At 62.7% G+C, this 56,223-nt stretch carries 58 protein-coding genes and 1 riboswitch (2 of these 59 only partly in view); of the genes, 34 read left to right on the plus strand and 24 right to left on the minus strand.

Annotated features, from left to right (window positions below; genetic code table 11):
• The 3 genes in view from hpnC to hpnE are tightly spaced (each overlapping or abutting the next) and all read left to right on the plus strand, a layout consistent with a single transcriptional unit that may run on beyond the window.
• Positions 1-621: the 3' portion of a squalene synthase HpnC gene (hpnC, locus tag RID42_15210; protein ID MEQ8249026.1), read on the plus strand. The gene continues 276 nt to the left of window position 1, outside the view; only the last 621 of its 897 coding nucleotides appear in the window; its start codon lies off the left edge, out of view; the stop codon is at positions 619-621.
• Positions 618-1,475, plus strand: coding sequence for a presqualene diphosphate synthase HpnD (gene hpnD, locus RID42_15215; GenBank protein ID MEQ8249027.1), 858 nt, complete (start codon positions 618-620; stop codon positions 1,473-1,475). The genes hpnC and hpnD overlap by 4 nt, the downstream gene beginning before the upstream one ends.
• A complete protein-coding gene (gene hpnE / locus RID42_15220; protein MEQ8249028.1) occupies positions 1,475-2,731 on the plus strand; it encodes a hydroxysqualene dehydroxylase HpnE in 1,257 nt (418 codons plus the stop codon). Before hpnD ends, hpnE begins: the two co-directional genes overlap by 1 nt.
• Before the next feature lies 1 nt (position 2,732).
• On the opposite strand, the gene dxs is transcribed toward hpnE, so the two are convergent.
• Complete coding sequence (gene dxs, locus RID42_15225; GenBank protein ID MEQ8249029.1) at positions 2,733-4,661, minus strand: 1-deoxy-D-xylulose-5-phosphate synthase; 1,929 nt, start codon at positions 4,659-4,661, stop codon at positions 2,733-2,735.
• Between the two features lie 333 nt (positions 4,662-4,994).
• On the opposite strand from dxs, the gene RID42_15230 reads away from it, so the two are divergent.
• Both RID42_15230 and RID42_15235 read left to right on the plus strand, forming a co-directional pair.
• The gene (locus RID42_15230; protein ID MEQ8249030.1) at positions 4,995-6,404 is read left to right on the plus strand and encodes a di-heme oxidoredictase family protein; all 1,410 of its coding nucleotides are present in this window, start codon (positions 4,995-4,997) and stop codon (positions 6,402-6,404) included.
• Positions 6,405-6,469: 65 nt separating this feature from the next.
• Entirely contained in the window at positions 6,470-7,624 is a 1,155-nt protein-coding gene (locus tag RID42_15235) for an acyl-CoA dehydrogenase family protein (protein ID MEQ8249031.1), read from the plus strand.
• On the opposite strand, the gene RID42_15240 is transcribed toward RID42_15235, so the two are convergent.
• Together RID42_15240 and RID42_15245 are read right to left on the minus strand one after the other, a co-directional pair.
• Positions 7,621-8,187, minus strand: a complete 567-nt coding sequence (locus RID42_15240) for an ureidoglycolate lyase (protein ID MEQ8249032.1) — start codon at positions 8,185-8,187, stop codon at positions 7,621-7,623. The genes RID42_15235 and RID42_15240 overlap by 4 nt on opposite strands.
• 12 nt (positions 8,188-8,199) lie before the next feature.
• Positions 8,200-9,180: a phosphotransferase gene (locus RID42_15245; GenBank protein ID MEQ8249033.1), complete on the minus strand. Its 981-nt coding sequence runs from the start codon at positions 9,178-9,180 to the stop codon at positions 8,200-8,202.
• A gap of 57 nt (positions 9,181-9,237) precedes the next feature.
• Here RID42_15245 and RID42_15250 point away from each other — a divergent pair, with 57 nt between their 5' ends.
• A complete protein-coding gene (locus tag RID42_15250) occupies positions 9,238-10,032 on the plus strand; it encodes an alpha/beta fold hydrolase (GenBank protein MEQ8249034.1) in 795 nt (264 codons plus the stop codon).
• On the opposite strand, the gene RID42_15255 is transcribed toward RID42_15250, so the two are convergent.
• A complete protein-coding gene (locus RID42_15255) occupies positions 10,029-11,042 on the minus strand; it encodes a VOC family protein (protein ID MEQ8249035.1) in 1,014 nt (337 codons plus the stop codon). The two genes, RID42_15250 and RID42_15255, sit on opposite strands and share 4 nt — an antisense overlap.
• Before the next feature lie 142 nt (positions 11,043-11,184).
• Between RID42_15255 and pcaF the strand changes: the two genes are divergently transcribed.
• On the plus strand, positions 11,185-12,390 hold the full coding sequence (pcaF, locus tag RID42_15260) for a 3-oxoadipyl-CoA thiolase (GenBank protein MEQ8249036.1): 1,206 nt from the start codon (positions 11,185-11,187) through the stop codon (positions 12,388-12,390).
• Between the two features lie 45 nt (positions 12,391-12,435).
• On the opposite strand, the gene RID42_15265 is transcribed toward pcaF, so the two are convergent.
• The 3 genes from RID42_15265 to RID42_15275 form a co-directional block, all read right to left on the minus strand.
• Positions 12,436-12,951 carry a MaoC family dehydratase gene (locus tag RID42_15265; protein MEQ8249037.1) on the minus strand — a complete coding sequence of 172 codons (516 nt, stop codon included), beginning with the start codon at positions 12,949-12,951 and terminating at the stop codon, positions 12,436-12,438.
• Positions 12,951-13,364 carry a PaaI family thioesterase gene (locus tag RID42_15270; protein ID MEQ8249038.1) on the minus strand — a complete coding sequence of 138 codons (414 nt, stop codon included), beginning with the start codon at positions 13,362-13,364 and terminating at the stop codon, positions 12,951-12,953. The genes RID42_15265 and RID42_15270 overlap by 1 nt, the downstream gene beginning before the upstream one ends.
• A 74-nt stretch (positions 13,365-13,438) precedes the next feature.
• A complete protein-coding gene (locus tag RID42_15275; protein ID MEQ8249039.1) occupies positions 13,439-13,951 on the minus strand; it encodes a DUF192 domain-containing protein in 513 nt (170 codons plus the stop codon).
• Between the two features lie 57 nt (positions 13,952-14,008).
• A riboswitch (TPP riboswitch) is annotated at positions 14,009-14,110 on the plus strand.
• On the opposite strand from RID42_15275, the gene RID42_15280 reads away from it, so the two are divergent.
• The 3 genes from RID42_15280 (at position 14,098) to RID42_15290 (ending at position 16,622) form a co-directional block, all read left to right on the plus strand.
• Positions 14,098-14,895: an ABC transporter ATP-binding protein gene (locus RID42_15280; protein MEQ8249040.1), complete on the plus strand. Its 798-nt coding sequence runs from the start codon at positions 14,098-14,100 to the stop codon at positions 14,893-14,895. (Overlaps the previous riboswitch by 13 nt.)
• Positions 14,892-15,665 (plus strand): ABC transporter permease, encoded by a 774-nt coding sequence (locus tag RID42_15285; GenBank protein ID MEQ8249041.1) that lies wholly within the window; start codon positions 14,892-14,894, stop codon positions 15,663-15,665. Before RID42_15280 ends, RID42_15285 begins: the two co-directional genes overlap by 4 nt.
• A gap of 12 nt (positions 15,666-15,677) precedes the next feature.
• Positions 15,678-16,622: an ABC transporter substrate-binding protein gene (locus RID42_15290; GenBank protein ID MEQ8249042.1), complete on the plus strand. Its 945-nt coding sequence runs from the start codon at positions 15,678-15,680 to the stop codon at positions 16,620-16,622.
• Here RID42_15290 and RID42_15295 read toward each other — a convergent pair.
• Positions 16,619-17,134, minus strand: coding sequence for a cold-shock protein (locus RID42_15295; GenBank protein ID MEQ8249043.1), 516 nt, complete (start codon positions 17,132-17,134; stop codon positions 16,619-16,621). The two genes, RID42_15290 and RID42_15295, sit on opposite strands and share 4 nt — an antisense overlap.
• A 269-nt stretch (positions 17,135-17,403) precedes the next feature.
• Between RID42_15295 and RID42_15300 the strand changes: the two genes are divergently transcribed.
• Genes RID42_15300 through RID42_15345 form a run of 10 tightly spaced genes read left to right on the plus strand, consistent with a single transcriptional unit; the run spans position 17,404 to position 24,662 of the window.
• Positions 17,404-17,877 (plus strand): Na+/H+ antiporter subunit E, encoded by a 474-nt coding sequence (locus RID42_15300; protein ID MEQ8249044.1) that lies wholly within the window; start codon positions 17,404-17,406, stop codon positions 17,875-17,877.
• A complete protein-coding gene (locus RID42_15305; GenBank protein ID MEQ8249045.1) occupies positions 17,877-18,152 on the plus strand; it encodes a monovalent cation/H+ antiporter complex subunit F in 276 nt (91 codons plus the stop codon). Before RID42_15300 ends, RID42_15305 begins: the two co-directional genes overlap by 1 nt.
• Complete coding sequence (gene mnhG, locus RID42_15310; GenBank protein ID MEQ8249046.1) at positions 18,149-18,475, plus strand: monovalent cation/H(+) antiporter subunit G; 327 nt, start codon at positions 18,149-18,151, stop codon at positions 18,473-18,475. The genes RID42_15305 and mnhG overlap by 4 nt, the downstream gene beginning before the upstream one ends.
• Positions 18,442-19,038 (plus strand): DUF4040 domain-containing protein, encoded by a 597-nt coding sequence (locus RID42_15315; GenBank protein ID MEQ8249047.1) that lies wholly within the window; start codon positions 18,442-18,444, stop codon positions 19,036-19,038. Before mnhG ends, RID42_15315 begins: the two co-directional genes overlap by 34 nt.
• Positions 19,035-19,451 carry a Na(+)/H(+) antiporter subunit B gene (locus RID42_15320; GenBank protein MEQ8249048.1) on the plus strand — a complete coding sequence of 139 codons (417 nt, stop codon included), beginning with the start codon at positions 19,035-19,037 and terminating at the stop codon, positions 19,449-19,451. The genes RID42_15315 and RID42_15320 overlap by 4 nt, the downstream gene beginning before the upstream one ends.
• A 3-nt stretch (positions 19,452-19,454) precedes the next feature.
• Positions 19,455-19,808 (plus strand): cation:proton antiporter subunit C, encoded by a 354-nt coding sequence (locus tag RID42_15325; GenBank protein ID MEQ8249049.1) that lies wholly within the window; start codon positions 19,455-19,457, stop codon positions 19,806-19,808.
• Positions 19,805-21,280: a monovalent cation/H+ antiporter subunit D family protein gene (locus RID42_15330; GenBank protein MEQ8249050.1), complete on the plus strand. Its 1,476-nt coding sequence runs from the start codon at positions 19,805-19,807 to the stop codon at positions 21,278-21,280. The genes RID42_15325 and RID42_15330 overlap by 4 nt, the downstream gene beginning before the upstream one ends.
• A 1-nt stretch (position 21,281) precedes the next feature.
• Positions 21,282-22,745, plus strand: a complete 1,464-nt coding sequence (locus RID42_15335; protein MEQ8249051.1) for a monovalent cation/H+ antiporter subunit D family protein — start codon at positions 21,282-21,284, stop codon at positions 22,743-22,745.
• Positions 22,745-22,981 carry a hypothetical protein gene (locus tag RID42_15340; GenBank protein MEQ8249052.1) on the plus strand — a complete coding sequence of 79 codons (237 nt, stop codon included), beginning with the start codon at positions 22,745-22,747 and terminating at the stop codon, positions 22,979-22,981. The genes RID42_15335 and RID42_15340 overlap by 1 nt, the downstream gene beginning before the upstream one ends.
• Positions 22,974-24,662, plus strand: coding sequence for a Na(+)/H(+) antiporter subunit D (locus tag RID42_15345; protein MEQ8249053.1), 1,689 nt, complete (start codon positions 22,974-22,976; stop codon positions 24,660-24,662). Before RID42_15340 ends, RID42_15345 begins: the two co-directional genes overlap by 8 nt.
• Here the strand turns inward: RID42_15345 and RID42_15350 are convergent.
• Positions 24,659-25,537 (minus strand): hypothetical protein, encoded by an 879-nt coding sequence (locus RID42_15350; protein ID MEQ8249054.1) that lies wholly within the window; start codon positions 25,535-25,537, stop codon positions 24,659-24,661. The two genes, RID42_15345 and RID42_15350, sit on opposite strands and share 4 nt — an antisense overlap.
• The gene (locus RID42_15355; GenBank protein MEQ8249055.1) at positions 25,537-26,220 is read right to left on the minus strand and encodes a hypothetical protein; all 684 of its coding nucleotides are present in this window, start codon (positions 26,218-26,220) and stop codon (positions 25,537-25,539) included. Before RID42_15355 ends, RID42_15350 begins: the two co-directional genes overlap by 1 nt.
• A gap of 146 nt (positions 26,221-26,366) precedes the next feature.
• On the opposite strand from RID42_15355, the gene RID42_15360 reads away from it, so the two are divergent.
• From RID42_15360 to RID42_15395, 8 genes are all read left to right on the plus strand, one after another.
• On the plus strand, positions 26,367-26,984 hold the full coding sequence (locus RID42_15360) for a carbon monoxide dehydrogenase subunit G (protein ID MEQ8249056.1): 618 nt from the start codon (positions 26,367-26,369) through the stop codon (positions 26,982-26,984).
• A 171-nt stretch (positions 26,985-27,155) separates the two neighbouring features.
• Positions 27,156-27,611 carry a (2Fe-2S)-binding protein gene (locus tag RID42_15365; protein MEQ8249057.1) on the plus strand — a complete coding sequence of 152 codons (456 nt, stop codon included), beginning with the start codon at positions 27,156-27,158 and terminating at the stop codon, positions 27,609-27,611.
• A 73-nt stretch (positions 27,612-27,684) separates the two neighbouring features.
• Positions 27,685-28,479, plus strand: coding sequence for a xanthine dehydrogenase family protein subunit M (locus RID42_15370; protein MEQ8249058.1), 795 nt, complete (start codon positions 27,685-27,687; stop codon positions 28,477-28,479).
• An 81-nt stretch (positions 28,480-28,560) separates the two neighbouring features.
• Complete coding sequence (locus RID42_15375) at positions 28,561-29,475, plus strand: MoxR family ATPase (GenBank protein MEQ8249059.1); 915 nt, start codon at positions 28,561-28,563, stop codon at positions 29,473-29,475.
• A 5-nt stretch (positions 29,476-29,480) separates the two neighbouring features.
• Complete coding sequence (locus tag RID42_15380) at positions 29,481-30,698, plus strand: VWA domain-containing protein (GenBank protein MEQ8249060.1); 1,218 nt, start codon at positions 29,481-29,483, stop codon at positions 30,696-30,698.
• Positions 30,695-31,018 (plus strand): XdhC family protein, encoded by a 324-nt coding sequence (locus RID42_15385; protein ID MEQ8249061.1) that lies wholly within the window; start codon positions 30,695-30,697, stop codon positions 31,016-31,018. The genes RID42_15380 and RID42_15385 overlap by 4 nt, the downstream gene beginning before the upstream one ends.
• Positions 31,015-31,698: an XdhC family protein gene (locus RID42_15390; GenBank protein MEQ8249062.1), complete on the plus strand. Its 684-nt coding sequence runs from the start codon at positions 31,015-31,017 to the stop codon at positions 31,696-31,698. Before RID42_15385 ends, RID42_15390 begins: the two co-directional genes overlap by 4 nt.
• A gap of 1 nt (position 31,699) precedes the next feature.
• Positions 31,700-33,331 carry a molybdopterin-binding/glycosyltransferase family 2 protein gene (locus tag RID42_15395; protein ID MEQ8249063.1) on the plus strand — a complete coding sequence of 544 codons (1,632 nt, stop codon included), beginning with the start codon at positions 31,700-31,702 and terminating at the stop codon, positions 33,329-33,331.
• Here the strand turns inward: RID42_15395 and RID42_15400 are convergent.
• From RID42_15400 to RID42_15410, 3 genes are all read right to left on the minus strand, one after another.
• Positions 33,328-34,452, minus strand: coding sequence for a zinc-dependent alcohol dehydrogenase family protein (locus RID42_15400; protein ID MEQ8249064.1), 1,125 nt, complete (start codon positions 34,450-34,452; stop codon positions 33,328-33,330). The two genes, RID42_15395 and RID42_15400, sit on opposite strands and share 4 nt — an antisense overlap.
• Before the next feature lie 86 nt (positions 34,453-34,538).
• Positions 34,539-35,204: a putative metalloprotease CJM1_0395 family protein gene (locus RID42_15405; GenBank protein MEQ8249065.1), complete on the minus strand. Its 666-nt coding sequence runs from the start codon at positions 35,202-35,204 to the stop codon at positions 34,539-34,541.
• A 165-nt stretch (positions 35,205-35,369) separates the two neighbouring features.
• Entirely contained in the window at positions 35,370-36,002 is a 633-nt protein-coding gene (locus RID42_15410) for an isochorismatase family protein (protein ID MEQ8249066.1), read from the minus strand.
• 184 nt (positions 36,003-36,186) lie between these two features.
• On the opposite strand from RID42_15410, the gene RID42_15415 reads away from it, so the two are divergent.
• Positions 36,187-37,383 carry a CoA transferase gene (locus tag RID42_15415; GenBank protein ID MEQ8249067.1) on the plus strand — a complete coding sequence of 399 codons (1,197 nt, stop codon included), beginning with the start codon at positions 36,187-36,189 and terminating at the stop codon, positions 37,381-37,383.
• Positions 37,384-37,392: 9 nt separating this feature from the next.
• Entirely contained in the window at positions 37,393-38,325 is a 933-nt protein-coding gene (locus tag RID42_15420; GenBank protein ID MEQ8249068.1) for a hydroxymethylglutaryl-CoA lyase, read from the plus strand.
• Positions 38,326-38,391: 66 nt separating this feature from the next.
• On the opposite strand, the gene RID42_15425 is transcribed toward RID42_15420, so the two are convergent.
• The 8 genes from RID42_15425 to RID42_15460 all read right to left on the minus strand — a co-directional run bounded on the left by RID42_15425 (position 38,392) and on the right by RID42_15460 (position 48,471).
• Positions 38,392-39,102: a Sua5/YciO/YrdC/YwlC family protein gene (locus RID42_15425; protein MEQ8249069.1), complete on the minus strand. Its 711-nt coding sequence runs from the start codon at positions 39,100-39,102 to the stop codon at positions 38,392-38,394.
• Positions 39,103-39,132: 30 nt separating this feature from the next.
• Entirely contained in the window at positions 39,133-39,786 is a 654-nt protein-coding gene (locus RID42_15430) for an isochorismatase family protein (protein MEQ8249070.1), read from the minus strand.
• Positions 39,787-39,803: 17 nt separating this feature from the next.
• A complete protein-coding gene (locus RID42_15435; GenBank protein ID MEQ8249071.1) occupies positions 39,804-40,730 on the minus strand; it encodes an isocitrate lyase/PEP mutase family protein in 927 nt (308 codons plus the stop codon).
• A 107-nt stretch (positions 40,731-40,837) separates the two neighbouring features.
• Complete coding sequence (locus tag RID42_15440) at positions 40,838-42,739, minus strand: hydantoinase B/oxoprolinase family protein (protein MEQ8249072.1); 1,902 nt, start codon at positions 42,737-42,739, stop codon at positions 40,838-40,840.
• Positions 42,740-42,753: 14 nt separating this feature from the next.
• A complete protein-coding gene (locus tag RID42_15445; protein MEQ8249073.1) occupies positions 42,754-44,934 on the minus strand; it encodes a hydantoinase/oxoprolinase family protein in 2,181 nt (726 codons plus the stop codon).
• A 213-nt stretch (positions 44,935-45,147) separates the two neighbouring features.
• Positions 45,148-46,062, minus strand: coding sequence for an ABC transporter permease (locus RID42_15450; GenBank protein ID MEQ8249074.1), 915 nt, complete (start codon positions 46,060-46,062; stop codon positions 45,148-45,150).
• A 9-nt stretch (positions 46,063-46,071) separates the two neighbouring features.
• Positions 46,072-46,944, minus strand: coding sequence for an ABC transporter permease (locus tag RID42_15455; protein MEQ8249075.1), 873 nt, complete (start codon positions 46,942-46,944; stop codon positions 46,072-46,074).
• A gap of 249 nt (positions 46,945-47,193) precedes the next feature.
• The gene (locus tag RID42_15460) at positions 47,194-48,471 is read right to left on the minus strand and encodes an extracellular solute-binding protein (GenBank protein ID MEQ8249076.1); all 1,278 of its coding nucleotides are present in this window, start codon (positions 48,469-48,471) and stop codon (positions 47,194-47,196) included.
• Between the two features lie 263 nt (positions 48,472-48,734).
• Here RID42_15460 and RID42_15465 point away from each other — a divergent pair, with 263 nt between their 5' ends.
• Together RID42_15465 and RID42_15470 are read left to right on the plus strand one after the other, a co-directional pair.
• A complete protein-coding gene (locus RID42_15465; protein MEQ8249077.1) occupies positions 48,735-49,355 on the plus strand; it encodes a hypothetical protein in 621 nt (206 codons plus the stop codon).
• Positions 49,356-49,418: 63 nt separating this feature from the next.
• Positions 49,419-50,198, plus strand: coding sequence for an aspartate/glutamate racemase family protein (locus RID42_15470; GenBank protein ID MEQ8249078.1), 780 nt, complete (start codon positions 49,419-49,421; stop codon positions 50,196-50,198).
• 15 nt (positions 50,199-50,213) lie between these two features.
• Here the strand turns inward: RID42_15470 and RID42_15475 are convergent, their stop codons facing one another.
• Entirely contained in the window at positions 50,214-51,773 is a 1,560-nt protein-coding gene (locus RID42_15475) for an amidase (protein MEQ8249079.1), read from the minus strand.
• A gap of 101 nt (positions 51,774-51,874) precedes the next feature.
• On the opposite strand from RID42_15475, the gene puuE reads away from it, so the two are divergent.
• A complete protein-coding gene (puuE, locus tag RID42_15480; protein ID MEQ8249080.1) occupies positions 51,875-52,786 on the plus strand; it encodes an allantoinase PuuE in 912 nt (303 codons plus the stop codon).
• Here puuE and iaaH read toward each other — a convergent pair whose 3' ends face one another.
• Both iaaH and RID42_15490 read right to left on the minus strand, forming a co-directional pair.
• The gene (iaaH, locus tag RID42_15485; GenBank protein MEQ8249081.1) at positions 52,787-54,205 is read right to left on the minus strand and encodes an indoleacetamide hydrolase; all 1,419 of its coding nucleotides are present in this window, start codon (positions 54,203-54,205) and stop codon (positions 52,787-52,789) included. It abuts the gene before it with no gap.
• Positions 54,206-54,235: 30 nt separating this feature from the next.
• On the minus strand, positions 54,236-55,333 hold the full coding sequence (locus RID42_15490) for an ABC transporter ATP-binding protein (GenBank protein MEQ8249082.1): 1,098 nt from the start codon (positions 55,331-55,333) through the stop codon (positions 54,236-54,238).
• Positions 55,334-55,606: 273 nt separating this feature from the next.
• Here RID42_15490 and hisD point away from each other — a divergent pair, with 273 nt between their 5' ends.
• Positions 55,607-56,223 carry the 5' end (the start) of a histidinol dehydrogenase gene (hisD, locus tag RID42_15495; GenBank protein ID MEQ8249083.1) on the plus strand. 670 nt of this gene lie beyond the right edge of the window, so 617 of the gene's 1,287 nt are visible here — the first part of the coding sequence; the start codon lies at positions 55,607-55,609; its stop codon lies beyond the right edge, outside the window.

Raw genomic sequence — 56,223 nt, forward strand, 5'->3', positions numbered from 1 at the left:
ACTGGGATCGCGCCGCGACACTGCTATGACTTGCTGGACGCCTTTCGCCAGGACGTCGCGACGCGGCGCTACGCCGACTGGGAAGCGCTGATGGCCTATTGCGCCCGCTCGGCCAACCCGGTAGGGCGCTATCTGCTCGACTTGCACGGCGAGACGACGGAACTCTATACGGTGTCGGATCCACTGTGCAGCGCGCTTCAGGTCATCAATCATTTACAAGACGCGCAGGACGACCTGCGTCGCCTGGACCGCGTGTATGTGCCGCAAGACTGGTTCGCGGCGGCAGGTATCGATGCGCGCGCGCTCGACGCCGACCGGAGTAGCCCGGCACTGCGCGGCGTCCTCGATCGCTGCCTCGACGGCGTCGACGCGTTATTGGCACAGACCGCGCCGTTGCCGACGGCGCTGCGTCACCGTCGGCTTGCCCTTGAATCGGCGGCGATTTTGTCGGTGGCACAGGACTTGGCCGCGGCGTTGCGCGTCCGCGACCCCCTTGCCGGCCGGGTTGTGCAATCGCGCGCGGCCTTTGTCGCCCATGCCGCGCGCGGCATCCTCGGCACGTTAATCCGCCGGACGGTATCGCGCGGGCCGTCCTCTCACGCCGCTACCCCTCACCCATGACAACCAGTCCTACCGACCTCGCCGGCGCCCGCGCCCATGTGCGGGCTGTGGTCGATGGTTCAGGAACCTCGTTCGGCTGGACCATGCGGGTTCTCCCCGAAAAACAGCGGCATGCGATGTACGCGATCTATGCGTTTTGCCGCGAGGTCGACGACATTGCCGACGAGCCCGGCGAGACGGCGACCAAGGTGCGCGAGCTCGCGGCATGGCGCGCGGAGATCGACGCGGTCTACGGCGGATCGGCGCAGCGGCCGACGGCGATCGCCCTGGCCGAGGCGCTCGGGCAATTCGCGCTGCCGAAGGATGCTTTCCTTGCGGTGATCGACGGCATGGCGATGGATTTGCACGGCGACATGCGGGCGCCGTCTGAGGAGACGTTGCACCTCTATTGCGACCGTGTCGCGGGCGCGGTCGGGCGGTTGTCACTCGCGGTTTTCGAGGGCGCCGAAGGCATCGCCGAACCGCTCGCCAAAGCCTTGGGAGAGGCGTTGCAGCTCACCAATATTTTGCGCGACCTTGGCGAGGACGCGCGCTTGGGGCGCTTGTATTTGCCACGCGAACGCTTGCGCGCGCATGGCATCGATAGCGACGATCCGGTGGCGGTGCTGGCTCATCCCAACGTCGGTGCCGTGTGCTCAGAACTTGCGCAGCGCGCGCGCCAGCGCTTCGCCGAGAGTTCGGCGTTGGTCGCGCGGGGCGCGCGTAGACCTTTGAAACCGTGCCGAATGATGATCGCCGTCTATGGCAGCGTCCTGAGCGGCTTGGAACGTCGCGGCTGGCGCGACCCGCGCGCGCCTTTTCGCTTGCCCCGCCGGACCAAACTGTGGCTCGCGCTGCGCTATGGGATGTTCTGATGGGGCGGGTCCACGTCGTCGGCGGCGGTCTGGCCGGCCTTGCCTGTGCGGTGGCGTTGTGCCGGGCGGGGCGACGCGTAACTCTCTATGAAGCGGCGCCCCAGCCCGGCGGTCGGTGCCGGTCCTATTTCGACGAAACCCTCGGTCGCACGATCGACAACGGCAATCATCTTCTCATGAGCGGCAACGCCGAGGCGCTGCGCTACCTCGAGACCATCGGGGCGTCGGGCACGCTGACGGGACCGGTCGACGCGGAGTTTCCGTTCATCGACCTTGCCACGAACGCGCGCTGGACGGTGCGGCCCGGCGCAAGTCCCTTGCCCTGGTGGTTGCTGGTTCGCGGCCGTCGGGTACCGGGGACGCGGCTTCGGGATTATGCGGGCGGTATCGGCCTACTAAGAGCCCGGCCCGACGCGACGGTAACCGACGTGCTCGACCCGGCGGGCGCACTCTACACGCGCTTTTGGGAACCTCTGGCCGTCGCTGCCCTGAACTGTGCGCCGTCGGTGGGCGCCGCGGCGTTGCTGCGATCTGTGATGCTGCGCACGTTCGCGCGCGGCGCGGCGGCTTGCCGCCCGTTGGTCGCGGTGGAGGGACTCTCGCAGACCTTCGTGTATCCGGCCGTCCGCTATATCGAAACCGAAGGCGGCGCGGTGCGGTGCGGCACGGCAGTACGCGCCGTCGCATGGCAGGGCGATAGGCCAGTGTCGCTGCGCTTGGACTCAGGGCCGGTCGCGTTGACCGATCACGACCGTCTCGTCATCGCCGTACCGCCTGGCGCGGCACAGCGGTTGCTGCCGAACTTGCAAACGCCGGAAGGATCGAGCGCCATCGTCAACGCCCATCTGCGGTTCGATGCCCCCGTGGCTTGGCCGTGGCGCGCGCCCATGGTCGGGGTGATCGGCGGGACGGCGCAGTGGTTGTTTCGACGCGGCGATATCGTCAGTGTCACGGTGAGCGGCGCAGATGTCTTGGCCGACCGACCGGCGGACGAGATCGCTTCCCTTGTGTGGCGCGACGTGGCCCATGCGTTGGGCCGATCCGATGCGGCGCCCCCGGTGACGCGCATCGTGAAAGAAAAGCGCGCGACATTTCTGCAATCCCCGGCGCAGGTCGCTAGGCGGCCCGCCACCCGGACGCCGTGGCCGCGGGTTTATGTGGCGGGCGATTGGACCGCGACCGGCCTGCCGGCGACGATCGAGGGAGCTATTCTGAGCGGCAACCGCGCGGCGATCGCCGCGATGGCAGCACCGTGACCTAGGCGCGAACCGGCGCTTCGAGGGTCTCGTTGTAACCCAAGGCTTGGAGCACGGTCGCCACTATTTGGGGCGCGTTGAGTCCCGCGAGGTCGTACTGCTTCTCCGGTTTGTCGTGATCGATGAAGAAATCCGGCAGGCACATCGGACGGAATTTCACTCCCGATTCAAGCAGCCCTTCGCGCGCGAGGAAGTGCGTTACCAGGGTCGCAAAACCGCCCATCGAGCCATCCTCGACGGTGATCAGGACTTCGTGCTCGGCAGCGAGCCTGCGGGCAATGGTTTCGTCGAAGGGTTTGGCGAAACGGGCATCGACGACGGTTGTCGATAGGCCGCGGGCGCCGAGAATGTCGGCGGCCTTGAGCGATTCATGGAGCCGGGTGCCGTAGGACATGATGGCGACCTTGGTGCCCTCGCGCACGACGCGGGCCTTGCCGATTTCAAGCGGCGTCCCTTTAGCCGGCAGCGCGACCCCAACCGACTCGCCGCGCGGGTAGCGAATCGCGCTGGGGGCATCGTCGATCTGGGCGGCGGTCGCGACCATATGCATGAGTTCGGCTTCGTCGCTCGGCGCCATCAACACGAAACCGGGTAGGCTACCGAGGAACGCGATGTCGTAGGAGCCCTGGTGAGTCACCCCATCGGCCCCGACCATCCCGGCACGGTCCATCGCGAAGCGCACCGGCAAGCGCTGAATGGCGACGTCGTGCACGACCTGGTCGTAGGCGCGCTGGAGGAACGTCGAATAGATCGTGGCGAAGGGCTTCAGACCGTCGGCGGCCATGCCCGCGCAAAACGTCACGCCGTGCTGTTCGGCGATGCCGACATCGAAGGCGCGGTTTGGGAAACGCTCGGCGAATTTGTCGATGCCGGTGCCGGTCGGCATCGCCGCGGTCACCGCGACGATGCGCTCGTCCTGCTCGGCTTCGGCGATGAGCCCCTGAGCAAAGACATTGGTGTAGGTCGGTGCGCCGGGCGCCGCCTTTACCTGTTTGCCGGTGACGACGTCAAACTTTGAGACGCCGTGGTATTTGTCGGCGGCATTCTCGGCGGGATCGTACCCCTTACCCTTTTGGGTGACGACGTGAACCAGGATCGGGCCCTCACCGCGCGAATCCTTCGCGTTGCGCAGGACCGGCAACAGGTGGTCGAGGTTATGACCGTCGATCGGACCGACGTAATAGAACCCCAGCTCTTCGAACAAAGTCCCGCCGGTGAGCATTCCGCGGGCATATTCCTCGGCCCGCCGCGCGGCTTTCTCGAACGGACGCGGGAATTTTTTGGCCAGCACCCGGCCCAAGTGGCGCATCGAGCGGTAGGGCTTGGCTGAAATCAGACGCGCAAGATAGGCGCTCATCGCACCGACCGGCGGCGCAATCGACATGTCGTTGTCGTTAAGGATGACGATCAGTCGGCTCTTGGCGGCCCCAGCGTTGTTCATCGCTTCGTAGGCCATGCCGGCGCTCATCGCGCCATCGCCGATGACGGCAACCACATTGTTGTCCGCGCCGCGCAAATCGCGGGCGACGGCGAAGCCGAGGCCCGCCGAAATCGATGTCGAGCTATGCGCGGCGCCAAAGGGGTCGTAAGCGCTTTCGCGCCGGCTGGTAAAGCCCGAAAGACCGCCACCCTGGCGCAGCGTGCGGATCCGGTCGCGGCGGCCGGTCAATATCTTGTGCGGATAGGCCTGGTGCCCGACATCCCACAGGATTTTGTCGTCCGGCGTATCGAAGATGTAGTGGAGTGCCACGGTGAGTTCGACGACCCCGAGACCCGCCCCAAGGTGACCGCCGGTGTTCGAGACCGCGTCGATCATTTCCTGGCGTAGTTCGTCGGCTAGCTGGCGCAACTGGGATTCCGGCAATTGGCGCAAATCGGCCGGAAGCGCGACTGTGTCGAGGAGAGGCGTTTTACTGTCGTTCTGGGTCACCGTCGTCCCTTTTGCCTAGCCGGACTGCTAAACCCCGCGTTCTACGGCTACCGCGTTGCCCAATGCTGCCCACGCGTCGCCGACCAAGCCCCAAATACCTAGACCGCTGGGCGGTCCCCGTCGAGGAAAATTCCCTTTTTCCATCAGAGGTTAAGGTGACAGGCCGACAAGGCTTGGGAGTCGGTGGGGCAACTGTCACCGTCGCCGCGGGTATCGAGCGCCGGTTGGCGTCCGCCCGGCATGATCTCAAGGGGATTATTCTCGAGTGGCGGCGCGTTAAGGTCTTACCGCCCCGGCGGATTTGCCCCCGTGGAACCAAGGAATCCCGCCACGATGAATACACCGGCCAACAACGATCCCCCCCGCGCACGGGGCTGGCTGGCCGCCGGTGTCGCCGGGCTCCTGCTGGTCCCCCTCGCCGGAACTAGCGCTCAGAACGCGCGCGACGCGGCAAGCGGCGGCGCCACCACCCGGACGGTCGCAACCGGCAATGCGTTCTCGTCGCCCGCGCGTAACCTGCCGCCGCAGTGGCGCCAGCGCTTCTTCGACGGCAACAGGATCTTCAACGCAGTTTGGGTGGCGCCGCCAAACGCGGATACGGCGTTCGTTGGGCTTGGACCCACGTTCAATGCTGCGTCCTGTGCCGACTGTCACGCCCGCGACGGCCGCGGCGCACCGCCGTCGCACGGAGAACCGATGTTGAGCATGTTGGTGCGCGTCAGCATCGCGGGAAGCGACGTGACCGGCGGGCCGATGCCGCACCCCGCGCTCGGTCTGCAGATCAACAGCCGCGCTGTTCCGGGTGTCCCGGATGAAGGACGAGTGGATCTCGCCTATGTCGAGATTCCCGGCCGGTACGGCGACGGCACGGCGTTTTCGCTGCGCGCGCCGCGTTATGCCTACGTGCCGTCCAACGCGGTGCCGGAGGGCGGCGATTTGCTGCTGTCGCCACGGGTTGCACCGGCGGTTTTTGGGTTGGGTTTGCTGGAAGCGATGGCCGAGGACGACATCGTCGGCCGGGCCGACCCAGACGATGCCGACGGCGACGGTATCTCAGGGCGGGCGAACCGCGTTTGGGACGCGGCCGCCGGCGCGTTGCGGATCGGGCGGTTCGGCTGGAAGGCCAACAGCGCCAGTTTGCGCGATCAGAATGCCGCCGCTTTGCTGGGCGACATGGGGATCACCTCCGACGTCTTTCCCGACGAGAACTGCCCGCCCATGCAGGCCGCCTGCATCGGTGCCACGGCGGGCGCGACGGGTGTCGAAGCGAGTGGCACCGTGCTCGACGATCTGACTTTCTACATGGAAAGCGTTGCGGTCCCGGCGCGGCGCCGGATCGACGACCCGGCGGTGATACGGGGCGAAGCGCTGTTCGAGAGCTCCGGGTGCAGCGCGTGCCATACGCCGCGCGTGACCACCGGCGATCACGCCAATCCGATTGTCGCCCGCCAAACCATCCAGCCGTTCACAGATTTGCTCCTGCACGATATGGGCGAGGGCCTCGCCGACGGCAAGCCCGACTTTCTTGCCAGCGGGCGCGAGTGGCGGACGCCGCCGCTGTGGGGTCTGGGCTTGATCGAGACCGTGAGCGGCCATGAATTCCTTTTGCATGACGGCCGTGCCCGCGGCATTGCCGAGGCCATTCTATGGCACGGCGGTGAGGCCGAAGCTTCACGCGAACGCTTTCGGAATCTGCCTGCAAGCGACCGCGCGGACTTGTTGACGTTCCTGCGCTCGCTTTAACGCCGGGTTGCGGGCCCCGTCGCGATGGGCTGTTATCGCCCACCGGCAAACAGGAGCGCGATACCGTGGCGTTAGACCGAGAGACTTTTGAACACCTGCGCGACAATGTGCGCCGCTTCGTGCGGGAACGTCTGGTGCCCCATGAAGCCCAGGTCGGCGAGAGCAACGAAATCCCCGCTGCAGTGCTGGACGAGATGCGCGCGCTGGGCCTGTTCGGCCTGACCATCCCGCCTGAGTTCGGCGGACTTGGGCTCAACACCGAAGAAGAGGTTCAGATCGCGTTTGAGTTGGGCTGGACGTCGCCGGCTTTCCGTTCGGCATTCGGCACAAACGTCGGGATCGGCTCGCAGGGCATCGTCCTGGACGGAACCGACGCCCAACGGGAAACCTATTTGCCCCGATTGGCCAGCGGCGATATCACCAGTTCCTTCGCGCTAACCGAACCCGATTCGGGATCGGATGCCGGTGCGTTGCGCACGAGCGCACGACGAGACGGCGAGGACTACGTCATCAACGGCACCAAACGCTTTATCACCAATGCGCCACGCGCGGGGTTGTTTACGTTGATGGCGCGGACCAACCCAGACGAAAAAGGGGCGCGCGGCGTGTCGGCGTTCCTGATCGAGGCGCCCCGCCCCGGCCTCACGATCGGCAAACCCGATCGCAAGATGGGACAGCACGGCAGCCTGACCGCCGACGTGATTTTCGACAATTGCCGGGTGCCCGCCAGCGCGCTCCTCGGCGGCGCCGAAGGCCAAGGTTTCAAGACCGCGATGAAGGTGCTCGACCGCGGGCGATTGCATATCGCGGCTGTAGCGAGCGGCATCGCCGAAAGACTAATCCACGATTCGACGCACTACGCCAAGGAACGCCAGCAGTTTGGCAAACCGATCGGCGAATTTCAGTTGGTCCAGGCAATGCTGGCCGACAGCCGTACCGAAAGCTACGCCGCGCGTACCATGATTATGGATGCCGCGCGACGGCGCGATCTCGGCGAAGAAGTCACCGAGGAAATCGCCTGCTGCAAACTCTTTGCGAGCGAAATGGTCGGGCGGGTCGCGGACCGCGCCGTGCAGATCCACGGCGGGTCGGGCTATATCGCCGATCATGGAATCGAGCGGTTCTACCGCGACGTCCGCCTGTTCCGGCTGTACGAAGGCACGAGCGAAATCCAGCGGATCATCATCGCCCGCAGCATGATGAAACGGACAAGCGCCTAGCCCGCCATCAACCCCTTGGGGTCAGTGAGGCGAAAGCGCTTGCCGTATTCCTTTTCGTAGTCGACGAGTTGGGTGAGCTTGCCGGGTTTACCGGCCAGCATCTCGGTCAGTTCCGCCGTCGTGTGGGCGTCGGTGAGGAACGCAAAGGTCGCGCCGGGACGGCGGGCCGGAAACCGGCTGGAATGCCACGTGCCCTTCCACATCATCACGCCTTGGGTGCCGTCGATATAGAACGCTCGGTAATCGCGCACGGTGGGAATCGCCGACGGATCCGAATCGGTCGGGGCCGCGAACACAGTGACCGACGCGTCGTTGTTCAGCGGTATGAATGCCTGGGTCACGGTGAAGTGGCGTTCGACCAAAGAGAATTCCAGTAACGGCTGATAGTCGAAGTTGGCGAAGTGAAGCTCCATTTTGCCGTCGATCTCGAAATCGACACCCCAGGTCGTCGCGTTGCCGCCCTGGAACAACGGCGGATCGTTGCGGGCGCCGACGACCTGACCGAAGGGTGCGAAGGCCTCGGGCGTCAGCGGCTCAATCGGAATGTCAACGAAATCGGTCATGGGTTCTCCCGGTTAGAGCAAACCGGCCTCGCGGGCCGGCGGTTGAATCAGATCATAGAAACGCGACAGTTGGTGCGCATAGCCAACCGCCGATCGCCCGACGATATTGATCATACCGGCCATGCCGCACAGGATGAAAAGGTGCCGCACGGTAAGAAAGAAGGGGAGCAGCGCGCGTTCTTCGGTACTCAACGGACGCACCGTCTCGTAGCCCGCTAAAAAGGCCGCGTTGATCTCGGGGCCGACGCCCAGATAATCGTTGCGCCAGACGAAATGCATCAGTTCCTTGGCGAAGAAGTCGTTCCCGCAGTTATCCCAATCGAGGAACGTCAACCGACCGTCTGCGCCGAGGAACACGTTGTGCGTATGGATGTCACCGTGACACGCGCCACGCGGAAGCGCGAGTTCGGCGAGCCGTCCCGAGGCACGCTCGATAAGGGCAGCGAAAAGCCGGCCGGCGTCGGAGTCGCCGTCGACCATCGCCATCAGGGCGGGTCGGTGGCGCGCCAGGAACGCCGGCGTATCGACATCGACCGGTGCGGGCGGCTCGAACGTTAGTGCCGTCTGGTGCATCCGGGCCACGATGCCGCCGAGGCGGTGGGCGTCCTCGGCGCCGCCGTGGCGCGCCATCGGTGCGCCGTCGGCCCACGAAAAGAGCGACAAATGGCGCGGCCCTTCGGGCGCGATCACCGTTACAAAATCTGATCCGGCACGCGTGGCCAGCGGGACCGAAGCATCGAGCCCGCGATCGGCATGGAAGCGGATCAGCGCCATTTCGTAGCGCACCTGATCTTCGGTGCGGAAGCGGTGGCGCAGGATGCGCGCTGCCAAACGGCGGTCGCCAACGCGCACGAGGTACACTTCGTTGACGCCGCGCGACAACAATTCGGCATAGACCGGACCGCCGAGGTCGTATTCTGTCGCAATCTCCGTGGCGACCGCGTCGGCGCGCAAAATGCTATGGGTGATCGGGATTTCGGGGACCGCTACCATCGCGCTAGTCTACCGCACTGGGCCAACCGGCGGTGAACAAGCAAACGGGGAAATGACATGCCCTACGTCGAGACCGACAAGGCGCGCCTTTACTACGAACTGCACGGCGAGACCGGGCCCGTAGTCACTCTCGCGCATGGCGGGGGCGGCAACATGCTGGAGTGGTTTCAGCAAGTGCCAGCACTGCTGACCGATTACCGCGTTCTGTTGTTCGACCAGCGCGGTTGGGGCCGGTCGGCCTGCGCGGTCGCCGACATGCAATTTCCTTATTTCCCCACCGACGCCCTCGCCGTCATGGACGCCGCTGGAGTGAGGCGCACCGCCATCGTGTCGCATGCCATCGGCGGCTGGACCGCACTGGCCACGGCGATCGCCGCGCCCGACCGCATCGCCTGCATCGTGATGTCGGCCAGCGGCGGCGGCATCCTGTCGGACGGTATTTTGAAGGCCTTCCGCGACGGACCGGGGCGCGCGGTAGGCGAGCGCAGCAAAATTCAGAACGTGATGACCGCGCCGGATTTTCCCGACCGCGAACCGGCGTTGTATTTTCTGATGCGCCAGATCGGCACGTTGAACCAGGATGTTGGGGCGTTCATGAAACGCTCGCTCGACCCGGCAAACGGGGTTACCGCCGCGCGCCTTGAAAACTACCGCGTGCCGACCCTCGTGATCGGCGGTCGCGAGAGCCGCATCATCCCGCCCGACATCCTGCGTGACGCCAGCACCCAAATCCCAGGGGCCGAATTCCAGGAAATCGCCGGCGCCGGGCACGCACCGCCGTTCGAGCGACCGGATGACTTCAATGCGATGGTTCGGGCGTTCCTGGCTCGCCACTTTCCTCCCACAGCCTAGGCCTGGAGGAACGTCCAGAAATAGCCGTCGGGAGCCGTGAACGAAAACGACGGCACGCCGAATTCGTCCGGGCGGACCGACGTCGTCGCTGTAGCGCCGCCCGCGATCACCCGCTCGCGCATCGCAGCGATGTCGGTGACGCGGTAGGTGTAGAGCGAGAACCCTAGATTCCCCGCCGCCGAATCGGCGACCACGTTCTTGCCGCCAGTGTCGCCGGTGATGCGAAAGACCCTGAGTTTTCCCGAGCGCTGCATACCTGCCGGATCATCCGGGCGCACGTCGTCGAAATCGGATTCCTTTAGGAGTTCGCCGTCGCCCAGGGGCACGACGAGGGCCGGCATCGAGCCCTTTTTTGCGACGTAGTCGACGTCATGCCGGTGCAGGCCAAGGACATCTTCGTAGAAATCGAGTGCGCCGGCATCGGCTTCCGCGACACACAGGCCGACCTGGGTGAACTGACTGGCACGGAACCGACTGGCATCGTTGAATGCCCCGAAATGCGGGATGTCGTGGGCAAACCGCTGGACCAGGACATGCCGGCTATAAGGTTGAAAGAAGATGAATTCGCGCTTGCAGCGAATATCGTCGGCAAAGGGTTCCTCGGTGCGGCCCGGTTCGGGCACAGGATGAAAAACCGGGCCGATGGTGTGGACGGCTTCGCCCCGCGCCTGGAGCGCTGCCGCGAAGTTGGCCACTTCCATCACAGCATTGGTTTTGGCGACAGCCCAACGGTTGCCAGGTGTGCGCAAGGGGATCGTCCCCAGACCTGCGCCGCGCGGCGTATCCCATTGCATCAGGCGTACCAACCCGTGATCCGCTTCCTGGTGGTGCAGACGGCAGGATGTCAACGCTGAGTCGACGCCGTAAAGTCGCGCCGCCTCGACCGCCGCGAGCGTGCCGCGCGGGCCGGCGCGATAACCAAATAGAGTCCAGTAGTGAAGCGCTTGCGCGATGTCGGGGACGCCGACGCCGACTTCGTACACGCCGCCCACTACCGCCGGATCGGACATGGTTCGCTCTCTCCGCTTGCTGCTTAGAGGTGGTCGTTCGCCCGACGATAGCGCGATCCTTCAAGCATGGGGCGGAAAATGCTGCTTGCGGCGCACCGAAAGGATAAGTTCAAGGGTAGTCCCTCAAACGCCAGGATACCCCATGACCGAGGCCTTCATTTGCGACTCCATTCGAACCCCGATCGGGCGCTACGGCGGCGGCTTGGCATCGGTCCGCACCGACGATCTCGCCGCGCTGCCGGTGGCCGAACTGATGCGGCGTAACGCGGGCGTAGATTGGGAGAGCGTCGACGACGTCTTGTTCGGGTGCGCCAATCAGTCGGGCGAAGACAACCGGAACGTCGCGCGCATGGCACTACTTCTCGCCGGCCTGCCAGACCGGATCGCCGGCGCGACGATCAATCGGCTGTGCGGTTCGGGGCTCGATGCAACCGGCACGATGGCACGCGGCATCCGCAGCGGCGATATCGACATCGGAATCGTCGGCGGGGTCGAGAGCATGACCCGCGCGCCGTTCGTGATGGCGAAGGCCGATGCACCTTTTTCACGCAAGGCTGAGGTGTTCGACACGACGTTAGGATGGCGTTTCGTCAATCCGAAGATGAAAGAGGCGCACGGCGTCGACTCGATGGGCGAGACCGCCGAGAACGTCGCCGAAGAATTTCAGGTATCGCGCGCCGACCAGGACGCCTTCGCCCTTCGGAGTCAGCAGCGCGCGGGGGCCGCGATATCGTCGGGTGTCCTGGCCGAAGAAATCGTACCCGTGTCAATCCCCCAGCGCCGCGGCGAGGCCATCGTTGTCGACCGCGACGAGCACGCTCGACCGGAAGTGACTTTGGACGATCTGGCCAAGCTCAAGCCGGTATTCCGCAAGGATGGCTCGGTGACGGCAGGTAATGCATCGGGTATCAACGACGGCGCCGCCGCGATGATTGTCGCCAGCGAGAAGGCCGCCCGCGACAACGGCCTGGAGCCCAAGGCACGGGTGGTCGCGATGGCGACCGCCGGCGTCGCCCCGCGCATCATGGGATTCGGTCCGGCACCGGCCACCCGCAAGGTTTTGGCGCGCGCCGGCCTCGGGATCGGCGACATAGACGTCGTCGAACTCAACGAGGCCTTTGCCAGCCAGGCGCTCGCGGTTCTACGCGACCTCGGCCTGCCGGACGACGCCGAACACGTGAACCCGAACGGCGGGGCGATCGCGTTGGGCCACCCACTCGGCATGAGCGGTGTCCGGATGGCCCTGACGGTAACGCGCGAATTGCACCGGCGCGGCGGCAAGTACGCGCTGTGCACGATGTGCATCGGCGTCGGCCAGGGGATTGCGCTCGTCTTAGAACGCGTCTGAAAGGGCCAACCGGGCGATCTGCCGGAGCAGGCCGCGCCGCGGGACTTAGTAGTCCGCGCGATCGTCGACGCCGTGGCCGCGCTTGGGCACGAGGAACGATCGCTCGTAGGTCATGAAGACGGTCCCGTCGTCCTTCTTGCCGGTCGTCTTGATAGTAACGATGCCCTGCGTCGGGCGCGACTTGGATTCGCGTTTACTCAGCACTTCGCTCTCGGCATAGAGCGTATCGCCGGCAAAGACCGGGGAACTGAGCTTGATCTTGTCCCAGCCCAAATTGGCGATGGCCTTTTGGGAGGTGTCGCTGACGCTCATGCCCGCCACGATGGCGAGGGTAAGCGCAGAGTTCACCAGCGGTTTTCCGAATTCGCTCTTGCGCGCGTAGGCGTAGTCGAAATGGACAGGGTGGGTGTTCATCGTGAGGTTGGTGAACCAAATGTTGTCGGTTTCGGTGATCGTGCGACCGGGCCGGTGTTCGTAGACGTCGCCGACTTCGAAATCCTCGTAGTAGCGTCCGAGGTCCTCGCGGTAGCGCTGCGGGCCGATTTCTTTTCTTCCGTACATTACGCTTCTCCTGGTTGATTGACTTGCGGGGCGCCGCCGCGGCGACGGTCGAGCGTTTTGAATACCGCCGAGGCCGTCAGCAGCGACCGCGGCCCCGCGACGAGAGTAGTTTCCGCAAACACAAGGTTACGGGTTTCGCGGGTGACGATGGGCCTTGCTTCGACCCAGTCGCCGGACTTGGCAGGCGCCAAATACTCCATCACTAACCGTATTGTCACGGTCAACCGGCCAAAATCGCGCGACGGAAATTGCCCCAATACGATATCTGCAAAGGTTGCGAGCATGCCGCCGTGCAGGACACCGCCGATGTTCAGGTGTTTGGGTTGGACCCGAAAGCCATAGAGGTTGCCGGAATCGTCGTCGCGCTGGAACACGGGCCCAACCAGCACGCCGAATGGGGAACGCTTTTCCAACAAATAGAATCCAGGGGGCGCGTCAGCACCCGCCGTTTCCGGACTATCGCCGCCATTCTGCCCGCCCATTGCGTTTACGGCGCATTCCCAAAGACCGGGTGGCGGACAATGTCGCCGATTTCGATCCCGTAACGGTCGGCAACGCCGGCGTTGGTTTCCAGAACGGCCAAAACCGGTTCCGGCGAGGCGATCCCTTCTTCGGAATGGGGGACGGTGCGCTTGGCGATTTTCACGATCCGCCCGTCGGCTTTGATGAAAAACATGTCGAGCGGGATCAGCGTATTGCGCATCCAGAACGAGACCGGCTGTTCGCGCTTGAAATCGAACAGCATGCCAGCCTTGGGCGCCAGGCTCTCGCGGTGCATCAGGCCACGCGCGCGGGTCTCGTTATTGTCGGCGACTTCGACCGTGAAGACGACGGGCCCGGAGGCCGCAACGACGACGACGTCTTCGCCGGTCAGGCGGTCCTCTGCCGCGCTCCCCGTCAACTCCTGCCCGGCCAGCGTTACCGCGAGGCCAAGGATCAGAATGATGACGATATACAGCAGCGGCCGCTTCAGGCCTTCAAAGTCCGGTCCTTTGGACACGTCGGCGATCTCTCCCGATAAACGTTCTCAACCGCACCTCACCGCATTATAGTGGTCGGATCAAGCGGGGGGAGCCTTTGGCTGAGAGGTTCCGCTGGAACGACCCCTCGAACCTGATCCGGTTAGTACCGGCGAAGGGACGCGCTATGACGACATTACGCGGCGGCGGCAACGCCGGCGATTCAATCGGCATTCGGATCGACGGGCTTTCGCTCGATTTCGGTGGCGTGCCGCTTTTTGAGCGGCTCACCGCGATCTTTCCTGCGGGCCAAACCAGTTGTCTGTTGGGTCCGAGCGGGGTCGGCAAGAGCACCCTGTTGCGGGCCATGGCCGGCTTGGTCGCCCCGAGCGCCGGGCAGATTGCCGGCGGCGACGGCAAGCCGCTGGCCGGTCGGGCGGCCTATATGGATCAGTCGGATTTGCTGTTGCCGTGGTTGAGCGCCCGCGCCAACGTCACGCTCGGAGCGCGGTTGCGCGGGGCGCAGCCGGACGTCGCGGCCGCCGACGCCCTGCTCGCGTTGGTCGGGCTAAAGGGGCACGAAGCGAAAAGACCCGCGGCGCTGTCGGGGGGGATGCGCCAGCGCGTGGCCCTGGCCCGCACCTTGATGGAAGACCGCCCGGTCGTCTTTATGGACGAACCGTTTTCGGCGGTCGACGCCCTCACCCGGTTTCGCCTGCAAGACTTGGCCAGCACCGTCCTGCGCGGTCGAACGGTGGTGCTAGTGACCCACGATCCCCAGGAAGCGCTTCGACTGGGGCACCGGATCTTTGTGCTGGCGGGGACGCCGGTGCGACTCGACGAATCGGCAATGCCCGAAGATCCGCCCCCCCGGGCACCGACGGCGGGCGACTTCCCGGCACGCTATCGCTCACTAATGGATCAACTCGCCGCGGACCAACTCGCGACGGACAGCCTCGCCGGGGGCGAGGTCGGCGGGTCATGACCCGTATTGTTCGCATCGCGGTAACGGTGGCCGGCTTGATGGCCGTCTGGCAGGCGATCGTCTGGATATCGGGCGCACCGCCCTACCTGCTGCCGAGCCCGCTCGATACCGTGATCGCGCTGACCACACGCGCCGGACTGATTGCCGGGCACGCACTCGTCACGCTCTCAGAGATCGTCGCCGGGCTGATCCTGGGCACGGCATTGGGGGTCGTCAGTGCGGTGGTCATTGCCTCATTCCGGCCAGCTCGCCGATGGCTGATGCCCGTTCTGGTGACGAGCCAGGCCATTCCGGTCTTCGCGATTGCGCCGCTGTTGGTGCTGTGGCTCGGCTATGGGATGGCCTCGAAGGTCGGGATGGCGACGCTCATCATCTACTTTCCAGTGGCGTCGAGTTTTCTCGACGGGCTGCGCCGGACCGAGACACGGTGGATCGACCTTGCCCACACGATGACCGGCGGGCCGCGCGCGCGCCCGTTCGCGGTGTTGCGCCACGTGCGACTGCCGGCCGCGCTGCCGGCGCTGGCGTCGGGCCTGCGGGTTGCCGCCGCTGTCGCGCCGATCGGCGCGGTCGTCGGCGAATGGGTCGGATCGGGTGCCGGGCTTGGCTATTTGATGTTGCAGGCCAACGCCCGGGTTCAAATCGATCTGATGTTCGCCGCGCTGCTGACCCTCGCGGCCCTCGCGGTCACGCTCTATTTCCTCGTCGACCTCGCGTTGCGCAAAGCCATTCCCTGGCAGCCCGACACGTTGCCCGAATCCGACCCCTAAAGGAGACACGTCATGAAAAGCCTTCGCCTCCTCGCGTTCCTCTTGACCGCCCTCGTCGCCGCGCCCACCGCCCAAGCGGCCGAGCGCCTTACGGTGATGCTCGATTGGTTCATCAACCCCGATCACGCCCCACTTTATGTGGCGCTTGAACGAGGCTATTTCGCCGAGCAAGGGCTCGAGGTCGAATTCGTCCAACCGTCGGACCCGAACGATCCGCCCAAGCTGGTGGCGGCGGGCCGGGCCGATATCGCAGTCTCGTATCAGCCCCAGCTGCATCTCCAGGTCGCCCAGGGATTGCCATTGCGACGGATAGCAACCCTTGTCGCCACGCCGCTCAATTCCCTGGTAGTGCTCGCCGACGGACCGATCCGCACCATCGCCGACCTCAAGGGTAAGAAAGTCGGATTTTCGGTGGGCGGCTTCGAGGACGCGCTGTTGGGCGCGATGCTGGAACGCCACGGGCTGTCGCTCGCAGACGTGACTCTGATCAACGTGAACTTTTCGCTGTCGCCGTCATTGATCAGCGGCCAGGTCGATGCGGTGATTGGCGCGTTCCGGAATTTCGAACTGAACCAGATGGAAATCCTGCAACGTCCGGGCCGGGCGTTCTACGTCGAAGAAGAAGGCGTCCCGGCGTATGACGAACTGATCCTGGTGGCGAGCGCCGAGCGGCTGGACGATCCTCGCCTCACCCGGTTCATCGCCGCGCTCGAACAGGGCGTGCAATACCTCGTCAACCATCCCGAAGAGAGCTGGCAGTTGTTCATCAAAGGGCGCGACGACTTGGACGACGACCTGAACCGACGCGCCTGGGCCGATACCTTGCCGCGCTTTGCCTTGCGGCCGGCGGCGTTGGATACCGGGCGCTACGCGCGTTTTGCCGAGTTTCTAAAAGAGCGCGGGATGTTAAGCGAGGTGTTGCCGACGGAACGCTACGCCGTGGAGTTGGTGCGTTAGCCTTCGATCAAGTCGATCTCTGCCACCTGCGGACCCTTGGGCCCCTGCCCGACCCGCACCCGCACCGATTGACCCGGCAGCAACTGCTCGACGCCGACGCGGCGGAGCGTTTTGATGTGGACAAAAACATCCTCGGAGTCCTCGCCCTGGGTCACGAACCCGTAACCTTTTTCCGGGTTGAACCATTTCACGGTGGCGACAAAGGCCTCGCCCTCGGGTTCGATCGCCGGCGGGCCGCTAGACTTCGAAGGCAGGGCGGTGGAGCGATCGACCTCGACCACTTCGATCGCCTGCCGGCCCTTGGGACCGTCGACGACGCGGCAGACCAGAGTCACCCCTTCCTCGACAATGTCGAAGCCGCCTTGCCGTAATGCTGAGAGGTGAACGAACACATCGCCGCCGCCATCAAGCGGCGTGACAAATCCAAACCCTTTGGAAATGTTAAACCACTTAACGGTGCCGCGAATCTCGTCACCGTTGCCGCGCCCCGAATCGGGGGAGCCGTCGACCATCACTAAGGCCCTGTCAAATCAAAACCAATACCGAGCACTAAGTGCGCCCCTAAGTCGCTGTATTCTAGCCGGAATTCGCGCGCCTCCGAAAGAACGACTGAATGCCTAGATTAAAACCAGATTTATTCAATTGTTTCCATTACTTGTGGAGATAACCTAAACTCAGGCACTCAATCGGATCGGACCCCCGGGGCTGGGATCAAGCGCCGCGGGCTTCGACCGGGACACTGTACATAGACCGACCGGCCGACGGTCGAGGGGGATCAGGCGTGTTTCGGGCGTTCAGTCTGGGAGTCTTTCTCACAGCCATTTGGTTGCTCCTGTCGGGGCACTACACACCCTTGATTCTCGCCTTTGGCGTTGGCTCGGTCGTTTTTGTCGTGTGGCTAGCCCGTCGCATGGATGTCGTCGATCACGAAGGCCATCCCGTTCAACTGACCGCCGCAGCGCCACGATTTTGGTTGTGGCTCGGGTGGCAGATCGTGGTGTCGAACATCGCCGTCGCCCGTGCAGTCCTAGCGCCACGCCTGTCGATCGATCCGCGCATGATCGAGGTTGACGCGCCCCAGGGCCACGACCTCGGCCGCGTAACCTTTGCCAACGCGATCACGCTCACCCCTGGGACCGTATCGGTACGCGTCACCGACGGCGGGCGCATCTTGGTCCATGCGCTGACCGCCGCATCGGCCGATGATCTCGCCAGCGGCGACATGGCCCGGCGTACAACGCGGATGACCGGCTGATGTTCTTTACCGCCGCCGTCGGGATTATTGCGACCATGACGCTGGCGCTCATTCGCGCGCTGGAGGGGCCGACGACCTTCGACCGTATCCTGGCGCTGAATATGGTCGGCACCAAAACGACGCTGTTGATCACCGTACTCGGATTTCTCACCGACCGCCCCGACTTCCTCGACATTGCGTTGATCTACGCGCTGATGAACTTCATCGGCGCGATTGCGGTCCTGCGCTACACCCAGTACGGCGACTTCTCCTCCGAGCGGAACGAAGGGCCATGATCGCGACGGCGCTCGATATCCTCAGTTGGCTTCTCATTCTGGGCGGCGCCGCCTTCAGTATTGTCGGCGCAATCGGATTACTGCGGTTTCCCGATTTCTACACGCGGCTCCATGCAGCCGGCATTACAGACACACTGGGGGCTTGGATGATCCTGGGCGGTGCGATCCTGCAAGTCGATAGCTGGCTGGTAGCCGTCAAAATCGCGTTCATCGCATTGTTTCTGTTCTTCACCAGCCCCACCGCGACGCATGCCTTGGCGCGCGCGGCGTTGGCCAGCGGGTTGAAGCCATGGTCGCGCACCGCGGAGAAACGGGAACCGTGATCCTCGGCATCGACATCGCCCTGCTGGTTTTGCTCGCCGTCGTCGGGATCGCGATCATTCGTCTGCGCAACCTGTTCGCGGTAACGATGTTGTCGGGCATTTACAGCCTACTGCTTGCCTGCGTCTTCGTCCTGCTGGACGCGGTCGATGTCGCATTCACCGAAGCCGCAGTCGGCGCCGGCATTTCGACAGTTTTAATGCTGAGCGTCCTGGCGTTGACAAAGAGCCGCGAACGGATTCCCGTGACCACGCCGCTTCTGCCGTTGGTCACGGTCTTGGTCACCGGCGGTTTGCTGATTTACGGCACGTGGGACTTACCCGCTTTCGGCGATCCTAACGCACCGGTCCACCAACATGTCGCACCGGCTTACCTTGCCGAAGCCGAACATCAAACGGGTGTCCCGAACGTAGTGACCGCCGTGCTCGCGAGCTACCGCGGCTATGACACTTTGGGCGAAGTCACCGTCATCTTTACCGCCGGGATCGGCGTGTTGCTGTTGTTGTCGGGCGGCTACCGGCGGCGGCGCAAAGAGGACGAGCCGGACAGCAGGGGCCGCCCGTGAAAAATAACGTCATTGCCCGCGTTGTCGCCAAGCTGACGATCCCCGGTATCCTGCTGTTCGCGCTCTACGTCCAATTTCACGGCGACTACGGCCCCGGCGGCGGTTTCCAGGCCGGGGTCATCTTCGGCGCCGGATTTATTCTGTACGGGATGGTCTTCGGGTTGGAGAACCTGCGCAAGGTCGTCCCGCCGCAGGTCACGACGACGGCCATTGCGGTCGGCGTCCTGCTTTATGGCGGGGTGGGGATCGTCTCCGAACTGCTCGGGGCCAACTACCTCGACTATAGCGCGCTCGCACCCGACCCCCACGACGGCCAGCACATCGGCATCATCGTGGTCGAACTCGGTGTCGGGATCACCGTTGCCGCCGTCATGATGACGATCTTTACGGCCTTCGCAGGGCGGCAGCGTTAGACCATGGAACTCCTCGGACACTTCAATTATTGGATCGTCGTCGTCCTGATGATGATCGGTTTCTACGCGCTGATCGCGCGGGGCAACTTGATCAAAAAAATCGTTGGCTTGAACATCTTCCAAGCCTCGGTGTTCCTGCTTTACATCAGCCTCGGCAAGGTGACCGGCGGGTCGGCGCCGATTATCGCCAAAGGCGTCACGATCTATTCCAACCCCCTGCCCCATGTGTTGATTCTCACGGCAATCGTCGTCGGCATCGCAACGACAGCGCTCGGTCTCGCGCTGGTCGTGCGCATCCACGAGAGTTACGGCACGATCGAAGAGAACGAGATCGCCCGCATGGACGGCGAAGAATGATCGGGCAATTCCCGGCGCTTCAGGTCGTCATTCCGTTATTGGGCGCGCCGCTGTGCATCATCTTGCGGCGCGGGGCGCTGCCCTGGGTGGTCGCGGTCTTGATCAGTTGGACGGCGCTGTTCATGGCGGCAGCATTGCTGCATCAAGTCGGCGACGGCGAGATCGTCTCCTATGCGATTGGCGGCTGGCTCGCACCGCTCGGGATCGAGTACCGCATCGACACGCTCAACGCGTTCATGCTGTTGCTGGTCTCGGGGACCGCCAGCGTCGTTCTGCCGTTTGCCTACAAGAGCGTCGCCAAGGAGATCCCGGAAGACCGCCACTATTTGTTCTATAGCGGATTCCTGTTGATGCTGACCGGCTTGCTCGGAATGGCGATCACCGGTGACGCCTTCAACGTGTTCGTCTTTATCGAGATTTCGTCGTTGTCTTCCTACGCAATGATTGCGATGGGCCGTGACCGCAGGGCGCTGTCGGCGGCATTTACCTATTTGGTGCTGGGCACCGTGGGTGCGACGTTCTTCCTGATCGGGGTCGGTTTGATTTACGCCGTCACCGGCACGCTGAACATGGCCGATCTGGCCGAACGGCTGCCGGCGCTTTACCAAAGCCGGACGGTACTCGCGGCCTTTGCCTTCCTGTCAGTCGGTATCTTGCTCAAGCTCGCGTTGTTCCCGCTGCATCTGTGGCTGCCGAACGCCTACACCTATGCGCCGTCAGTGGTGACCGCATTTCTTGCAGCCACGGCCACCAAGGTCGCGATCTACCTGCTGCTGCGCTTCGGGTACACGGTGTTCGGCGCGGAGTTCGTGTTCAACATCATTCCGGCATCGGAAGTGCTTCTGGCCTTGGCGCTCGCGGGGGTCGTCGTGGCATCCTTCGTCGCGATCTTTCAGACCGACGTAAAGCGTTTGCTCGCCTATTCCAGCGTCGCCCAGGTCGGTTACATCATCCTGGGCATCAGCTACGCCAACGTCACCGGCCTGACGGCGTCGATCGCCCACATCTTCAACCATGCCGTGACCAAGGGCGCGCTGTTCTTGGCGATGGGGTGCGTGGCCTACGCGGCGGGGAACTGCCGACTTGACGGTTTCGCGGGCCTCGGCAAGCGCATGCCGTTGACGATGGCAGCCTTCGTGATCGCCGGTTTGAGTTTGATCGGCGTGCCATTGACCGCCGGGTTCGTCAGCAAATGGTACTTGGTTCTGGGCGCAATCGAAAAGGGCTGGTGGCCTGTTGCGGTGGTCGTGCTCGCGACCTCGCTGCTGGCGGCGGTGTACGTATGGCGGGTGGTCGAGTTGGCCTATTTCCGGGACCCGCCCGCAGATTCGCCGCCCGTCGCCGATCCGCCCCTGATGCTCCTGGTACCGACCTGGCTGCTGACCGCGGCGTGCGTCTATTTCGGGATCGAGACCTCGCTGACGGTGGGGTTCGCCGAAGGGGCCGCGATGCAATTGATGGGCGGACGCTGAGATGACGGCCGAAACCCTGATGATCCTCACGCTGGCGGTACCGCTTGCCGGTGCTGCGGTAATTTCCCAGTTGGGGCGCTGGCCGAACGTCCGCGAGGCAGCCACCTTGCTCACCGCCACCGCCCTTTTTGCGATCAACATCGCCTTGGCTGCCGACGTCCTGCACGGCGCGCGACCGGAAGTGATTCTCGCCGGGCTCATCCCGGGCGCACCGATCGTCCTGGGTGCCGAACCGTTGGGGGTGATCTTCGGGCTGGTCGCGAGTTGCCTGTGGATCGTCACGTCGATCTACGCGATCGGGTACATGCGGGGCAAACACGAAGCCAACCAAACCCGCTTCTACACGTTCTTTGCCATTGCCTTGGCCAGCACGATGGGGGTCGCCTATGCGGGCAATCTGATCACGTTGTTCATTTTCTACGAAGCGCTGTCGCTGTCGACCTATCCGCTGGTGACCCACCACAACGACGACGCGGCGCGGCGCGGCGGGCGCACCTATCTCGGCATCCTGCTGAGCACCTCGATCGGGTTCTTCCTCTTCGGCGTGCTGTGGGTTTGGCACGAAGCAGGCACCCTCGCGTTCACGCCGGGCGGCGTTTTCGCCAGCCAAACCAGCACTACGGTTCTCGCGGCGATGCTGGCGCTGTTCGTCTTCGGGATCGGCAAGGCCGGGGTGATGCCGTTCCATCGCTGGCTGCCCGCGGCGATGGTGGCCCCCACACCGGTGAGCGCCCTGCTCCATGCCGTTGCCGTCGTGAAGGCCGGTGTGTTTTCGGTGGTGAAGGTCACCTACTACACGTTCGGCATCGACCTGCTGTCGTCGACCGGTGCGAGCACGTTCTTTCTTTGGGTTGCGGCCGCGACGATCTTAATCGCCTCGATCATCGCATTGCGCCAGGACAACCTTAAACGCCGCCTCGCCTATTCGACGGTCAGTCAGCTTTCCTACATTGTCATGGCGGCGATGCTGGCTAACTCGGCGGGGATCGTCGGCGGGGCATTGCATATCGCCTCCCACGCCTTTGGCAAGATCACGTTGTTCTTTTGCGCTGGGGCGATCTACGTCGCGTCGAGCAAAACCACCGTCAGTCAGCTCAAGGGAATCGGACGCACGATGCCCTGGACGATGACGTTCTTCGCGATCGGGGCGTTCTCCATCATCGGGTTGCCACCGACCGCGGGCTTCGTCAGCAAATGGTACATCGTGCTGGGCGCGATCCAGGCCGAACAGCCCCTGATGGTCGTGGTTCTGATCGTCAGTACGCTGCTTAGCGCCGCCTACCTGCTACCGATCGTCTATGCGGCATTCTTTCAGGCCCCCGAGGTTTCCGGGCCGCCGACCCACGGAGAGGCGCCGCTGCCGATTCTGATCGCGCTCGGCGCGTCTGTGGCACTGACCTTCGCAATGTTCTTGTTCGCCCAACCGGCCCTGCGGGTCGCCGCTGAAATCGTCGGGGGTTTCTGATGGAAAAGCATTGGCTGGTCCGTCCTAAAACGATCCGGTTGCTGTGGATCGCCATGTACGCGGTTCTGGCAGTGACCGTCCTGTTGCAAATCGTCTTCCACGTGCACGGGGAGTTTGGGGTAGACGAAGCGTTCGGGTTCAACGCCTGGTACGGTCTTGGGGCCTGCGCGCTAATGGTCGTCGGCGCCAAGATACTGGGCACCGCGATCAAGCGGAAGGACAACTATTATGATTAGCGCCGTGCCGCCGGGGCTGATCCTGATCGCGGGCGCGGGCTTGATTCCCTTTGTCGGCCCCACCACTCGCAAGGCTCTTGCGCTCATCCTACCGGTGCTGGCCCTGCTGGCGATGTGGGCCACCGGGCCGGACGGCGGCGCGATCTGGAGCGCGCCCTTTTTAGGCTACGACGTCCTGCCGGTGTTCTATTCGTCGATCGGCATCTTGTTCGCCACTGTCTTCGCGATCATGGCGTTCGGCGGCGCACTCTTCGCGCTGCGCAGCGCCAAGCCGACGGAAATGGCGGCAGCGTTTCTCTATGCCGGGAGCGCGATCGGAGTTGCCCTTGCCGGCGACTTCATCACGGTGTTCGTGTTCTGGGAAATCATGGCCATCGGGTCGACGCTGGTGGTATGGAGCGGCGGCACCGATGCCGCCCGGCGCGCGGGCCTGCGCTATGCGTTGATCCACTTCTTCGGCGGTGTCGTTCTGATGATCGGCCTGATCGGCCACGTCGACCAAACCGGGTCGGTTGCGTTCGGCGCGGTCGCGCTCGACACCTGGGCGCAGTGGCTGATGCTGGGCGGCTTCCTGATCAACGCCGGGGCGTGGCCGATGTCGTCGTGGATCCCCGACGCCTACCCCGAGGCCTCGCCGGCCGGAACGGTTTTCCTGTCGGCCTTCACCACAAAGACCGCCGTGTTCGTTCTGTGGGTCGCGTTCCCGGGCACCGAAGCGTTGATCTATGTCGGCCTGTTCATGGTGTTCTACGGGATCATCTACGCACTGCTCGAAAACGACATGCGCCGCATTCTTGCCTACAGCATCGTCAACCAAGTCGGCTTCATGGTGACGGGCATCGGGATCGGCACCGAGATGGCGCTGAACGGCGCGGCAGCGCACGCCTTCGCCCATATCATCTATAAGGGTCTGCTACTGATGTCGGCCGGATCGGTGCTGTATATGACGGGCCGGCGCAAGTGCACGGATTTAGGCGGTCTGTTTCAGAGCATGCCGATCACCGCCACCTGCGGTATTATCGGGGCGCTGGCGATCTCCGCCTTCCCGCTCACCTCGGGTTTCGTCAGCAAGTCGATGATCAGTCAGAGCGCCGCGGACCAGCATCTGATGTGGGTGTGGCTTCTGCTCACCGCGGCTTCCGCCGGGGTCTTCTTGCATGCCGGGATCAAATTCCCCTGGTTCGTATTCTTTCAAAAAGACTCTGGATTGCGGCCGCCCGATCCGCCCTGGACGATGCGGGCCGCAATGATTCTGTTCGCGGCTTTGTGCCTTGCGATCGGTATCTTCCCGCGCCCCCTGTACGCTCTGCTCCCCTTCCCGGTCGAATTCGTGCCCTACACGGGCAGCCATGTCGTTGCGCAGTTGCAGTTGCTGCTGTTCTCGGGTCTCGCGTTTTTCCTTTTGCTTCCCCTGATGAAGCGAACGTTGACGATCAGTCTGGACGTCGATTGGTTGTACCGGCGCGCCGCACCGGCGGCGATCGCCTGGTTCTCGAGGGATTTACGCGACTTGATCGACGGGGTCTTGGGTGGCACACGCGAGCAAATCGGATCGATCGTCGATTCTCTAGCGCGGTATCACGGCCCCGCGGGCCTGCTCGCGCGGACCCTACCAACGGGTCGTGCGGTGTTTTGGGTGTTGGTCATTCTCGCGGCGTTTCTAGTCTTCAACTTCAGTTAGATGCGACCGTAGAAGCCGGCACCGGGCAGGCCGCCCGCGACCAGTGCGGGCGAGGAGTCCATGAGAACGCCGTAGAAGTATTCGAGGTCGCCGCGCGCGGCATTACCGTCCAACGACAACCAGGTTGTCGCCCGAAGTGAATCGGCGATCACCGGGGCCGGCACGCCGAGGAGCGCGACACCGGTTTCACCCGCATCGTCGGGATTTGTGGCCATCCAATTCAGCGCATCGACCATGACCGCAAAGAGGAGATCGTATTCGCCGGCGGTCAGATCTTCCGGAACAACCGTTGCGGCCTGCGGGAAGCGCGGCGCACGACCGGTCAACGCCGCCCATTCCCGTTGCAGATCGAGAACGCGGTGGGCGCCTTCGCTGGCGGCGGCGCTCGCGACCGGTTCGGGCAAGACCGCGACGTCGCACGCGCCGCTCACAAGGGCATCCTTCGCGGCTAGATAGGAATCGGTGTAGCTCACCTCGGCGTCGGTCGACAGGCCGAGTCCGGCGCGCGCGGCGAGCGTCGTGAAGATCGTATCGGGCATGTTCCCCTTGAGAGGGATGGCAATCTTTTTGCCGCGCAACGACGGCCAAGCGCCGGTCATCGGCGCGTGCGACAAGACATGCAAGATGCCCCACACGTTGACGCACAACAGGCGGATGGGCGTACCCGCGTTGTAGAGCGCGGCGGCGACATTGGTCGGGACGATGCAAAGATCGACCGCACCCGATTCGAGATCGGCCCGCATGGCCTTGGCGTCGGGCCAGGTCGCAAAGGAGACGTCAGAAAATGCCTCGGCGAGACGCGGGTCCTGGGCGGCACGGGCCAGGATGATCGACGGCGGCACCTTGAGTGCCCGAATCCGGAGCGCGCGCGCCACTAGCGCGCGTTGGGTTTGGCAGGCGCGGCGCGCTTGCCACGCTGGGCCGCTTCCTCGGCTGAAAGGATTCGCCGCACACCAGCGCCCGCGGCGGCCTTCCGTGCGCCGTTCGCCTTGGTCTGCCGCGGTGGGCTGCCCGAGAGGCCCGGCACCCACTTTTCGGCTTTCTTACCGGTGAGGGTCCAATATTCCTGTTCTTTGTTGCGGTTCTGGCCGGCACTGGTGCGCTTGTCCAAGGGTACCGCGTCGGCGCCCCCGCCATAGGCACGGTAGAGCAGTTCGATTGGGATTTCGAGCAAGGCGCCTTTGCGCAGGACGCCGCGCCAGGCACCATCGCGTTCGACTACGTTTTCCAATTGCTTGACGGTCTTCTTGCCGAAGCGCGACCATATCTCAACGAGGTAATCCTCCACTGCACGCGGCGGATCGTTCGCCTCGACGGCAAAGCGGCCGGCTTCGAGCAATTGATGGATATTGGGCTCGACCGGCCCAACCTGGGTTGCGAGGAACGTTGCCGGCATGATCTTGCGGCCGCGGTGCTCGGCAGCGTAGTGGGCCTGGGTGAGGTAGAGGAGATAGTGCATCCGGCGCTGTGACATCGTCTCGCCCGCCGATTCGGCGCGCGCCTGGAACCACCAGGCGATATCGAGGGTCGAACGGGTGGCCGGCGGCTGCGGGATCACTGTCGAATGTCCAGTCCGTACTCAGGTTCGATAACTTTAGACCCCACCGGCGGCCCGTGGCAAAACCTGCTGCCCTTGCCCCGCGGAGGCGCGATGACTACGTTGCCCGGCAACGATTAACGAACCCATAACAGGCGACTTTTCCTATGGATATGAAGGGTGAATATCGAATTCCCGCGGCCAAACAGGTCGTATGGGAGGCGCTCAACGATCCGGAGATCCTGAAGGCCTGCATCCCGGGCTGCGAGACCATCGACAAGACGTCCGAGACCGAAATGACGGCCACGGTTAAGGCCAAGGTCGGCCCGGTCAGCGCCCGCTTCAAGGGCAAAGTGACGTTGTCCGACCTCAACCCGCCCAGTAGCTACCGGATTTCCGGCGAGGGACAGGGCGGCCCGGCCGGCTTCGGCAAGGGCGGCGCTACGGTGACGCTGGAGGAGGACGGCGGCGATACCGTTTTACGTTACGAAGCCAACGCCCAGGTCGGCGGCAAACTCGCGCAAATCGGCGCGCGGCTGGTCGATGGGGCGGCCAAGAAGATCGCCGATGAGTTCTTCTCCAACTTTGCGGCCCATGTCGGCGGTGCCGCGGCGGCAGGCGCCGCCCCGGCGGCGGCACCTGCGGGAGGCGAAACACCGGGCCCGGCCCTCGCCGTCAACCACGAGACAGCGGAGAAACCCTCCAAGACGATCAGCACCGCGACCTGGATTGTCGGGCTTGTCGCGGTGGTCGCCGTCGTGTTGCTTTTGTTTAGCGTTCTGTAACGATTCAAGAGACGGTCGGCGCACTTGACCTGACCCATCGGGCCTAGGAAACTACCGCCGAATGCGAACGTTGCCGGTATCCGGCCAACGCGAATTTTGCCGGTTTCCGGCCAATGTCAACAACCCCTGGCTCGCAGGCGCGGGACCGGGGATTTCCTTGGGAGGTCGCCTGTGGGCAAAGTTTCAATGACCGTCAACGGCAAGGCCGTCAGCGCCGATGTCGAGCCCCGGACACTCCTGGTGGAGTATTTGCGCGAGCATTTGCGCCTAACCGGCACGCATGTCGGTTGCGACACCACGCAGTGCGGCGCCTGCACCGTTCACGTCAACGGCCAGGCAATGAAATCGTGCACCATGCTGGCAGTCCAGGCTGAGGGCGCCGACGTCACGACGATCGAAGGGTTGGCCAAGGACGGCAAACTCCATCCGATGCAGGCCTCGTTCAAGGAACACCACGGATTGCAGTGCGGGTTTTGCACCCCGGGCATGGTGATGGCCGGGATCGATATCCGCCGCCGCCACCCGAAGGCGGACGAGAAGACCGTTCGCCACGAGCTTGAGGGCAACATCTGTCGGTGCACCGGCTACCACAACATCGTCAAAGCGATCATGAACGCGGAAGTGTAGTCCGTTGACCGCCAGCGCCATGCGCCGCGATTACGACACGAGCACACAAAGCTAGCAGCCTAGGAGACGGGCGATGTATCAATTCGAATACCACAAGGCCTCAAGCGTCGACGATGCCCTCAAGAAACTCGGCGGCGCCGAAGACGGTAAGATCCTCGCTGGCGGTATGACGTTGTTGCCGACGATGAAGCAACGCTTGGCCGCACCGAGCGACTTGATCGATCTGGCCGGAATCGCCGATCTCAAAGGGATCAAGGTGGACGGCAAGACCGTGACGATCGGCGCTATGACCACCCATTGGGAGGTTCATTCCTCCAAAGAAGTTCAAAAAGCCATCCCGGCTCTGAGCGACCTTGCCGGCCTGATTGGCGATCCTATGGTGCGCCATCGCGGCACAATCGGCGGGTCGCTCGCCAACAGCGATCCTTCGGCGGACTATCCGGCCGCGGTGATGGGCTTGGGTGCGACGATCAAGACCAATAAGCGCGAGATCGCGGCAGACGACTACTTCAAGGGACTGTTCGAAACCGCGCTCGAAGACGGCGAGTTGATCGTCGCGGTTTCGTTCCCGATCCCCAAGCGGGCGGCCTATCAGAAGTTCCCGCAACCGGCGTCACGTTACGCCATGGTTGGCGTGATGGTCGCTGAAACGCCCTCGGGCATCCGGGTCGGCGTCACCGGCGCGGGCCCCTGCGCGTTCCGCGTTCCCGAGATGGAGAAGGCGTTGACGGCGAAGTTCTCCGCCGACTCGGTTGCCGGAATCACCATCCCGTCGGACGGCTTGAACGCCGATCTCCACGGCAGTGCCGATTACCGCGCCCACCTCGTGACGGTGATGGCGAAACGGGCTGCCGCCACCATCGCCTGACCGGCGGTTCTGAAGCCGAGGCGGGCTTGTCTCCTTGTTGGGACCGCCCTGCCCTCTTACCCTCTGCCGATGGTACCGCCCATGCGTGAATTGCCGGCGTCAATCGACGCAACGCTCAAGCTACTCGAAGAAGGCGACTACGTTGCAGATCGGGCCCTCGCGACGACGCTGTTCCTCAGTCTGAAACTTGGCCGCCCACTGTTCCTGGAGGGCGACGCCGGTGTCGGCAAGACCGAAATCGCTAACGTATTGTCACGTACCCTGGGCCGCCGCCTGGTGCGCCTACAATGCTACGAAGGGCTCGACGTCGCCTCGGCGGTATACGAGTGGAATTACCCAGCCCAGATGATCGAGATTCGCCTGGCCGAAGCCGAGGGCATCAGCGATCGCAAACAGCTAGCGACCGATATTTTTTCCGAGCGGTTCCTGATCAAGCGCCCACTCCTCCAGGCATTGGAGCCCGATGTGTCTGGACCGCCGGTGCTACTGATCGACGAACTCGACCGAACCGACGAACCGTTCGAGGCCTACTTGCTCGAACTGCTCGCCGATTTCCAGGTCACGATTCCGGAATTCGAGACGATCAAGGCGGCCCACGCGCCGATCGTCATCATCACGTCGAACCGGACCCGCGAGGTGCACGATGCGCTAAAGCGGCGGTGCTATTACCACTGGATCGGATATCCCGACGCCGTCCGCGAACTGTCAATCCTGTCGCGCAAGGTTCCGGGCGCCGGCGAGCGCCTCAGCCGTGAGGTTGTCGCCTTCGTCCAGTCGCTCCGCGAGCAAGACCTATTCAAGCTCCCCGGTGTCGCTGAAACAATCGACTGGGCGTCGGCGTTGGTGCAACTCGACAAACTTGCGCTCGATCCCCAGACCGTCAACGACACGCTGGGCGTCCTGCTGAAATACCAGGACGATATCGCCAAGATCCAAGGGAGCGAGGCCGCCAAGCTCCTCGAACAGGTCAACGCGGAACGTACCGCGGCGCGCTGATCGCGATGGCTGAACCCGGCCGGCTCCCCGACAACATCATGCACTTTGCCCGCGTTCTGCGGGCCACCGGCCTGCCAGTAGGACCGGGACGCGTCATTGAAGCAGTCCGCGCGGTCGAAGCCGCCGGGATCGCCAGCCGCGAAGATTTGTACTGGGCGCTCCACGCGGTCTTCGTCAACCGCCAGGACCAGCGCGAACTTTTCGACCAAGCCTTCCATATATTCTGGCGTAATCCGCGCATCTTGGAGCGCGCGATGGCGATGCTGCTGCCGACCTTCGGCGCCGAGAACGAAGCGCCGCCGCCAGCAAAGGAGGCAAACCGCCGCCTCGCGGATGCGCTCTTTCCCAACGAGAACCAGGCCCAGGCCGAACAAGCTGACGAGGAAGAGACGTTGTTCGACGCGGCATTCACGTTCTCGGCCAAGGAAGAACTGAAGACGCGAGATTTCGAGTCGATGTCGGCGGAGGAAATCGATCAAGCCAAGAAGGCCATTGCCGCGATGCGGCTGCCGATCGTCGATGTGAAGACCCGCCGGTTTCGCGCCGACCTACGCGGTCGCCGAATCGACATGCGGGCGACGATACGCGCGAGTTTACGCTCGGGCGGCGCGATCATTCCGCTGCGCCGACGCAGCCCAATCGAACGGCACCCACCGTTGGTCGTACTATGCGACATTTCGGGCTCGATGAGCCGCTATTCGCGGATGTTCCTTCATTTCATGCACGCCGTAACCAACGACCGCGACCGTGTCGCTACCTTTGTATTCGGGACGCGACTCAGCAATGTTACGCGCTACCTGCGCAAGAAGGATGTCGATATCGCCTTGGCGGAAGTCAGCGAAGGGGTCGAGGACTGGTCGGGCGGCACCCGGATCAGCGGCTGTCTGCGCGATTTCAATACCCATTGGTCGCGCCGGGTGCTGGGCCAGGGCGCGCTGGTACTGTTGATTACCGACGGTTTGGACCGGGAAGGCACGGAACATCTTGGTTTTGAGATGGAGCGGCTGCACAAATCTTGCCGCCGTCTATTGTGGCTCAACCCGCTGCTCCGCTACGACAAATACGAGGCCAAGGCGGCCGGGGCGCGCCAAATCCTGCCGCATGTTGACGAATTCCGTTCGATTCACAATCTAGAGAGTATTGCGGATCTGACCGACTCGCTGAGCCGGTCCTGGCCGCGTAGTGTCGAAGCAACCGCCTCTACCTGGGGAGCCGTCGCATGACCGCCGATTCGGACGATGTTTTGGCCCAAGCCGCCGCCTGGCGCGACGCCGGCAAAGGGGTGGCCCTGGCAACCGTCGTGACGACCTGGGGCTCTTCGCCCCGTCCTGTCGGATCGCAATTAGCCGTCGACGATACCGGCGCCATGGTCGGTTCAGTCTCGGGCGGCTGCATCGAGGGCGCCGTGGTCGAACAGGCGTTGGCGGCAATCAAGGACGGCGACACCCGGTTGCTCGACTTCGGGGTGACCAATGAGCAGGCCTGGGAAGTCGGCTTGGCCTGCGGCGGCAAAGTGCAGGTTTTTGTCGAACCGGTCGCATGAAGGACGCAACCCTCAAACAAGTGCTCGCCGACCGGGCCGCGAAACGCGCCGTCGTACTGGCCACCGACCTTGCGACCGGCGACGAGCGGTTGATCTATCCAGGCGCGGCGGACGACGATCCGTTGAAGCAAGAAGTGCAAGACGCGGCGCGGCGCGATCGCAGCGGCGTGGTCGAAGCCGGCGGCGCCCAGATCTTTCTCAACGTCTATAATCCGCCGCTACGTCTGATTATCGTCGGCGCAGTGCATATCGCCCAGCCGTTGGCACGGATGGCCGCGATGACAGGCTACGATGTCACCGTGATCGATCCCCGCGCGGCATTTGCCAGCGCCGAGCGTTTTCCGGGGGTCACCGTGATGACCGATTGGCCGGACGACGCGATGACAACCCTCGCCCCAGACCCCCGCACCGCGATCGTCACGCTGACCCATGACCCCAAGATCGACGATCCGGCGCTGGAGGTGGCGCTCCGCTCCAACGCCTTCTACATCGGCGCGCTGGGCAGCAAAAAGACCCACAACGCCCGGCTTTACCGTCTGGGCAAAGCCGGATTCGGCGATAACGACATAGCACGGATCTGCGGGCCGGTCGGTCTCGCGATCGGCGCCAAATCGCCGGCTGAAATCGCGGTGGCCATTCTGGCCCAAATCACCGAACGCTTGCGCCAATCGCCGGCCTAGGATGATCTTCGGCCCAACCCCGGTCGCCGACGCCGAGGATTGCATCCTGGCCCATAGCGTGCGCGTGGCAGGAACGGTTTTCAAGAAAGGGCGCCGGCTAAGCGCCGTGGATACCGTCGCGCTGGCGGAAGCCGGCATCGTCAGCGTCCTTGCCGCGCGGTTCGAAGCGGACGACGTACCCGAGGATGCTGCCGCCGCGGCGGTCGCCGAGGCGGCAGGGGGCGCACATACCAAGACCAGCGCGGCGTTTACTGGTCGGTGCAACCTCTACGCCGAGGGTGCCGGCGTGGTCTTGATCGACCGGGAGCGTATCGACCGGCTCAATCAGGTCGACGAGGCCATCACCATTGCGACGCTGCCGCCGTTCGACCTCGTGACAGCGGGCCAGTTGCTGGCGACCATCAAGATCATCCCCTTCGCTGCCGCGCGCGCCGCCGTGGACGAATGTATCGCTATCGCGCGCAGCGAAACGCCACCGGTGCGGGTTGCGCCGATCCGCCCTCACAGCGTCGGACTGGTAATGACCGTACTGCCCGGCACCAAAGAGAGCGTGCTGGACAAGACGGCGGGTGTCTTGCGCGACCGATTGGACCAGCTGGGCAGTACCTTGGTCGCCGAACAACGTTGCGACCACGACGAAGGCGCACTTGCGGGCGCGGTGAAGGCACTGCTGGATCGCGGTTGTGCGCCGATCCTGGTGTACGGGGCCTCGGCGATTGTCGACCGGCGCGACGTCGTTCCGGCAGGCATCGTGGCAGCCGGCGGGGCGATCGACCATTTCGGGATGCCGGTCGATCCAGGCAACCTGATCCTTACCGCCCATGTCGGCGACATCCCCGTGATTGGCCTGCCCGGCTGCGCGCGCTCGCCCAAACTGAATGGCGTCGATTGGGTGTTATGGCGCCTCCTGGCGGGCGTACCGGTGGATTCGGGTGCGATCCAGGCGATGGGCGTGGGCGGATTGCTCAAGGAAATCCCGTCGCGGCCCCAATTGCGCGAACCGAGCGCCGGCGACGGCGCGCCGCGCGTCCCGCGCATCACCGCGGTGGTGTTGGCTGCCGGTCAATCGCGGCGCATGGGCGCGGCCAACAAACTGCTGGAAGCTGTGCACGGCGAGGCGATGGTGCGCCGGGTCGTCGCCCACGCCCAGGCGAGCCAGGCCGCCGACGTGGTCGTGGTGCTGGGTCATCAGGGCGAGCGCGTTCGCGCGGCCCTTGCCGATACCGGCGTCTCCTTTACCGACAGCCCGCACTTTGCCGACGGGTTAAGCGCGTCGCTCAAAGCGGGGATCGCGGCGGTACCGAGCGCATCGGACGGAGCCGTCGTGCTGCTCGGCGATATGCCGGGGGTGACGGCGGATCATATCGACCGGCTGATCGCCGGGTTCAATCCGGTGGAGGGGCGCGGTATTTGCGTTCCGACGACTCGCGGAAAACGCGGCAATCCCGTTCTCTGGGGCCGCGCCTTTTTTGACGAGATCGCAAGCCTTTCAGGCGATGTCGGCGCGCGCCACCTGATCGGCACGCACCAGGACGCTGTGTGCGAGGTGGCTCTGGAGGACGATGCAATTTTCGTCGACGTCGATACACCTGCGGCGTTGCAGGCCTACCGCGACCGAACCGAAAACGCTTAAGGGACCACGACCGTGCGGACGGTTTCGCCCTCGGCCAGCCGTTCGAACGCCTCGTTAATGTCATCGAGCGGGACCGAACCGGTCATCAACCTATCTACAGGAAGTTGTCCGGCGCGGTAGAGCTGCACGAAGTTCGGGATATCGCGCACAGGGACGCAACTGCCAAGATAACTGCCGCGCAGCGTGCGCTCTTCGGCCACGAGTTGCACCGGGGGAACGGTGAGGCGTTGATCCGGATGGGGCAAGCCCGCCGAGACGGTCTCGCCGCCGCGCGCGGTGATGTTCCACGCGAGTTCGAGCGCCTTGGCGGACCCGGCCATTTCGAACGCGTAGTCAACACCGCCGCCGGTCGCTTCCTTGACCGCCGCCACGCAGTTTGCATCCCCGGCATTGAAAGCATCGGTCGCGCCGAGCTGGCGGGCAAACGCGAGCTTGTCCTCGCGCATGTCGATCGCGACGATCTGGCGCGCACCGGCGAGCCGCGCGCCCAGGAGCGCATTGAGCCCGACACCGCCTAGGCCGATGACGGCCACGGTCGAACCGGGGTGAACCTTCGAGGTGTTGACCACCGCGCCGACGCCGGTGATGACCGCACATCCGAACAGCGCCGCGATATCGTAAGGAATGTCCTTCTCGATCTTGACGAAGGAGTATTGCGAGACCACGGCATGGTCGGCGAAGGCCGAGACCCCGAGGTGATGGTTGACCGGCGCGCCGTTGAGATGGAGACGGCGGGCCCCGGACATCAGGGTACCCTGCCCGTTCGCGGCTGCCGCAGGTTCGCACAGGGCCGGACGACCCGACGCACAGGGCCGGCAATGACCGCAACTGGGAACGAAAACGAAGACGACATGATCGCCTGGTTCCACCGCCGTCACGCCGTGCCCGATCTCGATCACTTCGCCGGCGGCCTCGTGGCCGAGCGCCATCGGCATCGGGCGCGGCCGGTTACCGTCGATCACTGAAAGGTCGGAATGGCACAGACCGGCTGCATGGATCTTGACCAAGACCTCGCCGTCGCCCGGCGGATCGAGGTCGAGGGATTCAATCTTTAACGGCTTGGAGGTGCCGTAGGGGCGCGGTAGCCCCATTTCATGCAAAACGGCGGCGCGTATCTTCATCTTGGCTCTCCCTCAAACGAGGCAGAGGTATGCCATGCGGGAAAAACCAGGGCAACGTCTGGAGGTGCGGCAGACGACACTACGGATTAGGGTTCGAGCAAACCAAGCGCACCGCGGTAGGCCGCAACGGCCTGCTCGGGTAGGCGCGGACCGGTTTGATCGAGTGGATCGCTCGGTGGGTCGGTGCGGAACACGGTGGCGGACTCGGCAGCTTTTTCTTTGGCGAGTTCGGCCTGGGCTTCGCGCATTTGCGCGTCGGCGCGCGCGGCAATCGCGCGATCCTGGCCGGACGGTTCGGCCGGCGCCGTTGCCGCCGCCTTAACCACCCGCATTTTTTCGATCGTGGCGGCGGGGTCGCCCAGGATGGGGCTGATGTCGATCGGGGTCGACCCACCAATGGCATATTGCTTTCCATCGGGGCCGGTTTCGTACTCATAGGTCGGCATACCTGCGTGTTGACCGCCGGCGCGAGCATGGGCCTGTTCGTGGCGCCGCACCTCCGCGTCGCGCTCTTTAAGCTCGCGTACCTCGGCCTTTTCCGGTTCGGTAAGGGTCTGTCCGGGGAGACCGCCGCCCTCCTGCGCACCTGCCGACAGTTCGACAATCGTGGCGGGCCCCCGGGCCGACGGCTCGGCGGCCTGTGCATCGGCGACCGCGCCGGCCTGGGGCGACTCGAACGCGCCGCCACCGCCCGGCCGAGGCAGAATGCCTTGGGCGAAGTTCGCGAAAAGAGAAACGCCGATACTCGGCATGATCGAACAACCACGGACCAACGGAAAACGATCCGGCGATCATAGGAATACAGCGATCAGATTCGAAAAAAAGTTATGGTTAACAATGCGTTAACCATGGGTCGCCGCAGCCTGCGGTAGCCACGTCACAGCGATGTGAAGGCCGCCCGGAGGAGCCAAGCGGACTTACGCGTTCTTTTTGCGCACGTCCTCGAAATAGGCCTCAACCTCGCCCCGGCTGACGACGTCGGCATAGCGCCGGCCGACATCGCGCAGGTTGTCGTTATGGGGGCGCTCATCGGCATCGCCGACGCAGGTTTCCGGGACCATGGTGCGATAGCCGTGCGAGAAGCTGTCGATCACGCTGGCCCGCACGCAGCCACTAGTCGTGCAGCCGGTGACGATGACCGTATCGACGTTATGTTTGGTCAGGAACGTCGTCAGCGGGGTTTTGAAGAAAATCGACGGCGCGGACTTGGGGAAGACATAGTCGTACTTTGCGTCCAAGACCTTTTCGTCGATGTCCATGCTCGGGTGGTCGAGGAAAAACCCGTCGCGCACAGCGCCGATCTTCCAATACGGCATGTCCTGTTGCGACCAATAGCCGGTGAAGCAGCTCGCAATCGGAACGCCGCAGCGACGCGCGACATCGAGAAGGGCACTGGTTTCATCGCGGGCGTCATGGATGTGTTTGAAGCCGCCGATCGGATATTGCGGGTCGGTAAAAGCCTTTTGGAAATCGACGACAACGACAGCTGGACGCACGCCGAAACCGATCGAATATTCACCGTAACTCGCACCTTGATAGGCATCCGCCATCGCTTCGCTCCCCTGTTGATTGACCACGATTGGGGCTTACCCTAGGGCCCGCCCAGGACCCGCGCAAGGCGCTGAAAACGCCTATTCCTCATAGGGTTAGGCACGTGGGGCAGCTTGCAAAGGGACTCTTGAATGTTAGGATACCCGCGCCAATATCCGACGCTTAACGGGAGAATACGGACTGATGAAAGCCCTTGAGGACGTGGTCCTGCTCGACCTGACCCACATGCTGTCCGGCCCCTACGGCGCCATGCTGTTGACCGATCTCGGGGCGCAGACGATCAAGGTCGAGCCGCCGGGCCGCGGCGAAGGCACCCGCGCATTGCAGGCCAAGGATCCCAAAAACTCGTTGAATGGGATGGGGTCTTATTTCCTGACGCTGAACCGGGGCAAAAAGAGTGTTTGTATCGACCTAAAGTCCGACGCTGGCCGCGAGGTGTTCTACGAGTTGGTCAAGAAGGCGGACGTCGTCATCAGCAACTTTTCAGCGGGCGTCCCGGAACGCCTAAAGATTGATTACGCCAGCCTATCGAAGGTCAATCCGCGGATCATTACCTGCTGCGTGACCGGGTTTGGCGAAACCGGCCCCGCCAACAAGCGGCCGGCCTTCGACATGGTGGCCCAGGCGACTGGTGGAGGCATGTCGATCACCGGCGATCCGAGCACCGGACCGCTGCGGGCCGGAATCCCCATCGGCGATCTCGGCGGCGGGCTGTTCGGCTCGATCGGCATTTTGGCGGCGCTACACGAACGCCAACGGACAGGGCGCGGCCAGCACGTCGATATTTCGATGCTCGATGCCCAAATATCGATGCTGAACTATATGGCGACGATGTATTTCCTGTCAGACGAAAACCCCTATGGGATCGGCAATTCCCATTTCGTCCATGTGCCCTACGACGTCTTCCGGACCACGACCCTACCGGTTGTCCTCGCCATCATCACGGACAACTTCTTCGAGGCCCTGGCAGAGATGCTGGATGACGACATGCTGCGGCAAGCCGAATACAAGACCCAGCCAGCGCGTTTACGCGACCAAAAGAAGATCAACGCCAGGGTCCAGGAACATTTCGAAAAGCAACCGGCCGAACATTGGCTGCCCTTGCTTGAAGCCGCGCGCATTCCCCATGCGCCGGTAAACGACTTTGCCCATGCCTTGTCCGACGCCCAGGTTCTGTCGCGCGATATGGTGGTGGAAATTCCCCATGTCGACGGCGGCAGTTTCCGCGCGCCAGGCAACCCGGTCAAACTGAGCGATCACCAGGACACCTGGGAATCACCGCCGAAACTGGGGCAACACACCGATCAGGTCTTGCATGATATGCTGGGCAAAAGCGCCGCCGAGATTGCCAAATTGCGCGCCGACGGAACCATAGAATAGAGGTCGATCATGGGCGACAAAGTCACCATCAACGAAGTAGGTCTGCGCGACGGTTTGCAGATCCAACCGAAATACGTACCGACAGAGGGCAAGTTGGAGCTGTGTCAGGCTCTGATCGATGCCGGCGTGAACGCTTTCGAAGCTACGTCATTCGTGTCGCCCAAAGCGGTCCCACAAATGGCCGATTCGGCCGAGCTCTATCCGCAATTGCCGCATCAGGACACGGTCCATTATTCGGGACTGCTGTTCAACGAAAAGGGCTATGAACGAGCCGTCGGCGCCGGGGTCAAGGTCATCGCTGTAGCCCTCGCATCGACCGAAAAAATGAACATGGCCAATATCCGCATGACGTTGGACGAGGCGACAACAAACCTTGGCGCGCTGATCCGCCGCGCCAAGAAAGACGGCCTCGGCGCCCGCGCTTATGTTTCCACCGCATTGGGGTGTCCGTTCGAAGGCCATGTGCCGCTTAAAGTTGTAATGGACCTGGCCGCCAAGATGGCCGAGGCGGGTGCCGACAAGATTGCCATCGCCGACACCATTGGCTCAAGCAACCCGCAATTGACCAAGACGGTTATCTCGGCCGTGGCAAAGGAATTCGGCGCCGATAAGATCGTCGCCCACTTCCACGACACCCGGGCAATGGGGTTGGCCAATGCTTGGGTCGCACTGGAAGAAGGTGTGCGCGAGTTCGACACGTCCATCGGCGGACTGGGCGGATGTCCCTTCGCCCCTGGGGCCGCGGGAAACTTGGCGACCGAGGACTTGGTCTTCATGTTGAACGAGAGCGGCTATGACACCGGTATCGACGTTGCCGGGCTGCGCCGCGCCGTCACGATCGCCGAACGACTGACGGGACAAAAGCTGGGCGGTCGGATTACCCAGTGGTGGCTGTCGCAGGAACGCAAGCGCGCGGCGGAGGCGGCTCAGGCGGCGGAATAAGCCTACAGAACTCCGGAACAAAAAAAAGGGCCGCAAACGCGGCCCTTTTTCGTGGAGATGTCGGCCCTACTTCTTGGCCATGCCGATCTTTTTGAGATCGACGTTGAACTTGAGGAAAATCTCGCACAACTGGTCGTAACATACCCCGACCCGAATGGTTGTGAAGTCGCCGAAATCGATGATCGTCGAGGAGCGCCCTTCGGGATTGGCGTATTTGGACCGTCCGCCATCAATTACGATATCGCCGGCCGCAAGCACGGGCGCATCCACTTCGTCGACCTCGTACTTGGAACCGGTGAGCGAGGTATTGGCCGACGAGCCCAGGATCGGCATCCCGCGTTCTAGCGACTGCCGGGTCATTTCGTTGTGGAAAACGCCGGCATTCAACAGCATGTCGAGCGTGCCGACCTTGGTCGAGTTCTTGAGTACGAAGGGGGCGACGTTTTTGAACATCGGATGGTCAGCCCGGAACGGTGCGACCGTCGAAAACGGAAGATTATTATCGAAGATCACGGCCTTGATAATATCGTGCTTCCAAGGCTCGATGATCTGGATTTCCTTCAACAGATCGTAGTTCGAGAACATGCCGGACGGCTTTTCGAAGGATCGATCCTTGGCCGAGAAGATGGTCTTGATCGAAGCTTCGGAGTTGCCGACGATCGCATAGGCCACATCGAGTGGAATGATGGCAACGCCACCATTCGCGATTACATCCACGACTTGTTTGGATTGTGCGACGACATCGCCCTGCTTGAGACGAATCTGCTTGTCGGCCATGCTTCCTACGCTCCGTGGTCTGAAGAAGGATTATTCGGCTGCTTGGGTTTGGTTGCCGATACGGGTCAGATAGTCGAGGGTTTCCTGTTCGCTGACGACATCAGCATATTTCGCGTTCATGTCGAACAGGTTGGCTTCGTGGGGCCGCTCGTCGCGGTCGCCGCACGCTTCGCGTACGACGATCGGGCGAAATCCATAGGATACAGTGTCGATACACGTGGCCCGGATGCATCCGCTCGTGGTTAGGCCGGTCAAAATCAACGTGTCGATCCCCGCCGCGGTAAGGGTGGAGGAGAGCGAGGTGCCAAAGAAGGCGCTGGGATACTGTTTTGAGATGACCAGCTCATCCTCGGCGGGCTCCAGACCCTTTGGCCACGCGCCCATCGGACCGCCCTGTTCCATGATGTGGAGGGTGGGCACCTTTTTGATGAACATCCCGCCGTTGATTCCGCCTTTGGAGAAGACGACGTTGGTGTAGATCACCGGCACGCGAGAACGTCTGGCCGCATCGCGTAGCCGTATCCCCGAAGCCAGCGCCTCGTCGACACCGGCATAGAGCGGCGAGGACTTGTCGAAATAGGCTTCGACATAGTCGATCAAGATAAGTGCCGGTCGTGCGCCAAAGCCCAGGCGCTTGTTGTAACCCGCCCCGGCATAGTCGTTGTTCAGGTCCTGTTCGACCATGGTCATCCCTCCCCGGTTCAGCCGGCCTTTGCCTGGCGGCGCAGGTTGGCCGCCGGATCGTCATCCTTCATTACGTCGATGCCCCACTTTTCCTCGAACGCCCACACGTCGGGAAAGCCCATCAGCGTGTGCATTTCAAGACCCGGCATCAAAGGTACGCTGAGGTTCTCGGTCGAGCCTTGAGTCTTCAGCGTTTCGTATACAACCTTGACCGAGTGTGCCGCCGCGGCGAATGCCGCGCCTGGATAAATCGCGAAGGCGTAGCCCAATTCGCGCAAAGTGTCGGCGGCAACCACCGGAGTCAGACCAACGTCCGAAATATTGATCATCAACGGCTGGTCGAATCGCTTCGCGATGATTTCCATCTCCTCGAGAGAGGTGGGGGCTTCGATGAACAGAACGTCTGCGCCGGCCTCGGCATAGGCTTCGGCACGGCGACAAGCACTATCGAGTCCTTCGTTGGCACGGCTATCGGTCCGGGCGATCACCATAAAATCGGAGTCGCTCTTGGCGTCGACAGCGACCTTGATCCGCATGACCATGTCGTGTGTCGAGACCAATTGTTTGCCGGGCGTGTGGCCGCACTTTTTCGGGTCGGCCTGGTCTTCGATATGCAACGCGCACGCACCAGCGGTTTCGTAGCCGCGAACGGTCTGGGCGATATTCAAAAGTCCGCCGTAGCCCGTGTCGGCATCCGCGATCAACGGGGTGACGGTACCACCGGCGATGTGCCCGACGCGGGTGACCATGTCGCGGTAGCTGGCCAACCCGGCGTCAGCGAGGCCTAGGTATGAGGCGACCGCGCCGTAACCGGTCATGTAGTTCGCTGTGAACCCCATGCTGTCGGCAATACGCGCCGAAATCATGTCGTACACGCCGGGAGCGACGAAGAAATCCTTGGCGCGGATTCGTGCGGCAAGGGCCTTACGTTTTTGTGCGGACATCGGATCCCCTCCCGGCGCCCCTGAGGGTCGCCCGATAGACGCGTGGCGCCACTAAGGGCGCCACGCATTCATTCGAACCGGGACACGTCCCGGCAGGCAACCGTCGACTACTCGGCGGCTTCGCGCAACTTCTGCGCCGCAACTTGGTGCCATTTCTGGAACACCGGCGCTTCAGGCGGATCGAAGCTGGTCTCAGCTTTGCAACGCGCCTTCAGTTCTTCGATCGTGCCGCCGAAGTCGAACAGCTTGATCTCGCCGCGCTCTTTGGAGAGCTTGGCGCGCAAGGCTTCGGTTGCACCGACGTCGACCGAAAGATCGTCCTTCAGAACCACGCCATAGCGCTTGGCACCCTTAACGGAGACCAGACCACGCTCGACGTCCTTGGCAACGCGCTCGGCCGGACGCTTGAATGGGTCGCCCCAGCCGCCGCCACCCCAGGTGTTGAAGTAGAGGATATCGCCCTCTTCAACCTTGATGTGGTCCATCTTGGACGGCATCAGTTCTTCGGAACCGTCGGCGCGAACCAGCAATTTTGTGCTACGACCGCCCGGAAGGCCGCCGTTGACGCCCCACGGATAGGTGAGCCAGCGATCGTCATGGATCGAGATCTCGCCCGGCTCCAGGAAGCGGTAGCCGGTTGAAATGCCGTTGCCGCCCCGGTGCAGGCCCGGTCCGCCCGAGTCCGTGATCGATTCGTAGACGTCGATCCGAAGCGGGAAATAGCTTTCCAGGAACTCACAGGGAACGTTGGTGAACGAGGGCCACAGGGAGTGCCCATCGGGACCATCGCCGACCGGACGGCCAGGAATGCCACCAAAGCCGATCTGGTAGAGCTGGTACCACTCGCCGTTCTTGTCGTAGCCCGAATACATGAAGTGAGGGCTATCGGAGAAGCCAGCCGCGTTGAGTGCGTCCGGATTCCCTTGACCGAGCAAGCCGCCCATGATGTCGAAAATACGACCGAGCATGTGCGTACGGCAGGAAAGCGCCGCCGGCTTCATCGGCTTGAGGATCGTTCCGGCAGGGATCGTCACATCTACGAGGTCGTAGAACCCATCGTTGAAGAGGATCTGCGGATCGAAGATGTTGATGGTGAACGCACCGAGGAACATCTTGAACATTTCCTCGTTGAGATAGAAGTTGATCGAACTCTTCGATTGCGGATCAGTTCCGGTAAAGTCGAAGTAGGCAACGTCGCCCTTACGCACAACGCTACAGGCGATCTTGTACGGCCCGGTACCGATGCCGTCGTCGCAAATGTAGTCTTCGAAGTAGGCCTTCTTCTCGGGAATGACCATCTTAATGATGGCGCCCATGGCCCGTTTGTTGCGATCGAGCATCTGCTCCATGGCTTCGATGTAGATATCGACACCAAAGCGCTCGGCGATTTCGATGCAACGGCGTTCTGCGGTGCGCAGCGCAGCGATGAGGGCGTTGAAGTCGGCCCGATTCCAGTGCGGCAGGCGGCAGTTGTGCAAGATGAGATCGAGCACTTCCTTGTTAAGCTTGCCTTTGCGGTAGATCTTCGTCGGGGGGATCATGATCCCTTCTTCGTAGATCTGGTTCGCGTCGACCGGGAGGCTGCCCGGTACCTTGCCGCCGATATCGGTCATGTGACCGAACATCGCCGCCCAGGAGATCACCCGGTGTTCGTGGTAGATCGGCATCAGCACGAGCCAGTCGGGAAGATGGCTGATCGCGCCACGGCATTCGTAGGGGTCATTGGTCAGGAAGATGTCGCCTTCCTCGATGTCCCCGTTGTAGCCATTGATGAAACCGTAGATGAACGAACCGAACTGGCCGACAACCATTTTGCCGTCGTTGTTCGCGATCATCGGGAATTCATCGTGCTGTTCACGAATGCCCGGCGACATTGCCGTGCGGAACAGCACCGCGTCCATTTCCCAACGGGCGTTCTTCAGCGCGTTTTCGATCAGGTCGAGCGTGACGAGGTCGACTTTGACCTTCTTAAACGGCTTCTTGTTTCCTTGGATGATATTCGCAGTCATTTTCGCTCTCCCTGCTATCTCTTCTTCGCTTTGGCGGATTTGGCTTTTTTGGCGACGGGTTTTGCCTTTTTAACGGGGCGCTTGGTCGCCGCGGCGCTTTTCTTGGCGCTGGGGCGTGCCGCCGTCTTACCCGCCGACTTGCCAGCCGGGCGAATTAGAATGTTGCCGTAATTGTCGACAGTCCCTTCGTGATCCGGAAGGATCAACGTGGTCGAGTCCATTTCTTCGACGATGGCAGGACCCGAAATCTTGTGGCCGGACTTGAGTTTCGATCGATCGTAGATCTTGGCTTTGCGGTTCTTACCTTCGAAGTAGATGGTCGTAGTCTGGGTAACCGCCTCAGCGGCGTCACCGCGGCCGCGCCCAATCTTCTCGGCCTTAACCTTCGTAGCCTTGCCCTGCTGAATGGCGCGCAGGTTGACCAGTTCGTGGTCGTGCTCGAGGGCGAAGGTGAACATCTGTTCGTGGATCTTGTCGAACTCCTTCTCGATCCCGGCCAACCCGGTCTTGGGGAAGGATTTCGGATCGGAAGAGATGGTCAGAACCAAGCCTTGGCCGTGGTAACGGACGTCGATTTCGTAGCTCGTCGTCTGCTCGGCCCGGGGCACGCCCTCGGCATCGAGTTCCGTTGCGGCGAGTTCGGCAAGCTCCTTGAGGATGCCGCCGACTTCCTTGTCGCTGGTTTCCGGGAAGGTCCGGATGAACGACCGCGAGGACTCGTCGCGAATACGGGTTGTCGCATCGCCGTAGGCGCACAACACGCCCGGACCCGGCGGAATGATCACCGGCCACGACCCCATCAACTTGCCGAGTGCGTTGCCGTGAAGCGGACCGGCGCCACCGAACGCGATCAGGGCGAAATCGCGGGGATCGAAGCCCTGCTCGACCGAAACGAGACGCAACGCACCGAACATGTTTTCGTTAACGATGTTGTAGACACCCTCGGCCGCATCGAGGACCGACAGGTCCATGATCTTGGCAACTTTTTCGAGGGACTTGGCGGCTAGTTCCGGCTTCATCGCCATGTCGCCGCCGAGCTTGGCATTACCGGGGAGATAGCCCAGCGCGACGTTGGCGTCGGTCACGGTCGGCTCTTCGCCGCCCTTGCCGTAAGCAGCCGGACCCGGGGTCGCACCCGCCGATTGCGGGCCGACACGGAGCGCTCGAGTGAGTTCGGGCGAGTAGGCGATCGAACCGCCACCGGCGCCGACGGTCCGTACGTCGATCGACGAGGCGCGCACCGTAACGTCGGCGACGCGGGTTTCACGGCGTTTCTGCGCCGTTCCATTCTGCACCAGCGCCACGTCGGTGGAGGTACCGCCCATGTCGAAGGTCAGCAGATCCTTGAAGCCAGCCTGTCCGGCAATCCAGACCGCGCCGGCGACGCCGCCGGCAGGACCGCTCATCAGCAAGTTGACCGGTGTGTTCTCGGCCGCCTCGACCGAGGCCAAGCCGCCGTCCGAGCGCAACACGTGTAGCTGCACGTCCTTCATGCGCCGGGTCAGTTCGGTATGCAGGTTGCGGACATACTTGGATACGACCGGGCGGACGTAGGAGTTAACGACCGTCGTCTCCGTCCGCTCGTATTCCTGCATCTCGGGCACGACTTCCGAAGAGATCGAGATGGGGATGTCCGGGAAAACTTTCTGGGCGACCTTGCGTGCTTTAAGTTCGTGCTCGCCGTTCGAGAAGGAGTTGATGAAGCAAATCGTCAGCGCTTCGATCTTCTGCTTCTTCTTGAGGTCGCGTAGCTTGCTCTCAAGATCCGCTTCGTTGAGCTTGCGAACGACATCGCCGCGGGCGCCGACACGCTCGTCGGCTTCGATTGTGCACTCCAGCGGAGCGAGCGGGTCGGTCTTGTTGAAGATAACCCAACCGCCGAGGCCGCCCGGAACGTAGGAGCGCGCGATTTGGAGGACCTGGCCGTAGCCTTTGGTCGTGATCAAGCCGACGCGCGCCCCGGCGTTCGTTAGAACGGTGTTGGTCGCGACGGTCGTGCCATGCATCACATGGGTGATTTGCTCGGGATTGATGCCCGCCTTTTTGCAAACCCGCTCGATACCGTTGAGCACGCCTTTCGAGGAATCCTCGGGCGTCGACGGTACTTTCGCGGTATGCGTCGATCCGTCCTTCTCGTTAATTAGAAGCAGGTCTGTGAAGGTTCCCCCCACATCGACCCCGAGGCGATAAGACATCGAATTCTCTCCCTAGGTTATTGAGGACGGCGCTGCGCCGCCCAGCTCATGCATGTCGGCAGACGGCCCGCCGACAGGTTTCTTGATTTAGCCGAACTATCGTTTTGTTCCCCTGCCCTGTCAACCGGCAGAGGCCTTACCCAGCCTCGAAATTCGCCGAGTTTCTCGACGATTCAAGCGACCAACCGCGGTGACGTCCGCTACCGTTTCGCACTACTCGGCGGCTTGGGCGGCGCCGCCCGGATTCTTGGGGTAATTCTCGCTCTCGCTGACCCGACCGCCTGTGAGGAGACCGCGCCGTTTGTCGAGGAAATAGAGGCTGAGGAACGTACCGGTGATGATCAACAGCGAGAAAATGGTCGTCATGGTCCCCACCGCATAGAGCGACGGTCGCGCGGCCGTACCGCGTACGGTGACCATCTCGACCGGCAACGTATTACCCGTCCCGGTTACGAGCGAACTGCGGGAGAACTCGTCGTAGGAAAGGGTAAACCCGAAGAGCGCGACTGCGAGGATACCCGGCGCAACGATCGGAATAATCACATAGCGCAGACGCTGCCACCGCGTAGCACCCTGGTCCTGCGCGGCCTCCTCGATGGAATAGTCGAGCCGGCTGAAGATCGCGAACATGATCAACACACCGAACGGGAGCGTCCATGTCAGGTGGGCGCCGAGGCCGCCGGACCACCACTGCGACTGCAGGCCAAGGCTGGTAAAGCCGATACCAAGGCCGAAGCTGATGAGGAACGGCGGTGCGATGAGGCTGACGATCACGAGATAGAATACGATTGACGACCCCTTGAACCCGCGACGAAACGCCAAGCCCGCAAGGAAGGACACCAGGGTCGTGATGACCATCACGATCAGCGCCAAGACGATCGACCGCACGAACGGCAGTCGGAAATCGCCGGCGTAGGCCGGATCGAACACGTCGCGGAACCAAATCAACGACCCCTCGCGGATCGGAAACATCAGGCTGCCCTGGGGGCCCTGAAACGAGAGGATGCCGATCACGATGATCGGGCCGTAAAGGAATACCAGAAACGCAAAGAAGATGACGGTCCGGATGTAGTAGCCGCGCGAATGACCTTCGCCAACGGCTTTTACGGCTGTTCCCTCTGCGCTCATAATCCGTCCCTAGAGCTGTTTGCGGATATCGACGAGGCGCATGATGCCACCGACGAAAAGTAAAAGAATGACCAGAAGAATGATCCCGCTAGCAGCCGAATAGGGGTGGCGCGACTGGGCATATTGGTTAAAGACCGCCGTCGCCAACGTCCCCGACGTTCCGCCCGAGAGAATGCGCACGGCGACGAAATCCGATGCGGTGAGCGCAACGATGAAGATCGTTCCGATCGCGATACCGGGCCGCGACAACGGAATGATGATGTACAGCAGAATTTGCCAGCCCTTAGCGCCCTGGTCTTTAGCTGCCTCGATCAAACGAAGATCGATTCGCGCCATTACGTTGAACAGCGGTGCCACCATGAACAGGGTAAGCACATGAACGTAGGACAGGATGACCGCGAAGTCGGAAAAGAGAAGAAACTGGAGCGGCTCGTCTGTAATCCCGAGACCGATCAGAGATCCGTTAATCAACCCTTCTTTACCGAGGAACGGCACCCAGGCGATCATCCGCACGACACCCGATGTCCAAAACGGCACCACGGCCAGCAGGAACAGAAAGATCTTGATGCGGAGTTGGATGACGTCGAAGACGAGGTAGTAAGTGAGGATAAAGCCTAGGACCAGCGTGATGGCCCAAGTTATCGCCGTTGTACGGATCGTGTCGGCAAGCGCACTCCACGTCGCGCTATCGAACGACAGCGTCCGCACGTAGTTCTCAATGACAAAAACGCCGACTTGGGTCGAAAAAGGCCCGAACTTGTAAAGGCTGTAGAGCAAGATCACGAACATCGGCGCGATCAAGAAGGTCAGCAGGATCAGCACCAGCGGCGATATCTGCAGGTATGCGCTATAGCGCTGCAAGACAGTCTGTTCCGTCTCCATACATCCCGCCAATAGTCTTGGTGAACATTCCGGACGGAAAGTCCGGTCGAAGCCGGGCAAGATGTAGCCAAACCGTCCCGCAACCGCAACCCTAATGTCGCGACAACGAATGAGCGGTTTTCCGGCTTACAACTGGCACGATCGATACGGCGTTCGCGAGGCCTGCCACACAAGCCCCTATGTGGCAGGCCGTGCGGACAAAAAAAGGGGCGCCGAAGCGCCCCTTTAGTTCTGGAAGACCCAGCCCTATTAACCGGACTGGAACTTGTTCCATTCGTCGACGAGGTAACCGAATTCGTCGAACTCGGAGTTCCACACCGCGATATTGCCCATGCGGTCCTGGTAGGAACCGCCGTCGCGCACCGTACCCGGCTTTTCGAGTTCGTTGCCGAACGGATCCTTGATGACGCCCTGGGCGGGCTTGCCGTCGTACCAGAAGCCCCACTCGTCGGCGGTCATGAACTTCTTGGTGTTTTCGAGCGTCGGCATGTAGTAGCCCTGACGACCGAAGAACGCACCAGACCAACCGGACGACAGCCAGTTGAAGAACTCGTATGCCGCATCGAGCTTGATGCCGCTGAGCTGCTTCGGCAACACGTAGCCGATCGTCCAACCGCGATAGCCTTCCTTGAGATCGCCATAAACGCAGGGCACGCCCTGGGACTTGGTGACCGTAACGGCCGGCGACCACATCGACTGAATCACCGTCTCGCCCGAGACCATCAGCGTTACGGATTCGCTGAACGTGGTCCAGAACGCACGCACATGACCCTTTTTCTTGAGGTCGGTGAGGATCACGAACGTCTTGTCGATTTCCTCTTTCGTCATGTTGCCTTTGTTCTTGTACTTGAGCAGTCCCGCGCCTTCGATGGCCAGCGCGATGTCCATCATCGCGATGTCCGGGAAGCTTTGCAGGGCAACCTTGCCGCGCCACTCGTCGCTGATCAGCTCGGCCCAGCTTTCCAGCTTGCGGCCGGTCAGGTCGGGGCGATAGCCCAAGGTGTCGGCGTTGTGAACGCTCGGCAAACCGAAGAGCCAATCGGACTCGCCCGGCTTAACGAAGCTCTTGCCGTCCTTAGTGTACATGACAGTGGTCGGGTTCTGGCCGTCGCCAAACGGCGAATCCGGCGTCAAACGACCCGTGCGATACAGATCGTTGATCTTGTCCCAGTTCTTCAACCGCTTGGTGTCGATCGGTTGAATGTTACCGACCGGCGAAAGCCGACGGAACGTGTTGAATGTGGGCTCTGCGATATCGAACGACCCGGGCTGGGTGATGATGCGGTTGGTGATCGCATCGAAGTCGAGCGCGGTGATTTCGATCTTGAAGCCAAGATCTTCACTCGCTTGCTTCGCCCATGGTTCGACGTGGGTCACGGCCGAACCGATCGACCGCAACGTTACGTCTTTCAGATTTTGCGCCCAGATCGTCGGGAAGCCGCTAACGGCACCCGAGCCGACCGCGACGCCAGCGGCGGCCGCTGTGCCCTTGAGCACTGTACGGCGGCTGATGTTTCGCTTGCTCATGCTTAAATAACCTCACCTGTTTCGTGGTCCTCGAGGAGCGCTGCGCGACCACTGGTACCGTGAACCGCACAGGCAGCGATGCCGGAGAACGTTACGGGGCACCACATAAGCCTATTTATAGCACTCTTTTACCCGACAGCCACAGGCCGGAATCGCCTGGATTGCGTGGCGCAACTTCTGGTGAAGTGGTGGGGATTATCGCACCTTGCAGGGAACAACCGACCGCCCCAGACTGTTTGCGACAAGGCCAAAAGGGAGAAACCATGAAGCTGTGGGTATCCGCCACCATATTTCTGCTGCTGGGTCTGGTCACTACGGGGCCGTCTACAGCCCGCGCCGATACTGGGGCAGTTGAGCCCACCGTCCCCAGCCCCATGGATGTAGCCGGGTGGCGGGGAATTTCCTGGGGCATTCCGATCAGCCGCGCCCAAGCGGTCCTCGGGGGGCAAACGCTCGATCGCCAAGAAGCGATCGAAGTCGGTGGGTGTTACTTCACCCGCGCGCTGCCCCTGCACTTGGACGACGAGGAATGGCAGGCCTGGCTGTGCGAGGACCGGGAAAGCGGCGCGATAATCGGCGTGAGTTTGGAAAAAGGCTTCCAGGGCCTTTTCTTCGACGATACACGCAAGACAGACCTATTCGAGGCGTTTCTCGACGAGTTCACCGCGCAGTATGGGCCAGCACACTTGTTCTGGGAGCAATGCCACAACGCGCGCTGGAACGCGACGGTTCAGTATAAATGGTTCTTTCCGACCACCACCGTGTCGCTGCTGTTACGCGACGCACCCGACCAGTGGGTGTCGGTTCGGTTCGAACAGCCTACCGACCTGCCGGACTTCGGTCCGGGCGTCTGCGTCAAACAACCGGTCGATCTGCGCGGATAGCCCCCACCCTGTTGTGGGTATCCGCAAGAGCAGGCAATCTCTCCCTCTTCAAGGGAGGATTTCATGGCAGCGAAAAAAAGAGTCGTCGTTTTGGTTCCGTTTGCGTTCGATGAGAACGGGTTGTCGAAACGGCGCGCGCAACAGAACTCCGTGGTTCTCGGCCCGGATATCGAATTCGACTACCGACCTGTGAAGGCCGGCCCAGCACTCTACGACAGCTATCATGACGGCGTGCTGGCCGACATGTCGATGTTCGAAGCGGGCCTAACCGCACAAGAAGACGGCTACGACGCCGTCTGTATCGATACCATGAGCGATTCCGGTCAGAACGGCCTACGGAGCGTGCTCGACATACCCGTGATCTCGCCGGGCAAAGCGTCGTATCTGATGTGCCTCTTGCTCGGAACAAATTTCGGCGTACTGACCCAATGGGATCCGTGGAAGGCGCTCTACAAAAAAACGGTGCGGGAATACGGTTTGGACCATCTGTGCGCCGGCATCCGCTCACCCAACATCATGCCCGATCCGGAAAACCTGCTGGGTGGCAAGGAAGAGGACGTGTTTCCGAAACTCCTCGAGGCCGGGATGAAACTGGTCGAGGAAGACGGCGCCGAAGCGATTTGCCTTGGCTCGACGACGATGCACGAATCGCACGCCTACCTCGCCGAACACCTGCCGGTGCCGGTCATCAATCCGGGTCCCCTCACCTACAAGCTCGCCGAAGCGTTACTGGGCTTGAACTTGACCCATAGCCGCAAGGCATACCCGCGTCCGACGGTTACAAAGTACAACCTGGCGCACGCCATGATGGACGGGGGCGCAGGCTACAAGGGCGACGACTAGGCCCTTTGGCAACCGCTAGCGAGCGCGCCAGTCGCCGGCGCGCTCGACAGCGGCTGCGAGGCGGAGCAACGTCGCTTCCTCGAAGTGGCGCCCCATAAACTGAAGGCCAACCGGTAATCCGTCGGGCATCGCGCACGGCACCGAAATCGCCGGGTGGCCGGTTACGTTCGCCTGGCACACGTTGCCAATCATGTTGAGCGCGATCGTCATCCGCTCCGGGATTGGCGCATCAGCGGCTGGCATCAAGGGGGCACGAAACGGCAAGGTCGGCATGACCAAGGCGTCGCACTGCGCCAGCGCCCGGTCGTAGGCGGCACGCATTTGGGGCCGCAGATTCTGCGCTTTAGCATAGTAGTGCCCGTGATAATGGCGGTGCATGTGTTCACCGACCAAGAGAATCGTTTTGATCGGCGGCGGCAGGTCGGCGGCCTGTTGCCGCCAACCGCGCGCGAAGGTGTCTTGCAGGCGGGTATCGTAGAAGCCCTGCCAACCGTGGCCAGCAGCATTGCCGCGCAGCATGTTGGCGCACACACCCTCTTCGAGCAGCGCAACCAGAACATGGGCGGTATCGATGTGCTCGGGTACTGATACCTCGACAACTTTTGCCCCTGCCGATTCAAGCGCGGCGACGGTCTCGCGCACCCGATTGTCGACCACGGGATCGCTCGCGCCAAAGCCAAGGGTCGGCCATTCCGTGTGCCCGAAGCCCTCTTTGAGAACGCCGATCGTCAGGCCGTCGAGGTCTTGCTCGATGGCTGCGACGTAGTCGCCGACACAATCGGCGGGTAGTCCCGCAGCGCGCGGGTCCAGCGGGTCCGGCCCCGCGATCGCCGTCAACAACCTCGCGCAGTTGGCCACGGTATCGCTCATCGGGCCAACGTGATCGAGCGAGGTTTCCATGCCCATGCAACCGGTATAGGGCACCAGCCCGAATGTCGCTTTCAGGCCGACCGTGCCGCACCATGCGGCGGGGATTCGGATCGATCCGCCCTGGTCGCCGCCGAGCGCCATGCGGATGTCGCCCGCGGCGATCGCCGCCCCCGACCCACAGGACGACCCGCCCGGCGAGCGCGCCGGGTCGTGGGGATTGCGGACGGTTCCGAAGGGATGATCGTGACCGCCGGCAACCCCGCAAAGGTCGGATGCGGTGGTCTTGCCCGCAATCGTCGCGCCCGCATCGAGGAGCCGTGCGACCACGGTCGCATCAATATCGGGAACGAATCCGTCGAGGGTACGCGACCCGTTGGCCATCGGCACTCCGGCGACTGCGATGGAATCCTTGACCCCGACTGCTTCACCTGCGAGCGGGCCATCGGGGTTCCCTTTGATCTCTGTGCGCCAGTACCAGGCATTGAAAGGGTTTTCGCCGGATTCGGGCCGGTATCCCGGCGTCCGCGGCCAAGCGACGGTCGGGCGCGGTTCGGTCAGGGCGTCTAGCGCCTGGTAGGTGCGAAACGCCCCCGCCATCACCGCTTGGTAGGACGTCGCCTCGTCTGCACTTAGGTTCAGACCGAATTCTTCCGATAGCGCGAAGATCTCTTCGATATCGGGTGGGCGGGGACCGACGGCAGTCATGGGCAACGCTCCTTGTTACACTGTCAGGGCTCAAACTGTCTGGACGCGACCGTATCAACGTCACGGGCCAGAAGGCCAGCGCTGGATGTCGGAGAAAAAACATGAACGATCCCTACCCTCGCGATCTCGTCGGATACGGCGCGAAGATCCCCCAGGTGACCTGGCCCAACGGCGCCCGGATCGCCGTGAGTTTCGTCCTAAACTACGAAGAGGGCGGGGAACGCACGATCCTCGACGGCGACAGCGAATCCGAATCCTATCTTGCCGAGATGTACGGGCTGCCTGCGCTCGTCGGTCGGCGCAATCGATTCGTCGAGGACATCTTCGAGTACGGGAGCCGGGCCGGGTTCTGGCGAATCATGCGCCTGTTCGCCGAGCGCAACATTCCGTTCACCTCCTGGGCCGTCGGCCTTGCGTTAAAGCGCAATCCTGAAGCGGCTGCGGCGATGATCGAAGCGGGCCATGAAGTGGCCAGCCACCACTGGCGCTGGTTCGACTATGCCGACGTTCCCAAGGAGGTCGAGCGCGAACACATCCAACTCACGATCGATACCATCAAAGAGCTGTGCGGAACGCGACCGCTTGGCTGGTATACCGGACGCTACAGCGACAACACGCTCCCGCTCTTGATGGAGGAAGGCGGCACCGTCTACGCCTCCGAGTTCTATAACGACGACCTGCCCTACTGGATCGATGTCGATAAGAAGCCGCTCCTGATCGTGCCCTATGCGCTCGACACCAACGACTTCAAGTTTGCCCTGGCGCCTGGTTGGATGTCGGGCGAGGACTTTACGCACTACCTCAAGGCGGCATTCGACCACTTGTACCGGGAGGGCGAAACCGCGCCGAAGATGATGTCGATCGGGCTGCATTGCCGCCTTAGCGGCAGGCCCGGCCGCGCCGAGGCTCTAGCGAAGTTTATGGACTACGTGCTCGAACACGACGGCGTGTGGGTTGCCCAGCGGATCGAAATCGCGCGCCATTGGATGGCGCATCACCCGGCGTCCGGCTAGTTACCAGTCCATCACTGGCGCAGGCATATTTGGCTCAAGCGCCTCCAGGGCAACACCGAGCGCGAGCAGCGCGTCGTCCTTGCCGACCGGCGCGTCCAACGTGAAGCCGACCGGGAGCCCGCGGGCTGAAAGTCCCGACGGCATGCTGAGACTGGGGATGCCGGCGTTGCTTGACGGCCCGGTATTACGGTCGAACAGATTGATACCGGGAACGGTATCGCCGCCCTGAAGCGCGCCCGATTGCTCTTGGTCGATCAGTACTGGCATCACGGGGACCGTCGGATAGATGACGGCGTCGAGCCGGTGCTCGGCGAAATAGGCAGCGTAGATTTGCTGCAGGTGCGGCCGATGAACACTCATTGCCTCATGGTAGGCAGATTCGGTGATCGCCCCCGCGCCCAGCAGCGGCTCCAGTATCTGACGTACATCGGGGCTGCCCACTTCGGCGACGACGGCGGCAATGTCGAGACCGGTGTCGCCGGTCGCCAGGTAAGCGGTAAGGTCGCCTATGGCCTCGTAGAGCAGGACGGGGAAATTGCCGGCCTTGTGGACCTTCTCGACGTCTGGAATGTCGGCGTCGACCAGGGTGATGCCGTAGGCCGCGAACCGTTCAAGAGCGGCCTCGATCCCGGCCTCGACCTCCGGCTCAAGTGCATCGAAGAAACACGCGCGCGGCACGCCGATCCGGATTTCGCCCAAGGACGGCAACGCGGATGGTTTTGCCGTGGCGCCACACATAATGCTGTCGAGGATTCGGAGGTCTGCGACGCTGCGCGCCATCGGCCCAGCGGTGTCGCGCGAGTGGGAAATCGGCACGATTCCGGCTCCGGGGTAGCGGTCGGTGGTCGGGCGGAATCCGGCTACGCCGCAAAACCCTGCAGGAATCCGCACAGACCCACCGGTGTCGCTGCCGATGCCAGCAGGCGCCATCCGCGCACCAATCGCAGCCGCGGTACCGCCGCTGCTGCCGCCAGCCACGCGGTCAGGATCGTAGGGATTGCGTGCAGCGCCGAAGCTTCCGTTGTTCGAGGTGCAGCCGAAGGCGAGTTCATGGAGGTTTGCCTTACCGAAGAAGATCGCGCCCGCATCGAGCAACCGCTGGGCGACCGGCGCACTGCGGCGCGCCACATTGTGGCGTAAGGCATTGGTACCGCCGGTGGTCACCAAACCGGCAACGTCGATATTGTCTTTCAGAACTAGGGGCGCGCCGAGAAGAGACCCCTTGTCGCCTTCAGAGCGCCGCACGTCGGCTTGACGGGCGTCGGCGAGGATGCAGCCTTCGTCGAAGGCGATGAAGGCATTGATGTCGGCAAAGCGATCAGCTTGACCGATCAAATCGCGTGCGAGTTCTTCGGCGCTAAACCATCCGGCTTCAAGGCCGGTCAGAACGTCGGTGAGCGTGAGATCGTGGAGCGCCATGCCATCGTCCCGCGGAGCGGTCCGATGCGTTTAGTGCGACAACATGTGGCTGTCTTCGGTTTTCCAATACGCGGTCACGGGATCGCCGAAGTCGACCGGCTGCTGGAAAAACTCTTCCTCGGACTCGTTGGCTACGACGTGCTCGTCTTGGCCTTCACGAACCATCGTTACCTTGACCCAACTGCCCTGGTACTCGATGCCATGGACGGTGCCGGTGACGGCGTTGCTTTCCTTGCTCGTGTCGTGACCGCGAGTCATGTGAATGCGATCGCGGCGAATCGAAAAACCGACGTTGGCACCGGTCGTCAGTGTTCCCTTGGGGAGCACGAATTTCTTGCCGCTCGATTCGGTGACGTGGGCTTTGTCGCCGTCGAGGCCGGAGACCGACCCCCGGAAGACGTTCCAACCACCCATGAACTCCGCGACATAAGCCGAAACGGGCGCATTGAAAATTTCGCGCGCGCTGCCAGCCTGGTCGATCCGGCCTTGATCCATAACGACGATGACGTCCGCCAACGCCAGCGCCTCGGGCTGGGTATGGGTGACGTGGATGAAGGTGATGCCGATTTCTTTTTGCAGGCGCCGCAGTTCTTCGCGCATCTGGAGGCGCAGAAATTCGTCAAGCGCAGACAAGGGTTCGTCGAGCAGCAACACTTTGGGGTTAGTAATCAGCGAACGCGCCAACGCAACACGCTGTTGCTGGCCGCCCGACAACTGCGCGGGGACACGGTCCGCCAGATGCGTCATTTGCACGGTGTCAAGAACTTCCATCGCCTTTTTGCGACGCTCGCTCTTTTCGACGCCTTTGACCTTGAGGCTGAAGGACACGTTGTCGGCCACCGACAGATGCGGGAACAGGGCGTAGCTTTGAAACATCATCGATGTGCCGCGCTGGACCGGCGTCAGCCCTTCGACAGCCTGGCCGCCGATCATGACATTGCCGCCGGTCGGGTGTTCGTGGCCGGCGATCATGCGCAAGATGGTCGTCTTACCGCAGCCCGACGGACCGATCACACAGCAATAGGCGCCATCGGGAATCGTCAGATTGATCCCATCGACCGCTCGCGTCCCGCCGAAGTGTTTGGCGAGATTCACCAGTTGAACTTCACCTCTGCCCTGGCTGCTCATCGACGCACCCTTTTGCTAGTCGCCGCTGGGCGGCGAAGACTCATTGTTGTTGGCGCACAGGCATAGAGAAAGCCCTGCGCGGCGAGCGCGAAAACTAGGTTGCGTCCTGAACCAAGTCAACCCGCCTCGCCGCTCCGGTCGCCGCCAAATCCGGCGGCTCCGCCCCTTCCCCGGGGGCTGCCAAATCGCCCAAGCGTGTTTGACAAGGCGCGGGCGCGCGAAGAGAGTCCGGCGAAACACGACCTGAACGGCAACCCCCTGGACGGAGCATCCATGATCCAAGAACTGAAGACCGGAAAAACCGAGGAAGAACGGGAAGAAGCGGATCAAAAAGTGCGGCAAACCGTCGAAGGGATCATTGCCGATGTGAAGGCACGCGGGGACACTGCGGTCCGCGATCTGTCGGAGAAGTTCGACAAATGGGCCCCCGATTCTTTCCGGCTAAGCCCCGAGCAGATCGCCGAGGTCGTCGCGTCGGTCTCACCCCGGACCATCGAAGATATCAAGTTCGCCCAGGTCCAGATCCGCAATTTCGCCCAAAAACAACGCGATTCGATGCATGACGTCGAGGTCGAAACCCTCCCCGGTATCGTTCTGGGGCACAAAAATCTGCCGATCGATTCGGTGGGGTGCTACGTCCCCGGCGGCCGCTACCCCATGGTGGCATCGGCCCATATGAGCGTGTTGACCGCGAAAGTTGCGGGGGTGCGTCGGGTCGTCGCCTGTACCCCGCCGATCAACGGCAAGTTGCCGGCCGAGACGATCGCCGCCATGCACTTCGCCGGCGCCGACGAAATTTACATCCTTGGCGGCGTACAGGCGATTGCCGGAATGGCCATCGGCACCGAGACCATCGCGCCCGTCGACATGCTGGTCGGCCCGGGCAACGC

The organism is Alphaproteobacteria bacterium, from assembly GCA_040216735.1.
GTDB lineage: Bacteria > Pseudomonadota > Alphaproteobacteria > SHVP01 > SHVP01 > CALJDF01.

Excerpts from the sequence above, each read along its gene's own strand:
- hpnD (MEQ8249027.1), top strand. The coding sequence starts at position 618 with ATGACAACCAGTCCTACCGACCTCGCCGGCGCCCGCGCCCATGTGCGG.
- hpnE (MEQ8249028.1), top strand. The coding sequence starts at position 1,475 with ATGGGGCGGGTCCACGTCGTCGGCGGCGGTCTGGCCGGCCTTGCCTGT.
- RID42_15230 (MEQ8249030.1), top strand. The coding sequence starts at position 4,995 with ATGAATACACCGGCCAACAACGATCCCCCCCGCGCACGGGGCTGGCTG.
- RID42_15240 (MEQ8249032.1), bottom strand. The coding sequence starts at position 8,187 with ATGACCGATTTCGTTGACATTCCGATTGAGCCGCTGACGCCCGAGGCC.
- RID42_15245 (MEQ8249033.1), bottom strand. The coding sequence starts at position 9,180 with ATGGTAGCGGTCCCCGAAATCCCGATCACCCATAGCATTTTGCGCGCC.
- RID42_15250 (MEQ8249034.1), top strand. The coding sequence starts at position 9,238 with ATGCCCTACGTCGAGACCGACAAGGCGCGCCTTTACTACGAACTGCAC.
- RID42_15255 (MEQ8249035.1), bottom strand. The coding sequence starts at position 11,042 with ATGTCCGATCCGGCGGTAGTGGGCGGCGTGTACGAAGTCGGCGTCGGC.
- pcaF (MEQ8249036.1), top strand. The coding sequence starts at position 11,185 with ATGACCGAGGCCTTCATTTGCGACTCCATTCGAACCCCGATCGGGCGC.
- RID42_15265 (MEQ8249037.1), bottom strand. The coding sequence starts at position 12,951 with ATGTACGGAAGAAAAGAAATCGGCCCGCAGCGCTACCGCGAGGACCTC.
- RID42_15280 (MEQ8249040.1), top strand. The coding sequence starts at position 14,098 with ATGACGACATTACGCGGCGGCGGCAACGCCGGCGATTCAATCGGCATT.
- RID42_15285 (MEQ8249041.1), top strand. The coding sequence starts at position 14,892 with ATGACCCGTATTGTTCGCATCGCGGTAACGGTGGCCGGCTTGATGGCC.
- RID42_15290 (MEQ8249042.1), top strand. The coding sequence starts at position 15,678 with ATGAAAAGCCTTCGCCTCCTCGCGTTCCTCTTGACCGCCCTCGTCGCC.
- RID42_15295 (MEQ8249043.1), bottom strand. The coding sequence starts at position 17,134 with ATGGTCGACGGCTCCCCCGATTCGGGGCGCGGCAACGGTGACGAGATT.
- RID42_15305 (MEQ8249045.1), top strand. The coding sequence starts at position 17,877 with ATGTTCTTTACCGCCGCCGTCGGGATTATTGCGACCATGACGCTGGCG.
- mnhG (MEQ8249046.1), top strand. The coding sequence starts at position 18,149 with ATGATCGCGACGGCGCTCGATATCCTCAGTTGGCTTCTCATTCTGGGC.
- RID42_15315 (MEQ8249047.1), top strand. The coding sequence starts at position 18,442 with ATGGTCGCGCACCGCGGAGAAACGGGAACCGTGATCCTCGGCATCGAC.
- RID42_15325 (MEQ8249049.1), top strand. The coding sequence starts at position 19,455 with ATGGAACTCCTCGGACACTTCAATTATTGGATCGTCGTCGTCCTGATG.
- RID42_15330 (MEQ8249050.1), top strand. The coding sequence starts at position 19,805 with ATGATCGGGCAATTCCCGGCGCTTCAGGTCGTCATTCCGTTATTGGGC.
- RID42_15335 (MEQ8249051.1), top strand. The coding sequence starts at position 21,282 with ATGACGGCCGAAACCCTGATGATCCTCACGCTGGCGGTACCGCTTGCC.
- RID42_15340 (MEQ8249052.1), top strand. The coding sequence starts at position 22,745 with ATGGAAAAGCATTGGCTGGTCCGTCCTAAAACGATCCGGTTGCTGTGG.
- RID42_15345 (MEQ8249053.1), top strand. The coding sequence starts at position 22,974 with ATGATTAGCGCCGTGCCGCCGGGGCTGATCCTGATCGCGGGCGCGGGC.
- RID42_15360 (MEQ8249056.1), top strand. The coding sequence starts at position 26,367 with ATGGATATGAAGGGTGAATATCGAATTCCCGCGGCCAAACAGGTCGTA.
- RID42_15370 (MEQ8249058.1), top strand. The coding sequence starts at position 27,685 with ATGTATCAATTCGAATACCACAAGGCCTCAAGCGTCGACGATGCCCTC.
- RID42_15375 (MEQ8249059.1), top strand. The coding sequence starts at position 28,561 with ATGCGTGAATTGCCGGCGTCAATCGACGCAACGCTCAAGCTACTCGAA.
- RID42_15380 (MEQ8249060.1), top strand. The coding sequence starts at position 29,481 with ATGGCTGAACCCGGCCGGCTCCCCGACAACATCATGCACTTTGCCCGC.
- RID42_15385 (MEQ8249061.1), top strand. The coding sequence starts at position 30,695 with ATGACCGCCGATTCGGACGATGTTTTGGCCCAAGCCGCCGCCTGGCGC.
- RID42_15390 (MEQ8249062.1), top strand. The coding sequence starts at position 31,015 with ATGAAGGACGCAACCCTCAAACAAGTGCTCGCCGACCGGGCCGCGAAA.
- RID42_15395 (MEQ8249063.1), top strand. The coding sequence starts at position 31,700 with ATGATCTTCGGCCCAACCCCGGTCGCCGACGCCGAGGATTGCATCCTG.
- RID42_15400 (MEQ8249064.1), bottom strand. The coding sequence starts at position 34,452 with ATGAAGATACGCGCCGCCGTTTTGCATGAAATGGGGCTACCGCGCCCC.
- RID42_15405 (MEQ8249065.1), bottom strand. The coding sequence starts at position 35,204 with ATGCCGAGTATCGGCGTTTCTCTTTTCGCGAACTTCGCCCAAGGCATT.
- RID42_15410 (MEQ8249066.1), bottom strand. The coding sequence starts at position 36,002 with ATGGCGGATGCCTATCAAGGTGCGAGTTACGGTGAATATTCGATCGGT.
- RID42_15415 (MEQ8249067.1), top strand. The coding sequence starts at position 36,187 with ATGAAAGCCCTTGAGGACGTGGTCCTGCTCGACCTGACCCACATGCTG.
- RID42_15420 (MEQ8249068.1), top strand. The coding sequence starts at position 37,393 with ATGGGCGACAAAGTCACCATCAACGAAGTAGGTCTGCGCGACGGTTTG.
- RID42_15425 (MEQ8249069.1), bottom strand. The coding sequence starts at position 39,102 with ATGGCCGACAAGCAGATTCGTCTCAAGCAGGGCGATGTCGTCGCACAA.
- RID42_15430 (MEQ8249070.1), bottom strand. The coding sequence starts at position 39,786 with ATGGTCGAACAGGACCTGAACAACGACTATGCCGGGGCGGGTTACAAC.
- RID42_15435 (MEQ8249071.1), bottom strand. The coding sequence starts at position 40,730 with ATGTCCGCACAAAAACGTAAGGCCCTTGCCGCACGAATCCGCGCCAAG.
- RID42_15440 (MEQ8249072.1), bottom strand. The coding sequence starts at position 42,739 with ATGACTGCGAATATCATCCAAGGAAACAAGAAGCCGTTTAAGAAGGTC.
- RID42_15445 (MEQ8249073.1), bottom strand. The coding sequence starts at position 44,934 with ATGTCTTATCGCCTCGGGGTCGATGTGGGGGGAACCTTCACAGACCTG.
- RID42_15450 (MEQ8249074.1), bottom strand. The coding sequence starts at position 46,062 with ATGAGCGCAGAGGGAACAGCCGTAAAAGCCGTTGGCGAAGGTCATTCG.
- RID42_15455 (MEQ8249075.1), bottom strand. The coding sequence starts at position 46,944 with ATGGAGACGGAACAGACTGTCTTGCAGCGCTATAGCGCATACCTGCAG.
- RID42_15460 (MEQ8249076.1), bottom strand. The coding sequence starts at position 48,471 with ATGAGCAAGCGAAACATCAGCCGCCGTACAGTGCTCAAGGGCACAGCG.
- RID42_15465 (MEQ8249077.1), top strand. The coding sequence starts at position 48,735 with ATGAAGCTGTGGGTATCCGCCACCATATTTCTGCTGCTGGGTCTGGTC.
- RID42_15470 (MEQ8249078.1), top strand. The coding sequence starts at position 49,419 with ATGGCAGCGAAAAAAAGAGTCGTCGTTTTGGTTCCGTTTGCGTTCGAT.
- RID42_15475 (MEQ8249079.1), bottom strand. The coding sequence starts at position 51,773 with ATGACTGCCGTCGGTCCCCGCCCACCCGATATCGAAGAGATCTTCGCG.
- puuE (MEQ8249080.1), top strand. The coding sequence starts at position 51,875 with ATGAACGATCCCTACCCTCGCGATCTCGTCGGATACGGCGCGAAGATC.
- iaaH (MEQ8249081.1), bottom strand. The coding sequence starts at position 54,205 with ATGGCGCTCCACGATCTCACGCTCACCGACGTTCTGACCGGCCTTGAA.
- RID42_15490 (MEQ8249082.1), bottom strand. The coding sequence starts at position 55,333 with ATGAGCAGCCAGGGCAGAGGTGAAGTTCAACTGGTGAATCTCGCCAAA.